The organism is Thalassolituus sp. UBA675, assembly GCF_002297765.1.
Lineage (GTDB): Bacteria > Pseudomonadota > Gammaproteobacteria > Pseudomonadales > Oceanobacteraceae > Thalassolituus.
On record NZ_DBNJ01000003.1, the window covers coordinates 56,560 to 114,230 of the forward strand.

General features: G+C 51.7%; 52 protein-coding genes and 1 pseudogene (2 of these 53 only partly in view). 9 read left to right on the forward strand and 44 right to left on the reverse strand.

Going from position 1 to position 57,671, the window contains the following annotated elements; translation table 11 throughout:
- From B3007_RS01085 to B3007_RS01125, 9 genes are all read right to left on the reverse strand, one after another.
- Positions 1-1,370: the 5' portion of a heavy metal translocating P-type ATPase gene (locus tag B3007_RS01085; protein ID WP_068437620.1), read on the reverse strand. 847 nt of this gene lie to the left of the window's left edge; the window shows 1,370 of its 2,217 coding nt (coding positions 1-1,370); it begins with the start codon at positions 1,368-1,370; its stop codon lies beyond the left edge, outside the window.
- A gap of 159 nt (positions 1,371-1,529) precedes the next feature.
- Positions 1,530-1,850 (reverse strand): heavy-metal-associated domain-containing protein, encoded by a 321-nt coding sequence (locus B3007_RS01090; protein ID WP_068437611.1) that lies wholly within the window; start codon positions 1,848-1,850, stop codon positions 1,530-1,532.
- A gap of 2 nt (positions 1,851-1,852) precedes the next feature.
- Positions 1,853-2,263, reverse strand: coding sequence for a MerR family transcriptional regulator (locus B3007_RS01095; protein ID WP_068437614.1), 411 nt, complete (start codon positions 2,261-2,263; stop codon positions 1,853-1,855).
- Positions 2,264-2,570: 307 nt separating this feature from the next.
- Positions 2,571-5,681 carry an efflux RND transporter permease subunit gene (locus tag B3007_RS01100; RefSeq protein WP_301376553.1) on the reverse strand — a complete coding sequence of 1,037 codons (3,111 nt, stop codon included), beginning with the start codon at positions 5,679-5,681 and terminating at the stop codon, positions 2,571-2,573.
- Positions 5,678-7,363, reverse strand: coding sequence for an efflux RND transporter periplasmic adaptor subunit (locus tag B3007_RS01105; RefSeq protein WP_301376554.1), 1,686 nt, complete (start codon positions 7,361-7,363; stop codon positions 5,678-5,680). The genes B3007_RS01100 and B3007_RS01105 overlap by 4 nt, the downstream gene beginning before the upstream one ends.
- Complete coding sequence (locus B3007_RS01110; protein WP_068435228.1) at positions 7,360-8,769, reverse strand: TolC family protein; 1,410 nt, start codon at positions 8,767-8,769, stop codon at positions 7,360-7,362. The genes B3007_RS01105 and B3007_RS01110 overlap by 4 nt, the downstream gene beginning before the upstream one ends.
- 11 nt (positions 8,770-8,780) lie before the next feature.
- Positions 8,781-9,281 (reverse strand): DUF411 domain-containing protein, encoded by a 501-nt coding sequence (locus B3007_RS01115; protein ID WP_301376555.1) that lies wholly within the window; start codon positions 9,279-9,281, stop codon positions 8,781-8,783.
- A gap of 141 nt (positions 9,282-9,422) precedes the next feature.
- On the reverse strand, positions 9,423-9,758 hold the full coding sequence (locus B3007_RS01120) for a hypothetical protein (RefSeq protein WP_297533605.1): 336 nt from the start codon (positions 9,756-9,758) through the stop codon (positions 9,423-9,425).
- Positions 9,759-10,035: 277 nt separating this feature from the next.
- The gene (locus B3007_RS01125) at positions 10,036-11,274 is read right to left on the reverse strand and encodes an ATP-binding protein (RefSeq protein ID WP_301376556.1); all 1,239 of its coding nucleotides are present in this window, start codon (positions 11,272-11,274) and stop codon (positions 10,036-10,038) included.
- A 204-nt stretch (positions 11,275-11,478) separates the two neighbouring features.
- On the opposite strand from B3007_RS01125, the gene B3007_RS01130 reads away from it, so the two are divergent.
- Both B3007_RS01130 and B3007_RS01135 read left to right on the forward strand, forming a co-directional pair.
- Positions 11,479-14,391, forward strand: a complete 2,913-nt coding sequence (locus tag B3007_RS01130; protein WP_301392197.1) for a Tn3 family transposase — start codon at positions 11,479-11,481, stop codon at positions 14,389-14,391.
- A gap of 81 nt (positions 14,392-14,472) precedes the next feature.
- A complete protein-coding gene (locus tag B3007_RS01135) occupies positions 14,473-15,108 on the forward strand; it encodes an aminotransferase class V-fold PLP-dependent enzyme (protein ID WP_286836598.1) in 636 nt (211 codons plus the stop codon).
- Between the two features lie 27 nt (positions 15,109-15,135).
- Here the strand turns inward: B3007_RS01135 and B3007_RS01140 are convergent, their stop codons facing one another.
- From B3007_RS01140 to B3007_RS01210, 15 genes are all read right to left on the reverse strand, one after another.
- A complete protein-coding gene (locus B3007_RS01140) occupies positions 15,136-15,480 on the reverse strand; it encodes a PilZ domain-containing protein (RefSeq protein WP_068438521.1) in 345 nt (114 codons plus the stop codon).
- Entirely contained in the window at positions 15,477-16,475 is a 999-nt protein-coding gene (locus B3007_RS01145) for a DNA polymerase III subunit delta' (RefSeq protein WP_068443478.1), read from the reverse strand. Before B3007_RS01145 ends, B3007_RS01140 begins: the two co-directional genes overlap by 4 nt.
- Positions 16,475-17,143, reverse strand: coding sequence for a dTMP kinase (tmk, locus tag B3007_RS01150; protein WP_301378992.1), 669 nt, complete (start codon positions 17,141-17,143; stop codon positions 16,475-16,477). Before tmk ends, B3007_RS01145 begins: the two co-directional genes overlap by 1 nt.
- Positions 17,143-18,195: an endolytic transglycosylase MltG gene (gene mltG, locus B3007_RS01155; protein WP_301378991.1), complete on the reverse strand. Its 1,053-nt coding sequence runs from the start codon at positions 18,193-18,195 to the stop codon at positions 17,143-17,145. The genes tmk and mltG overlap by 1 nt, the downstream gene beginning before the upstream one ends.
- Positions 18,192-18,992 (reverse strand): aminodeoxychorismate lyase, encoded by an 801-nt coding sequence (gene pabC / locus B3007_RS01160; protein WP_068443472.1) that lies wholly within the window; start codon positions 18,990-18,992, stop codon positions 18,192-18,194. Before pabC ends, mltG begins: the two co-directional genes overlap by 4 nt.
- Positions 18,989-20,230 (reverse strand): beta-ketoacyl-ACP synthase II, encoded by a 1,242-nt coding sequence (gene fabF / locus B3007_RS01165; RefSeq protein ID WP_301378990.1) that lies wholly within the window; start codon positions 20,228-20,230, stop codon positions 18,989-18,991. The genes pabC and fabF overlap by 4 nt, the downstream gene beginning before the upstream one ends.
- A gap of 135 nt (positions 20,231-20,365) precedes the next feature.
- The gene (acpP, locus tag B3007_RS01170) at positions 20,366-20,599 is read right to left on the reverse strand and encodes an acyl carrier protein (protein ID WP_068441653.1); all 234 of its coding nucleotides are present in this window, start codon (positions 20,597-20,599) and stop codon (positions 20,366-20,368) included.
- A gap of 46 nt (positions 20,600-20,645) precedes the next feature.
- Positions 20,646-21,386, reverse strand: coding sequence for a 3-oxoacyl-ACP reductase FabG (fabG, locus tag B3007_RS01175; protein ID WP_068443464.1), 741 nt, complete (start codon positions 21,384-21,386; stop codon positions 20,646-20,648).
- Entirely contained in the window at positions 21,386-22,327 is a 942-nt protein-coding gene (fabD, locus tag B3007_RS01180) for an ACP S-malonyltransferase (protein WP_301378989.1), read from the reverse strand. The genes fabG and fabD overlap by 1 nt, the downstream gene beginning before the upstream one ends.
- A gap of 144 nt (positions 22,328-22,471) precedes the next feature.
- Complete coding sequence (locus tag B3007_RS01185; protein ID WP_301378988.1) at positions 22,472-23,473, reverse strand: phosphate acyltransferase; 1,002 nt, start codon at positions 23,471-23,473, stop codon at positions 22,472-22,474.
- A 4-nt stretch (positions 23,474-23,477) separates the two neighbouring features.
- Positions 23,478-23,663: a 50S ribosomal protein L32 gene (rpmF, locus tag B3007_RS01190; protein ID WP_068438725.1), complete on the reverse strand. Its 186-nt coding sequence runs from the start codon at positions 23,661-23,663 to the stop codon at positions 23,478-23,480.
- A 21-nt stretch (positions 23,664-23,684) separates the two neighbouring features.
- The gene (locus B3007_RS01195; RefSeq protein ID WP_273092200.1) at positions 23,685-24,221 is read right to left on the reverse strand and encodes a YceD family protein; all 537 of its coding nucleotides are present in this window, start codon (positions 24,219-24,221) and stop codon (positions 23,685-23,687) included.
- Between the two features lie 49 nt (positions 24,222-24,270).
- Positions 24,271-25,248, reverse strand: a complete 978-nt coding sequence (locus tag B3007_RS01200; protein WP_068443453.1) for a S49 family peptidase — start codon at positions 25,246-25,248, stop codon at positions 24,271-24,273.
- The gene (locus tag B3007_RS01205; RefSeq protein ID WP_297533971.1) at positions 25,241-25,894 is read right to left on the reverse strand and encodes an HAD-IA family hydrolase; all 654 of its coding nucleotides are present in this window, start codon (positions 25,892-25,894) and stop codon (positions 25,241-25,243) included. Before B3007_RS01205 ends, B3007_RS01200 begins: the two co-directional genes overlap by 8 nt.
- On the reverse strand, positions 25,891-26,865 hold the full coding sequence (locus tag B3007_RS01210) for an RluA family pseudouridine synthase (RefSeq protein ID WP_301378987.1): 975 nt from the start codon (positions 26,863-26,865) through the stop codon (positions 25,891-25,893). Before B3007_RS01210 ends, B3007_RS01205 begins: the two co-directional genes overlap by 4 nt.
- 583 nt (positions 26,866-27,448) lie before the next feature.
- On the opposite strand from B3007_RS01210, the gene rne reads away from it, so the two are divergent.
- Positions 27,449-30,298 carry a ribonuclease E gene (gene rne / locus B3007_RS01215; RefSeq protein WP_301378986.1) on the forward strand — a complete coding sequence of 950 codons (2,850 nt, stop codon included), beginning with the start codon at positions 27,449-27,451 and terminating at the stop codon, positions 30,296-30,298.
- 103 nt (positions 30,299-30,401) lie between these two features.
- On the opposite strand, the gene prpF is transcribed toward rne, so the two are convergent.
- The 9 genes from prpF to ppsA all read right to left on the reverse strand — a co-directional run bounded on the left by prpF (position 30,402) and on the right by ppsA (position 42,268).
- Positions 30,402-31,580, reverse strand: a complete 1,179-nt coding sequence (gene prpF, locus B3007_RS01220) for a 2-methylaconitate cis-trans isomerase PrpF (protein WP_301378985.1) — start codon at positions 31,578-31,580, stop codon at positions 30,402-30,404.
- Positions 31,581-31,840: 260 nt separating this feature from the next.
- Positions 31,841-34,435 carry a Fe/S-dependent 2-methylisocitrate dehydratase AcnD gene (gene acnD / locus B3007_RS01225; RefSeq protein ID WP_301378984.1) on the reverse strand — a complete coding sequence of 865 codons (2,595 nt, stop codon included), beginning with the start codon at positions 34,433-34,435 and terminating at the stop codon, positions 31,841-31,843.
- A 388-nt stretch (positions 34,436-34,823) separates the two neighbouring features.
- Positions 34,824-35,951 (reverse strand): bifunctional 2-methylcitrate synthase/citrate synthase, encoded by a 1,128-nt coding sequence (gene prpC, locus B3007_RS01230; protein ID WP_301378983.1) that lies wholly within the window; start codon positions 35,949-35,951, stop codon positions 34,824-34,826.
- Between the two features lie 86 nt (positions 35,952-36,037).
- Complete coding sequence (gene prpB, locus B3007_RS01235; RefSeq protein WP_076514839.1) at positions 36,038-36,916, reverse strand: methylisocitrate lyase; 879 nt, start codon at positions 36,914-36,916, stop codon at positions 36,038-36,040.
- A 24-nt stretch (positions 36,917-36,940) separates the two neighbouring features.
- Positions 36,941-37,606 carry a GntR family transcriptional regulator gene (locus B3007_RS01240; RefSeq protein ID WP_301378982.1) on the reverse strand — a complete coding sequence of 222 codons (666 nt, stop codon included), beginning with the start codon at positions 37,604-37,606 and terminating at the stop codon, positions 36,941-36,943.
- 162 nt (positions 37,607-37,768) lie between these two features.
- Positions 37,769-38,263 carry a ribonuclease E activity regulator RraA gene (gene rraA, locus B3007_RS01245; RefSeq protein ID WP_301378981.1) on the reverse strand — a complete coding sequence of 165 codons (495 nt, stop codon included), beginning with the start codon at positions 38,261-38,263 and terminating at the stop codon, positions 37,769-37,771.
- Positions 38,260-38,928: an NAD-dependent epimerase/dehydratase family protein gene (locus B3007_RS01250; protein WP_068435818.1), complete on the reverse strand. Its 669-nt coding sequence runs from the start codon at positions 38,926-38,928 to the stop codon at positions 38,260-38,262. The genes rraA and B3007_RS01250 overlap by 4 nt, the downstream gene beginning before the upstream one ends.
- A complete protein-coding gene (locus B3007_RS01255) occupies positions 38,918-39,871 on the reverse strand; it encodes an alpha/beta fold hydrolase (protein ID WP_068439631.1) in 954 nt (317 codons plus the stop codon). Before B3007_RS01255 ends, B3007_RS01250 begins: the two co-directional genes overlap by 11 nt.
- 27 nt (positions 39,872-39,898) lie before the next feature.
- Positions 39,899-42,268 carry a phosphoenolpyruvate synthase gene (ppsA, locus tag B3007_RS01260; RefSeq protein ID WP_301378980.1) on the reverse strand — a complete coding sequence of 790 codons (2,370 nt, stop codon included), beginning with the start codon at positions 42,266-42,268 and terminating at the stop codon, positions 39,899-39,901.
- Between the two features lie 129 nt (positions 42,269-42,397).
- Here ppsA and ppsR point away from each other — a divergent pair, with 129 nt between their 5' ends.
- Positions 42,398-43,216, forward strand: a complete 819-nt coding sequence (ppsR, locus tag B3007_RS01265; protein ID WP_068439635.1) for a posphoenolpyruvate synthetase regulatory kinase/phosphorylase PpsR — start codon at positions 42,398-42,400, stop codon at positions 43,214-43,216.
- A 3-nt stretch (positions 43,217-43,219) separates the two neighbouring features.
- Here the strand turns inward: ppsR and B3007_RS01270 are convergent, their stop codons facing one another.
- The 7 genes and pseudogenes from B3007_RS01270 to B3007_RS01295 form a co-directional block, all read right to left on the reverse strand.
- Positions 43,220-44,065: an alpha/beta fold hydrolase gene (locus B3007_RS01270; RefSeq protein ID WP_068439637.1), complete on the reverse strand. Its 846-nt coding sequence runs from the start codon at positions 44,063-44,065 to the stop codon at positions 43,220-43,222.
- The gene (locus B3007_RS01275) at positions 44,043-44,729 is read right to left on the reverse strand and encodes a hypothetical protein (RefSeq protein ID WP_301378979.1); all 687 of its coding nucleotides are present in this window, start codon (positions 44,727-44,729) and stop codon (positions 44,043-44,045) included. Before B3007_RS01275 ends, B3007_RS01270 begins: the two co-directional genes overlap by 23 nt.
- Positions 44,730-44,771: 42 nt before the next feature.
- Positions 44,772-44,852: pseudogene (locus B3007_RS15605) on the reverse strand (DUF4124 domain-containing protein); the annotation flags it as partial.
- Positions 44,849-46,492: an OmpP1/FadL family transporter gene (locus tag B3007_RS01280; protein WP_301378978.1), complete on the reverse strand. Its 1,644-nt coding sequence runs from the start codon at positions 46,490-46,492 to the stop codon at positions 44,849-44,851. The gene B3007_RS01280 and the pseudogene B3007_RS15605, both read right to left, overlap by 4 nt.
- A gap of 51 nt (positions 46,493-46,543) precedes the next feature.
- The gene (locus tag B3007_RS01285) at positions 46,544-47,575 is read right to left on the reverse strand and encodes a flagellar protein FilC (protein WP_068439641.1); all 1,032 of its coding nucleotides are present in this window, start codon (positions 47,573-47,575) and stop codon (positions 46,544-46,546) included.
- A gap of 18 nt (positions 47,576-47,593) precedes the next feature.
- The gene (locus tag B3007_RS01290; RefSeq protein ID WP_068439665.1) at positions 47,594-48,496 is read right to left on the reverse strand and encodes a C39 family peptidase; all 903 of its coding nucleotides are present in this window, start codon (positions 48,494-48,496) and stop codon (positions 47,594-47,596) included.
- Between the two features lie 228 nt (positions 48,497-48,724).
- Positions 48,725-49,492, reverse strand: coding sequence for a DUF6160 family protein (locus tag B3007_RS01295; protein ID WP_301378977.1), 768 nt, complete (start codon positions 49,490-49,492; stop codon positions 48,725-48,727).
- A 343-nt stretch (positions 49,493-49,835) separates the two neighbouring features.
- Between B3007_RS01295 and B3007_RS01300 the strand changes: the two genes are divergently transcribed.
- A complete protein-coding gene (locus tag B3007_RS01300) occupies positions 49,836-51,107 on the forward strand; it encodes an anthranilate synthase component I family protein (RefSeq protein WP_068439643.1) in 1,272 nt (423 codons plus the stop codon).
- 7 nt (positions 51,108-51,114) lie between these two features.
- Here B3007_RS01300 and thrH read toward each other — a convergent pair whose 3' ends face one another.
- Positions 51,115-51,732, reverse strand: a complete 618-nt coding sequence (gene thrH, locus B3007_RS01305; RefSeq protein WP_068435655.1) for a bifunctional phosphoserine phosphatase/homoserine phosphotransferase ThrH — start codon at positions 51,730-51,732, stop codon at positions 51,115-51,117.
- A gap of 168 nt (positions 51,733-51,900) precedes the next feature.
- Between thrH and B3007_RS01310 the strand changes: the two genes are divergently transcribed.
- A complete protein-coding gene (locus B3007_RS01310; protein ID WP_068439645.1) occupies positions 51,901-52,629 on the forward strand; it encodes a phosphoadenylyl-sulfate reductase in 729 nt (242 codons plus the stop codon).
- Positions 52,630-52,663: 34 nt separating this feature from the next.
- On the opposite strand, the gene cysB is transcribed toward B3007_RS01310, so the two are convergent.
- Entirely contained in the window at positions 52,664-53,638 is a 975-nt protein-coding gene (cysB, locus tag B3007_RS01315) for an HTH-type transcriptional regulator CysB (RefSeq protein ID WP_068439647.1), read from the reverse strand.
- 129 nt (positions 53,639-53,767) lie between these two features.
- Between cysB and B3007_RS01320 the strand changes: the two genes are divergently transcribed.
- The 3 genes from B3007_RS01320 (at position 53,768) to B3007_RS01330 (ending at position 56,234) form a co-directional block, all read left to right on the forward strand.
- Positions 53,768-54,541, forward strand: coding sequence for a sulfite exporter TauE/SafE family protein (locus B3007_RS01320; protein WP_068439649.1), 774 nt, complete (start codon positions 53,768-53,770; stop codon positions 54,539-54,541).
- A 135-nt stretch (positions 54,542-54,676) separates the two neighbouring features.
- A complete protein-coding gene (locus B3007_RS01325; RefSeq protein WP_068439651.1) occupies positions 54,677-54,856 on the forward strand; it encodes a helix-turn-helix domain-containing protein in 180 nt (59 codons plus the stop codon).
- Between the two features lie 70 nt (positions 54,857-54,926).
- Positions 54,927-56,234, forward strand: coding sequence for a 3-deoxy-7-phosphoheptulonate synthase (locus B3007_RS01330; protein WP_297533957.1), 1,308 nt, complete (start codon positions 54,927-54,929; stop codon positions 56,232-56,234).
- A gap of 53 nt (positions 56,235-56,287) precedes the next feature.
- Here B3007_RS01330 and B3007_RS01335 read toward each other — a convergent pair whose 3' ends face one another.
- Complete coding sequence (locus B3007_RS01335) at positions 56,288-57,007, reverse strand: MlaA family lipoprotein (protein ID WP_301378976.1); 720 nt, start codon at positions 57,005-57,007, stop codon at positions 56,288-56,290.
- A gap of 68 nt (positions 57,008-57,075) precedes the next feature.
- Positions 57,076-57,671 carry the 3' portion of a DNA-binding domain-containing protein gene (locus tag B3007_RS01340; protein WP_301378975.1) on the reverse strand. It continues 127 nt past the right edge of the window, so the window shows 596 of its 723 coding nt (coding positions 128-723); the start codon falls outside the window, past its right edge — the gene reads right to left on this strand; the stop codon is at positions 57,076-57,078.

The following is a 57,671-nucleotide window of genomic DNA, read 5'->3' on the forward strand; positions in this document are numbered from 1 at the left end:
AGCGTGGCTGCCAGCTTCAGGATAGTGTTCTCGTCCTGCTCGCCAGCGACCAAAATATCGGTGACCTTCGGCGCCCCCAGGGTAATGGTGCCGGTTTTATCCAGAATCATCGCTGATATTTTCGATGCGGTTTGCAAGGCTTCGCCGTTGCGAATAAGGACACCCGCTTCTGCCGCTTTGCCCACACCCACCATCACCGACATGGGGGTTGCCAGACCCAACGCACAGGGACAGGCGATAATCAGTACCGTGGTGGCAGATACGATGGCAAACGCCACGGCTGGGTTCGGGCCAAAGTTGAGCCAGACCAACGCACTGGTGACGGCGATAATCATTACGACGGGTACAAAATACGCGGAAATCACATCGGCCAAACGACCAATAGGCGGCTTGGAATTCTGTGCGCGTTTGACCATGTTGATAATTTGCGCCAGGGCCGTGTCTTTGCCGACACGAGTGGCCTTAAACAGAATGGAGCCGGTTTTATTGATGGTGCCCGCTGCAACCGTGTCGCCCACGGCTTTTTCAACGGGCATGGGTTCACCCGTTAACATGGACTCGTCAATGGCGGTATGGCCTTCTATGACTTCACCATCCACAGGAATTTTTTCTCCCGGACGTACACGCACCACATCGTCCATGAGCACCTGTTCGATGGCGATATCCAGTTCCTTTTCGTCGCGTATGACTCTGGCTGTCTTAGCCTGCAGGCCGATCAGCCGTTTAATAGCTTCCGATGTGCGCCCGCGGGCTTTGAGCTCTAGGGCCAGGCCCAGATCGATCAGCCCGATAATGATCGCCGTGGCCTCAAAGTAAACATGGCGAGCTTGTTCTGGAACCGACTCGGGGAAAAATACGACCACCATGGAATACAGCCATGCGGTACCCGTACCCAGCGCAATCAAAGTGTCCATATTGGCAGAATGATTCAGGAAGGACTTCCAGGCGCCGACAAAAAAATGTTTTCCTGAGAAGTACAAAACGCCAAAGGTGAGTATGCCAACGATCAGCCAAGCGATCCGCTCGGTTGTGGTATTAACATTAACCTCCCCGGTAATCAGCGCATAGGCCATTAGCGGCCCACCCAGGGAAAGGGCTATCCAGGTTTCCTTCATCAGGCGTTTGTAATAAGCCTGATCCGCCTTTTCTTTTTCTGCGAGCGCATCATCTTCGCTCTCCGCAGCCGCAAGCTTCGCGTTGTAACCGGCTTTTTCCACCGCCTTTACCAGATCAGCAGCATCGGCATTGCCCGTCACACTCACAGTGCGCTGAGCGAAATTCATCTCGGCATTTTCTACACCGGACACCGCCTTTAGCGCCGACTCAATTTTTCCAACGCAACTGGCACAACCCGCACCTTCAATAATCAGTTCCTGAGGACCAGAGTTATTTCCTGAACTGTGGTGATTAGCCTTATGTGCATGATGATCATGAGGCGGAGTTGTCGTACCATCTTCATGGCAAGAGACACCGCCAGATTCCGTTTTAGTTGTACTCATACCCTACTCCCGGTTATTTCTTAAGAACTGTTATCGGATGACCGCCGCTGGAAAGCCAACGCCTTGCAATACTTCAACGAGATGATCTGCATCGACTGCACCAACAACTGAAGCGACACCGGTTGCCAGATCCATAGAGGCCTCACTGACCCCGGAAACGGATTTCAGAGTATGTTCTATACTTTTAACGCAACCACCACAGGTGGCTCCCTGCACTTGTAATTGGTGCAGGGGTTGCGATGATCTGCTAACACTGTTGGTATCAGGTGCCGCAGACGAAATGGATGACTTGCCCGCACAGCAACAGCCACTTTTACGTTGATTGGCGTTCGACGTTTGGTGTGTATTCATACTCATTCCTCCACGGTGAATTCTTCAATTAAATGGCAAAGCATATGACCTGTCGGAGCCTTGTCCGGTTTTTGGCTCCACTCCAATACGGCGCGTTGCATACGATCCCGCAGCCGTATCGTTTCTTTAAACTGCTGCTCAGTTTCATGTAATCTCTGATCAATCAAGCGTCTCACCGTCGGACAAGGAGATTTTTTCTTGTCAGCATGGGAAAGAATTTCCTGAATATCCTCGACCGAAAATCCCAACTGTCGGGCGCTTAACACAAACCGCAAACGCTTAACATCGTTGTCGCTGTATTCCCGATATCCATTGGCCTTGCTTTTGGTGGGATTCAGAATATTGATGTGGGTATAAAACCGTACCGTGTCTGCCGTAATGCCCAATAGCCTGGCAACCTCGATGACTTTCATGCCACCCTCCTCTTGATCCAGTCATGCCATCCTAAGCTTCCGCCGGGATCAGGACCTTGATCTGAGTCAATCACCGGTTATAAACCGAGGTTCTACACCTAGCTTTATAACCGTGCGCTGGAAAAGGTTATACACCTGTGTCATGGACACAGGTCAAGCAGTTTTAGCGTGCGGATTCATGCCATCTATTGGCTGTGTTAATGAGGGGAGACTGACACCTGGATGACCCCAACATTACACACCTGTAATGTTGGGGTAGATTATTTGATCCAGATCAACTCGAATGACATTTGGCCAGATCCCTTTCTCAGTGCTTTCTCCAAAGAAGGTAAACGGCTGGTAGCACGAGTAAAGTCAGAATTACCGCACTTAGCATCCCACCCACCATGGGCGCGGCAATACGACTCATGACCTCCGAACCGGTCCCTGTTCCGTACATTATCGGCAACAGCCCCACGATAATCGCGGCAGCCGTCATCATCACCGGACGCACCCGTAAGCCGGCACCGTGTAATACGGCGTGGCGCAGGGTTTCCAGGCGGGGTTCCACGCCCTCCTGCTCACACTCCTCCAGCATATGGCGATAAGCCTGGTTGAGATATACCAGCATGATGACGCCAATTTCCACCGCGACACCCGCCAACGCAATAAAGCCCACGCCTACGGCGACTGAGAAGTTGTAACCGAGCAGGTACATCAACCAGATTGAACCCACCATCGCCAGGGGCAGCGTGCCCATGATAATCGCGACTTCAGCAAAGCTGCGGAAGTTGAAATACAGCAGCACGATAATGATGGCTAGCGTCAGCGGCACCACGTAGATGAGCTTTTCCTTGGCTCGCAGCATGTATTCATACTGCCCTGACCAGTTCAGTGAATAGCCCGTTGGAAGCTCGACCTGATCGGCCACCACGGCCATGGCGTTCTGGACGTAACTGCCAAGATCCACCCCGTCGATATCGACAAAGGTCCAACCGTTGAGGCGAGCGTTTTCACTCTTGATGGCAGGCGGGCCATCTTCCACATAGACGTTCGCCACGTCCGCCAGGGCAATGCGTTGGCCGCTAGTTGTCACGATAGGCAACAGTGCCAGTTGCTCCGGGGAATTACGCAGATCCTGCGGGTAACGCAGATTCACCGGGTAGCGTTCCAGGCCTTCAATGGTTTGGGTGACGTTCATGCCGCCGATGGCGGTGGCCACCACCTGTTGCACATCGGCAATATTCAGCCCGTAGCGCGCGGCTTTTTCCCGTTGGATATCCACCTTGATATAGCGCCCACCGGCCACTCGTTCGGAATAAACCGAAGCCGTACCTGGAACATCCTTTAACACCTGCTCCAGGCGCCGCCCGATTTTTTCGATTTGTTTGAGGTCGGGCCCGGCCACTTTGATGCCCACCGGGGTTTTAATGCCGGTGGCCAACATATCGATACGGGTTTTGATCGGCATCACCCAGGCGTTAGTCAGGCCGGGAAATTTCACCAGCGCGTCCAGCTCTTTTTTGAGCGAGTCGGTGGTCATCCCCTCGCGCCATTCATCCCTCGGTTTGAGCTGGATAAACGTTTCGATCATGGTCAGCGGCGCCGGGTCGGTGGCGGTTTCTGCACGACCGATTTTGCCGAACACGCTTTTCACTTCCGGTACGGTGGCAATCAGCTTGTCCGTCTGCTGCAGAATCTCCCGGGCTTTACCAATGGACAGCCCGGGATAGGTGGTGGGCATATACATCAGATCACCCTCATCGAGCGGCGGGATAAATTCGCTGCCAATTTTGCTCACCGGCCAGAAGCCGATGACCGTCACCACCAAAGCCAAGGCCAAAGTGGTTTTGGGGTGGTTAAGCACCACTTTCAGCGCAGGCATGTAGACGGCAATCAAGGCCCGATTCAGCGGGTTTTTGTGCTCAGGCAAGACCTTGCCACGAATAAAATAACCCATCAGCACCGGCACCAGTGTCACCGCCAGTGCGGCACTAGCCGCCATGGCGTAAGTCTTGGTGAAGGCCAGAGGTGAAAACATCCGTCCCTCTTGCGCTTCCAGGGTAAACACCGGCACAAAGCTCACGGTGATGATCAGCAGGCTAAAAAACAGCGCGGGCCCCACTTCAGCCGCCGATTCCGCAACCACTTGCCAGCGATTTTCGTTGGTCAGGGGTGTGCGCTCCATGTGCTTGTGCATGTTCTCGATCATCACGATAGCGCCATCAATCATTGCCCCGATGGCAATAGCGATACCGCCCAAGGACATGATATTGGCGTTCAGCCCTTGCAGGTGCATAACGATAAAGGCGGTGAGAATACCGACGGGCAGACTGACGATGGCCACCAGGCTGGAGCGGATATGGAACAGAAATACCACACACACCAGGGCAACGACGATGAACTCCTCCAGCAACTTATGCCACAGGTTTTCAACGGCGCGTTCAATCAGTCCGGAACGGTCGTAAACCGTCACGATTTCCACACCTTCGGGAAGACCCGCCTTAAGGGTTTCCAGTTTGGCTTTCACACCGTCAATGGTTTTCTGGGCGTTTTCGCCAAAGCGCATCACCACGATGCCACCGACGGCTTCACCTTCGCCATTCAGCTCGGCAATACCCCGGCGCATCTGCGGACCTACATCGATATCCGCCACATCTTTCAGCAGCAGTGGTGTGCCCTTGACGTTGATACCTAAAGGAATATTGGCCAGATCCTCGCGCCCCTGGATATATCCGGAGGCACGTACCATGTATTCCGCCTCGGCCATTTCCACGACGGATGCGCCCACCTCCTGATTACCGCGCTGGATGGCCATCTGGATATGGGACAGCGGAATATTAAAGGCCCGCAATTTATCCGGGTGTACCTTGACCTGATACTGCTTCACCATGCCGCCCAGGGCAGAGACTTCCGACACGCCGGGCACGGTTTGCAGCTCGTATTTCAGGAACCAGTCCTGCAGGCTGCGCAACTGGCTGATATCGTGTTTACCAGTACGATCCACCAATGCGTACAGGTAAACCCAGCCGACACCGGTGGCGTCCGGCCCCAGTTGCGGTCGGGCGTTGGGCGGCAAGGTGGGTGCCACTTGTGACAGGTATTCCAACACCCGCGAGCGGGCCCAATAGGCATCGGTATCCTCGTCAAAAATAACGTAAACATAGGAGTCACCGAAGAAGGAATAGCCGCGCACGGTGACCGCACCTGGTACCGAGAGCATGGCGGTAGTCAGTGGATAGGTAACCTGATCTTCCACCACCTGTGGCGCCTGTCCGGGGTAGCTGGTTTTGATGATCACCTGCACGTCCGAGAGATCGGGTATCGCGTCCACCGGCGTGTTTTTCAGTGACCAGCCGCCAATCCCCACCAGTATCAGAGTGGCCAACAATACAAAAAACCGATTCTGGACAGACCAGCGGATAATGCCTTCGATCATGGCTTACCCTCCCCGTTGTGCTGACTGTGGTCCATATCCATCTGACTGTGATCCATATTCATCGAATCGTGGTCTGTCTCCATCGAATCGTTACCCATCTCCATGCCATCATGAGTCATGGATTGATGTTGGCCGTGATCCATTTCCATACCGTTGTGACTCATCGGCTGATCACCGTCGGAAATCGGCATGTCTTCGGTAGCAGCATCAGGTCGATGGATCTGGCTGATCACATAGTTGTTGTCGCCCTCTCTTGTAATTTCTACGTGAAGAGTCATGTCAGGCTGTAAACCTTGAAGGTCTACATTTTTAGAGGCGGTAAAATTCATGGTCATGGCCGGCCATTGCCAGTCATCGATGGCGTCATGCGCCAGCGTCAACATCCGGTGCTCGGTCATCAGGCTTTTAATACGTGCGCCGACCCAGACCGATGTGGGCACCGTAGTCTCAGCCTTATCATCCGAACCATGGTCCATGCGCCGAAAGTCCGAGGTTTTGCTGGACTCGGAATCAATCAGAAATTGTGCTGAGGTCACAATGCGGTCGCCCTCATCAAGCCCCGACATGATTTCCGCCTGATCATCAGTGATATGCCCAACCCGCACAGCAACGGATTTAAAACGGCCTTCGTCCTTGGCCAGCACAACACGGGATTGACTGCCGGTACGAATCAGCGCCTCACGGGGAATCAACAGAGTGTCGTCCATCGGTGCCGCCTCAATGCGCATCTGCGCAAACATACCCGGTTTCAGATAACCATCGGGATTGTGAAAATGCACTCTTACCTGAGCGGTGCGAGTCGTGGTGTTAAGGCTCGGGTAGACATAGTCGACCTGGCCCTGCCACTCACGCCCCGGTAAATAACCCAAATGCATCTGGACCTGATCGCCGACTTGCACCAGGGAAGCCTGTCGCTCAAAGACTTCACCAATCACCCAGATATGATCCAGCTGACCGATCGCCATGATTTCCATGCCGGGTTTTACAAACATGCCTTCGCGCGCCATGAGGTTATCCAGTACACCCGATTGCGGGGCTGTGATGGTGATGGTCTGGCTCACCTTGCCGGATTTCTTCAGTCGGTTGATTTCTGATTCTGGCACCTGAAGAGATGCCAGGCGCTCCTTAGCGGCGTCAATCAGCGTGGCGTTATTGCGCTTTAGTGCCAAGAGTAATTCCTCCTGCGCATTAACCAGGGTCGGTGAGTAAAGCGCATAGAGAGGTGCCCCCTGCTCCACCGGATCGCCAGATGCTTTGACGTAGAGTTTTTCGATCCAGCCCTCTACCCGCGGGTGAATATGTATCAAGCGATCTTCATCGTATTGCACATAACCCACGGTATTGACGGAAACGTCCATCTGGCCTCGGGTAACGAGTGCCGTGCGTACGCCAAGGTTATTGACCACATCCGGTGATATTGTGACTGTGCCAATCTCCTCATCACCGCCGGCTTCTTCATACACCGGAATCAGGTCCATCCCCATGGGGGATTTACCCGGTTTATCACGCTTGTAATTGGGGTCCATCGGCGCGACCCAGTAGAGCGGTTCCTTTTTGGCTGTCGCCTTACCGCCCTCTCCCGCGTCTTGCATACGCCACAAGGCTGAATAGTGGGCGAGGGTTGCCGTCGCAATCAGCAAAGCAACGGTAATGAAAAATGATTTATTCAATTGCATCTTCATGGAGTCATTCCTTCCGTGCGGTTGCCGTTTGCTGCAGGAGACTGCTTTGCGCGGCTTTGCGGTAACAGCCCTGAGCGGTTTGGCGGTAACAGATAGTTCAGTTCGGCAATGGTTTTTAGCCGGTCGACCCTGATGGTCAGGAAATCGATCTTGGCGTTTAGCTCGGCGATACGGGCACGCACGGCTTCGGCAAAGTCACCATCGTCGTTGTTATAGGCAGTCAGGGCAGCTTCGGCCTGCTCTGCCATTTGCGGCAGTAGCTGCTGGTCGTAGAGTGTGCGGCGCTGATTCAGACGCTGGATTTGCACGAGCATTGTGTCCAGTTGCGCCATCAGTTTTCGCGCCATCAGTAGCTTGTCCGTTCGCAGCGCCTCGGCTCGGGAGGTGGCAGCACTAACGTCCTTATCCTGTCGATTACCCGTGAAAAGCGGCAGATCAAATGTGACACCGACCGAGAACAGATCGGCGCGATCCCGGCCCATGGGGTCATCGTCCCGATAGCCGTACTGGGCGGTGAGCCCCCACTCGGGCTTATACTTTTGCTGGGCCAATTCAACCCCGGTCTGCATAGCCTCGATACGCTGGTCAAAGGCCAATAACAGGGGATGCCGATTGATCTGTTCATAGAGCCAGCGATCATTGTGCGTCTGACCCATGGCTAAGGTTGGCTCATCACCCAATTTGCTGGATAAGGTCTGCGCCAATGGCAGACTGGCTTGACCGCCAATCCACTCGGACAGTCGCTGCTGGGCAGATTCAAGTTGTTGTCGCAACGCAGTCAGACGATCATCCAGCCGGGTGAGCTCCAGTTGTGCCCGGATAATATCCTGCTGGCGAGCGCGCCCCAATGCGGAGGAATAACTGGCTTTGGTTGCATCCACCAGATGTTCAAACAGCGCGCGATCCTGCTCAATTAAACGGATACTTTCCTGTGCCCGGTAGGCTTCCAGCCATAACTGAGTCACCGTCGCGGTCACCTTGTCCTGGCGATCCCGTCTGAGCAAGGGCTCCTGGGCCGCCAACTCCTGCTTTTGGCGGCTGGTTAGTTTCAGACTATCGCCGCGTGGAAACATCTGACTAACGCCCACAGTCAGCTGCGTCATCGGTTCCTGGTTGATATCGAAACTGTCGGTCGGGAAGTTAGCCGCCATCAGACTGACCTTAGGATCAGGCAGGGTTGAAGCGGAAATGGATTCACTGGCCAGTGCATCTTCCCGGTAACGACTGCCATTCAGCCAGGGGTCGGAACCAATCGCCTGTGCAATCGCCGCTTCCAAAGTCAACGTACCAGCCTGGTCTTGATCCAGCTGTGTTTGGGCAAACTGTTCTTGGGCAACTTTTTCCTCGGCAAAAGCAGGAACCCCTACCAACAGGAACAATAATAAAAAACGCCTTTGAATGTTCATGGTGATACGTCCTATTGCTGATCGCGACTGTTCACTGAAGCAAACACTTCAGCAGAACCGTCCTTTTTAAGCAGCCACACCTGATAAGGCATAAACCTGTCGCCCATTTCCATCCCGGGGCTGCCCGCTGGCATGCCAGGCACGCTCAGGCCGATGGCACCCTGCGGTGGGTTTTCCAGAAACTGCTGCATGAAGCGCGCGGGAATATGACCTTCGAAGACATAGCCGTCACTCGTCACCGCCGTGTGGCAGGATTGGTATTCGGTGGCAATGCCATGCTCGTCTTTAACGCGATTCAAATCTGCCGGGTGGTGGATTTTGGTCTCAAAGCCGGAGTCTTCCATGTGCCGGACCCATTGCTGGCAGCACTGGCAGGTGCGGCTTTTGTAAACATCCAGTGTGGCAATCGATGCGGCTTTAGCGGCATGATTTTCGCCCTCCGAACAGGCAGCGAGGAATAACAGGGAAACTATCAGCGCAAGATGGCGCAGATAATCAGGTAAAGGTTTCATGGTAACTCCCAATCATAAGACGCGATGAGCGCATTCAGTGACGATCACGCGTTTTAAACAACTGTTTTGGGAGTTTTGTCGACTCCCGCTTGATAAGGATAAGTGGGTAGAGGCCTAAATTTCAGGCGTACCAACCCTATATCAACGGGAAATGGGGGGACGGAATAGCGAGGAAACTTCCTGAGTAAGGAAGGAAACCGAATATTCTGTATTGAGAGTTTGAGAAAACTGAACGGAAAACGGCGACAGTGTACTTACCACCGCAACACTGGCAGAAACACAGTCCATCTGAGAACAATCGTCCTGGCTGCAACAGCCTTTGGCCTTGGCATTATCGGCCGCAGCGTGGTTCATATGGGCCATATCCATTGTTGCTGCCATTGCATGAGCGGTGGAATGATGAGTCATCTGTTCGCAGGGCAACTTCACAACGGCAAACGACTGGCTGGTAAAAGCCAGTAACGCGAAGATTGCCATGTAAAACCCAAATCTGTTCAATTGCATACTGAGATGATACAACTCATTATTTATATCTGATAAGTCTATATATTTCGTCTGAATGTTCAATCTTTCGTTCCACTTCATGCGTTGAGGTGGATCAAAAAACTTGTTATTTCGTTACCGCTAAACTGAAAAATAAATTGCACCAACCATAAAAAATACCTTCTCAGTAAATAGTAAAACACAAGTCTGTCAACCAGATGACGGTATAATTACAAAGCCGTCATACACGGTTGCTTGAATTATGGCGTGGTTAAGCCCAAAGGGCTCCCAGTGGTACGGCATAAAGATTGTCACCAAAGGCTGTCGTATGGTCGCCGTCATAGAGCAGAATACCGATCTTGAAGCGATCGGCAGCCACGGATTGAAACCGTTTCAGTCCGGTAAAATCCTTCGCACTTAAGGTCGCTGCCGCCTTCACCTCGATGGCGAAGCAGTCACCCATGGCGTTCTCGATAATCACGTCCACCTCCACTTTGTCCTTATCCCGGTAATGGTAAAAACTCAATGGTTCGTCCACCCAAACCGCTTGCTTGCGCAATTCGTTATAAACGAAGGTTTCCAACAGCAGACCAAAATCTCCCGGTTGTTTGAGCAGTCGATCCCGGTTGAGGCCTCGCACGGCGCACATCAGGCCAGTATCGACGGAATGCAGTTTGGGTGTCTTCACCAACCGTTTGTATTCATTGGAATGCCAGGCGGGCAATTGTTCCACCAGAAATAATTGCTCCAACAGAGCCATGTATTTTTTGATGGTCAGCCGATCCAGCCCCAGTTTGCCCCCCAATTCGGTGAGATTGACCAGTTTACCGGCGTAAAAAGCGGTGAGCTTGAGCAACTTGCCCATTAAATCCGGATGATCGATGTGGGTCAGATCACGAATATCCCTTTGCACCAGGGTGCTCAGGTATTGCTGATACCAGGCTTGTGAACGCCGTTCACTGCTGCGCTGTAGCGGCTCCGGAAAACAACCGGTTACTAATCGGTTCAGGATGTGCTCCCTAACACGGATGGACCGGGTTGAAGGTGCTTGCTGGCTCAACAGCTTAGAGAGAAATGTCGGTTGCTGCCCCTGGATCTCACACTCTGAGAGTGTCATCAAGCGCACCGACTCCATCCGGCCCGCCAGAGAGTCGGAGAGCCTCGGCAGTAACAAGGCGTTGGCGGAGCCCGTCAGCAGAAAACGACCCGGCGTGCGCTGTTCATCCACTGCCTGCTTGATGGATACGAAAAGCTCCGGCAGGCGTTGGACTTCGTCGAGGGCAATGCGGGTGGGTGGCAGGTTGCGAATAAAGCCCACCGGATCGGCTTGGGCAATCTCAAACTGGGCCTGGTCATCCAGGGTGATGTAGGTCCATTGTTCGGCCCCCATTTCATCCATCAAGGTCTTCACCAGAGTGGTTTTACCGGCCTGACGGGGCCCCATGATGAAGACGACGGGCGTGTCACACAGCGCTTCTTTGACGTGGAGTTCAGAATAACGAGGGTACATAAACAGGCTTCCGGCTAAACAGGAGTTGTATTTCGGCTACCTGTTATTCTATTATCGTCCAATCGTTATTGCAATGCCGTCCAAAAGTAAAATAAGGCAGTACCCACAGTCGGTATCATAAAAACATCAATAAAAACAACGCTATAGGAGTAGTTGGCGTGACCACAAACCGATGAGGCGCTCATAACAGCCAAAGAGCAGTTTTTGACCAACCAACAACGCTATCAGCCACTGATATTGCCGCAACGCTTTTCCGACGAGGAAATGGTTCGCGACTGGACCCTGAATCGCCGCGACTGCCAGATGGTTAACAAATACCGCAAACAGTACCGCATGGGCGTTGCCATCCAGCTCTGTGCCATGCGCCTCTATGGCCGCTTTCTGAACCAGCTCAGCGATCTCTCGTCCCGCGTGGTCAGCTACCTCAGCAGCCAACTCGATTTACCGCCAGCGCTCACTGTGGACGTACCCGAACGGGAAGCCACCTTATTGGAACACCGCAATAACATCCTCAAATACCTGGGATTCAGGCGTTTTGATGTCAAGGTGGAAGGCGATCTGGATCGCTGGGTCGAAGCTCAGGCACACCAGGGGTTACTGCCGGATGAACTCTTTCATCGGGCAGAGCGCTACCTGCTGTTGAATCGGATTGTTTTACCGGGGCCCACCACCATCGAACGGCAAATCGTTCGCATCTGCAACCAGGTCCATGCTCAGCTCTTTGAGCAAGTGTTTGAACAGATGTCGCCTGAATTGCGAGAGGCTATCGATGATTTGCTACAAACCTCTGGCGGCAACCAACGAACCTATTTCAATCAGCTCAAGGAATATCCACCCGCCGCCAAAATTTCATCGCTGAAGCGCTACCTGGAGCGCTACGACAATCTGGTGGCTACCGGTATTAATGCATTCGAGGAAAAGCTCATTGATACTACCTTTCTTCACTACCTGTACCGATTGACCAAGCGCTACAGCGCCAAGGACATGAAACGCTTCAAGGATCATAAGCTCTATGCCCTGATGGTGTGTTTTCTGCTGGAATCCCGAAAGATATTGCTCGATCACCTGGTTAAAATGCACGATCAGTACATGACTGAGTTGTGTCGGCAAACCAAAAACAGTCACGACAAAAAGCACAAGGAATTTCGTAAACGGCAAAAGAAAGCGATTGATGCCGTGCTCGATACCACGCATGTTTTGCTGGAATGGCCGGATGAACAGCCGTTGTACAAGAATGACTTATGGCAGCGTATTGACGAGAAACACTTGCTAGCCTCCATTGACGACCTGCACATTTTTAAACGCCTGGAAGAATGCGGCTACTGCGATTTGTTGCTGACCCGTTACCCCAGTTTACGAAAGTATTTTTCCGACTTTATACGGTTACCGTTTGAAGTGGCGAAAGGTTCTGGGCCACTGATAAAAGCCATCCAGTTCGTCCGGCAGTTGGATGACGGCGATCTGAAAAAACTGCCGGAGAATACACCGACTGCGTTCATTCCCCGCGAGCTGCGTCGCAGCCTTAAAGATCAAGCCGGCAACATCAATCGCAATGTTTGGGAAATGGGCCTTGCTCTCGCGATGAAAGATGCGTTGCGTTCCGGCGATTTGTATTTACCACAGAGCAAACAGCATGTGTCGTTCTGGGATCTGACCTTGAACGAGCCCAACTGGGATGAAACCAAACACACCGTCTATACCGAGCTACAGCAGCCTTTGCAACACGAAGTGCGTTCCGCCATTTCAACCCAGTTCCACGAAGCGGTGTCAGCAGCGCAAAAGCGTTTTGGACTGGATAATTTCGCCGAGATACACAATGGCCGGCTGAAACTCAAGCGTGACGACAAGCTGGACGTACCGGATAAAGTCAACCAACTGCAAAAGGTGATCGATGCGCATATGCCCAGCATACGCATCGAGCAATTGCTGATGGAGGTGGATCAAATGACGCATTACAGTCGTCACTTTGTCCCTATCCAACATCACCAGTCACGGCCCAAAAACTTTTACAAAAGCCTGATGGCTGCCATTATTTCACAAGCCACAAACCTGGGCGTCGTGTCCATGAGTAACAGCGTCAATGGCGTTACTGTCGATATGCTAAGGCATATCCTGCAATACTATATTCGCGAAGAAACCCTGATCAACGCCAGTGCTGAAATTGTGAATCAACACCATGAGCTGCCGTTGAGTGCGGTGTATGGCTCCGGTACATTGTCCTCTTCAGATGCGCAACGCTTTAAAATCCGCGCCGACAGCCTGTTGGCTTCATACTATCCCCGCTATTACGGCTACTATGAAAAAGCCATCGGGATCTACACCCACGTATCCGATCAATATTCCGTGTTCAGCACCAAGATCATTTCCTGTAGCCCTCGTGAAGCCCTGTATGTTCTGGACGGTCTGCTGGAAAACAACACAATTCTGAAAATCCGAGAGCACACCACCGATACGCATGGGTACACTGAAATCGTCTTCGCCCTCTGTCATTTGCTCGGCTTCTACTTTATGCCACGCATTCGGGATCTGAAGGATCAGCAGCTATACCGTATCGACAAATCCGTCGATTACGGTGACCTCAACCATTTACTCACGAAAACAGCTGATTTGGCGATTATTGAGGAGCAATGGGAATACATGATGCGGGTGGTCATTTCTCTGAAACAAAAAACTGCGCCAGCACACGTCATCGTTCAACGGTTGACCAACAGTTCACCCTCCGATCGCCTCACCAAGGCCTTTACCAACCTGGGCCGGATCATCAAGACCGAATACATTCTGCGGTACCTAACTGACAAAGACCTGCGCCAAACCGTCCAGCGGCAACTGAATAAAGGGGAATACCGGCACAAACTGCCGCGCTGGATATTCTTTGCGGACCAGGGTGAATTCACCACTGGGGACTATGAGGAAATCATGAACAAGGCCAGCAGCCTCAGCTTTGTATCCAATGCCATTCTGTACTGGAACACGATCAAGATAAATGACGTGGTTGAGCAGCTCCGGCAGCAGGGGGAGGATATCGACGACAAGACCTTATCCCATATCTCGTTATTGCCCTATAAGCATGTGTTGCCCAATGGTACGTACTTTATTGAAGATGAGGGGAAGGGGTGATTATTCGGAAACCTACGGTTACGCGGAGGGCCTGGGAGTCAAAACCGTAGGTTTTCGTTCAAATGCCCCCGCTGGTCCAAAATTGGCGAGGCCTGCAAAGCAGCGGGAGTTCTGTTCTGTGTCGATGCGATCCAGGCCGTCGGTGCTCTCAGGTTTGATGTCGAAGAAATACAGTGCGACTTTGCCATGGCAGATGGTCACAAGTGGCTGCTGGGCCCTGAAGGGCTGGGCTTTTTCTATGTCCGGGAAGAGCGAATGAACGATCTGTCTCTCAATGAGTATGGCTGGCACATGATCAAACAAGCCGGTGATTACAGCCAGACCAGCTGGGAGGTCACGGATACAGCAATGCGTTTTGAGTGTGGGAGCCCCAACCTTCTGGCTGCACATGCACTCCATGCGAGCACCAGTCTTCTTCTGAATACAGGCATAGAAAACGTTGAGGCAGCAGTTCTGAGCAAAGCGGATTCGTTATGTGGTCTGTTATCTGATGCTGGAGCTGAAATCATCACACCAGCTCACAGCAGAGGGCGCTCTGGAATTGTGACATTCGGGACGAACGGACGATCGCCCAAAGAAGTGTGGCAAGCATTAATGAGTAAAGGAGTTATCTGTATGCACCGCGGTGGAGGAATCCGCTTTTCGCCTCACTTCCATACGCCTCTCTATCGCCTGCAGCAAGCGGTCAGCATCGCTGCGGAAGAGTGTCTTTGGTAATTAAACTTTCCAGACAAGCCCCAGACACTACATAGTATGCGTCATACGGTCTGATTTAATTGCGCCAGCAAGGTAGGTTTCTATCTTGTTGCGGGCAATATCATCTTCATCATTGAACTGGACGCCGACGCCTGCAACTTTATTGCCTTGCGCCCCCTTGGGCGTTACCCAAACGACTTTACCGGCAACAGGGATCTTCTCAGGCTCATCCATCAACTTCAGCAGCATGAAGACTTCGTCTCCCAACTGATACTGTTTACTTGTTGGAATGAAGAGCCCACCGTTTTTAATAAACGGCATATAGGCAGCATACAGGACTGATTTATCTTTGATGGTTAATGACAGGATGCCATTCCGACCGCCTGGGTTCATGCAATTACTCCCGCTTTTGCTTCAGTCAACGCCTGCCACTCGAGCAACAAGGTTTCCAGGGTCAGCGTTTTGTTATGGTGGGAAGCACCTGACATCAGCTGACCGAGTATTTGTTGTAATTTTTTCTGAAAGGTTACCAGCATTTCCCGCTTCACAACATAAGCGTCCATAAGTTCTGTGACTGGCCCTGCAAACTGAAGATGTTTTGCCTCCGCACCACACGCCGCCTTCAGGACATCGCAAGACCACTGGTAAAACCATTGTATAACCGTCTGGAACTCCAGCTTACTCCAGGACGAGGCAATTTTATCGAGAGGCAAAGACGACGTAGTCCATTGTTGTAATTCCGAGACCCATTTTTCCTGAACCGTCGCGACACCGCTGCTCAGCCAATTCATGGCAGCGACAGGAGCACCGCCATTTCTCGCCAGTGCCATGTCGGCATCAGCTGAGCCTACCCCCTGATCCTGCAGCCAGTCTTTCGATGCATCATAAGATGGCAGGGCCAGATTGATACGCTGGCAGCGGCTGCGAATGGTAGGGAGAACAGAACCAAAGCGCTCTGTTTCAAGTAGGATAAAGCTTTCACCCGGGGGCTCTTCCAGGGTCTTAAGCAATGCGTTGGCCGCATTTACGTTCATAACCTCCGCAGGGCGAAGAATGACGACCTGACACTGACTGATCTGAGGCGTTTGAAAAATCAGCTCATTCACTTTGCGAACATTGTCGATACGAATCTGCTTTGAGTTTTCTTCCGGCTGGCAAAGCATAAAATCGGGGTGACTGCCCGCCGCCCAAAGCTGACAACTGTGGCACTGCCCGCACGCCTCGTCCGCAGGATTCTGACACAACAACCAACGCGCGACATTCAGTGATAACTCATGCTTACCGATGCCTGCACTGCCTGTTATCAGCAGCGCGTGTGGCAGGCCAGCAGTGCGGTGGCGACGTACAAGAGAACTCCAGGCATCCACCTGCCAGGGATAAAGAGACATCAGGATTCCACCTGTTGTTTTTTGTCTTCTAACTCGCCTGCAACCACTTTCAGGACTTGCTCAGTCACTTGTTCAAGCGGAGCGGTCGCATCAATGACCCGAAATCTCGAATAACGCTCGGCCAGTGCCAGGAACCCCAGCCGGACCTTTTCGAAAAATGACATGGCTTCAGCCTCAATACGATCAGTCTCTTCTGCCAGATCCTCAGCCCGGGCTCGGGCACGCCCCATACCAATCGCCACCGGCGCATCAAGTAGCAACGTCAGGTGTGGTTCAACACCGCCCTGCGCAAGCGCTTTGAGCTGCTCGATATTGTCGAGAGAAAGACCTCGCCCATAGCCTTGGTAGGCGATAGTAGAATCGGTGAATCGGTCACATAGGACCCAGTCACCGCGCTCCAGCGCAGGCCGGATAACGGCATCCACGTGCTGAGCACGTGCCGCAAACATCAGGAGTAACTCTGTCATATCAGACATAGGTTCTTCATGATGCGCTTTCAGGAGATCATTACGGATTCTTTCAGCAATCGGGGTTCCGCCCGGTTCGCGAGTCACCACCACAGAGATTCCCTGCGATTCGAGGTGCCTTGCAACCGCCTGAATGTTGGTCGACTTACCGACACCTTCACCACCTTCAAACGTAATAAAGCGACCGGGAGTAGTTAGCATCAGTCAGTCTCCCCGCTGCTTTGCTCTGCCGTTGGCGCTGAGCGGTAGTCGCTCCGACGCGATAGCTGGTAGCGTCGCACTGCCTTATTGTGTTCTTCCAGAGTGGAAGAAAAATAATGGCTACCATCCCCCCGTGCGACGAAGAAAAGCTCGGTTCCTTCGGCAGGGTTCAAAGCCGCGCGAATAGCTTCTCGGCCAGCGAGCGCGATAGGCCCTGGAGGCAGTCCTTTGTTGCGATAGGTGTTGTATGGATTACTGCGATCACGCAGGTGCGCTCGCGTGAGATTACCATCGAAAGACTCACCCAGGCCGTAGATGACAGTTGGGTCTGTTTCTAACCTCATATTCTTCTGTAAGCGGCGCACAAAAACACCGGCAATCACCGGGCGCTCACTGGCGACACCCGTTTCTTTCTCGATAATAGACGCCATGACCAGCGCTTCATAAGGAGAGGTATAAGGCAGATTAGCAACACGTGCCTGCCACTCCTCATTAAGCACCTTGTTCAGTCTTTCATGCGCCTGAGTGATGATTTCAGAGACTGGCTGATTGCGGTGATAAACATAGGTGTCCGGGTAAAGTTGTGCTTCAGCATGAACTGTAAGACCAAGATAGTCGGATACACGCTCGACGGTAAGGGCTCCGAGGTCTTGTTGAAGATACTCAGCCTGACTCAACGCTTCGAGAGCGGCAGACAGCCTGCGTCCTTCAATTAAGGAAACCCGATACGTTCTGGTCTGAGCTTCCGCCAGGTACGGCAATATCGTGAGGCTGCTGAGCCCCGGGGGAATAATAAATTCACCGGCACGAACATCACGCGCCCCGCCAGTCAGTCTCGCAGCAACTTTCAGGCGAAGAGCCGAACGAAGCCACCCCTGATCTTCCCACTGCTGCGCCATGCTGTTCAGCGACTGTCCCTTCTCGATCACGACAACGACAGACGTTTGATTAAGGTTTTTCTGACTCAGCCACCAGTACCCTACGGAGCCGAGAATAAGCCCTGCCAATACAAGCAGAGCTATCATTGCGAGCAAGAGTCGCTTAAGCATCATTCAAACATTTCCTGATAGGCAAGCTGCCATCGCTTTGCTTCTGGTGCCACATCCAGAGTCTGGCCATCAAAGATGTGACAGGAGCGAATTCCAACAAGACTATTTGTAAAAATCAGCCCTTGAGCGCTGTTAAGCTCGGGCAGACCAAAGTTTTGTACGTTGATTTCGGGGTTCGTATCCAGCAACCAGCGTCGTACTACTCCATTAATCCCCGACGAGGTTATTTCCGGGGTTAGCCAACGGCCGTCCAGTTTAACAAAAACATTGCTCATGCACCCCTCAATCACGATCCCGCTACTATCGAGCATGATGCATTCATCCCACTCGACATCGAAGCTGTCGCGGGCAAGTACCTGCTCAAGTCGGTTCAGGTGTTTATGCCCAGCGAGCAATGGCTGAGTCGATAACACAATATCGCTCGTACCAGCAACGTAAGGGGATGTTGAAAACGCCGGTGCATTGAAATAGCGCACCGTTACCAACGGCATGAGATCTGGAGTGAATCCGTATCCTCGTGGACCAACGCCTCTCGTTACCAGAAGCTTGCACGCTGTCATACCGACTGGATGCGCCATCGAATCAATCGCGTGCAAAACGAATTCAACCGCGACGTCACTGAAGCGGAGCGCTTTCAGCCCCAGTGCCAGGCGCTCGACATGCATTTGCCAGAGAGGTGCAACACCGCGACCATCAAGACGGACCGTTTCAAAGAGCCCATCACCGAACTGCTGCCCTCTGTCATCAAACTCCTGCGCATCAGACTGCCAGCCATTTCCGGCCTGATAGTTAAACTTCATTGAGATATCCGGCTAAAAATCAGCGTGGCATTAGTCCCACCAAAGCCAAAGGAGTTGCTCATTACATGCTCCAGCGGCATATCCCTTGAAACTGGGCCGATCAAGTCGAGATCACAACCAGGGGACGGCGTTGTCAGGTTTAAAGTCCCCGGAGCCTTCTGGTCACACAGAGCAAGGACTGAGATGAGAGCTTCGAGCGAACCAGCAGCACCAATCAGATGGCCAGTCATCGACTTAGTCGAGGAGATCGCGAAACTGTTGGCCGCCTTACCGAAGGCGGATTTTATCGCATTAATTTCAGCGAGATCGCCCGCAAGGGTCGACGTGCCGTGAGCATTAATGTAGCCAATATTGTCGGGCGTTAAGTCAGCATTGTGAAGAGCATTGGCCATCGAAAGCGCCGCCCCCTCGCCGTTCTCAGGTGGTGAGGTCACGTGATAAGCATCATCACTCATGCCAAACCCTGAGAGCTCTGCGTAGATCTTTGCCCCCCTCGCCTGAGCATGCTCAAGAGACTCGAGAACAAGAACAGCAGCGCCACTACTAAGAACAAACCCATCACGGTCAACGTCCCAGGGGCGACTTGCCCCCTGTGGACTATCTGTACGCGTGCTCAATGCACGAGCAGCGGCAAAGCCAGAAATCCCCAATGGCGAACACGCCATCTCAGCCCCGCCAGCGACCATCAGATCTGCATCGCCGAAGGCAATGGTTCGTGCAGCGAAACCGATATTGTGTGTACCGGTGGTACATGCGGTGGCAATTGAGAAGTTAGGGCCTTTGAAGCCGTGTCGGATTGCTATGTTACCAGCAGCCATATTGACAACCGAACCAGGCACAAGGAAAGGAGATACCCGCCGTGGCCCACTGTTATTGAGCGTATCGACGTTTGTTTCTATCGTCGATATGCCGCCAATACCAGAACCCACCGCAACACCGCAGCGAACCGGATCGTACGTCTCTCCGAGCCCTGCATCATTAAGCGCCTCATCTGCGGCGACCAGCGCGTATTGAATAAACGGGTCAAGTTTGCGCGATTCTTTTGCAGATAGTACATCATCCGCACAAAAACCTTTAACTTCACCACCGAAGTCAACGGAATAACCTGTGGTATCAAATCCCGTTATAGGACCTATCCCACTTTCACCTGCAAGAATCGCTTTCCAGGTATCCGGAGCATTCAAGCCGCACGGATTCACCGTGCCCAGCCCCGTAATCACTACGCGTTTGGTTTTCATATTCAGTCACCCGCCCAGAATGAATATACCCTGCAGCATTTCAGTGTCGGGACAGAACCCCGCTCATACGGTGGTTGCCGCAGGGCACAAAAAAGCCGCGACGGCTGCGCGGCTTTTTCCTATCGCTACTAACCCTTACAGGTTAGCAACGATGTAGTCGATAGCTTCCTGAACGGTAGTCAGCTTCTCAGCCTGCTCGTCTGGAATCTCAGTCTCGAATTCTTCTTCCAGAGCCATAACCAGCTCTACAGTGTCGAGAGAGTCTGCACCGAGGTCATCAACAAAAGAAGATGAAGCTTTTACTTCTTCTTCCTTAACACCCAGCTGTTCACAGACGATTTTCTTTACGCGTTCTTCAATGTTGCTCATTGCTATATTCCTGACTTGTTAAATTTTCCAGAAGGTCAGCGAGACCTTAGCCCATGTTCATACCGCCATTCACATGAATGGTCTGGCCGGTAATATATCTCGCGTCTTCGCTTGCCAAAAAGGCAACCGCGCCTGCGATATCATCGACATGACCGAAGCGCTTACCCGGAATGGAGGCTAGGATGGCCTCTTTTTGCGTTTCAGGCAAGACATCTGTCATGTCAGTTTGAATAAATCCAGGCGCAACACAATTCACGGTGATATTGCGACTGGCGATTTCCTGAGCAAGCGAGCGACTGAAGCCTTCCAGGCCAGCCTTCGCGGCGGCGTAATTCGCCTGACCACCATTGCCCGTCGTGCCAATAATCGAACTGATATTCACAATACTTCCGGCTTTTTGCTTAAGCATTGCCTTAGCCAAAGCCTTGCACACACGAAAGACTCCGGTGAGATTGGTATTCACCACCGCATTCCAGTCATCCTCATTGAGGCGCAGGAAGAGATTATCGCGCGTTATGCCGGCATTATTCACTACAACGAAAGGCGTACCGTACTCAGAAAGTAAGGCTTTCAATGCCGCCTCAGTCTGTTCGCTATCGGAAATATTCAGAACCAGAGCCGAGTGCTCGTCACCATGTTCGCGCAGCTTTGCCTGAAGGCTCTCAGCACCTGACTCACTGGTTGCGGTCCCTACAACCCGGTAGCCATCTGCGATCAGGCGCTCAGCGATAGCAAAACCGATACCACGGGATGCACCAGTCACAAGAGCCAGTTTTTTGTCTGACATTATTCTGCTCCCTGAATTTTGGCCATGCTTGCTTCCAGCCCCGCGAGATCGCCAGTACCCGCAACAGGCAGGCTTTTATCAATACGCTTATTGAGACCGGCAATAACCTTACCTGGCCCAAACTCAACAGCGAGCTCTGCATGATGTCGAACCGCAGGTACGGCTCCGGTCCAGTTAACCGGGCTGTAGAGTTGTTGAAGAAGGCGTTGAGGAATCTCTTCCAGCGTTGCTGGCGCATTACCAACATTGTGGTAGACGGGGAATTTAGGCGCTCGCCACTGAATCCCCTCAAGGTCGGCTGCAAAAGTATCCGCTGCTGCTTTCATCAGACTTGAATGGAACGGACCACTGACCGCAAGAGGAAGTGCTCTCTTGGCACCGGCTTCCTTCGCAAGCTCTATGGCTTTTTCAATACCTGCCTGCTCGCCGGCGATAACAATCTGCCCCGGCGCATTAAAGTTTGCCGGCTCTACAACACCTGCCTGAGACGCAGCCTCACACACTTCAACGATCTGTTCGTCGTTAAGGCCCAGAACGGCAGCCATGCCCCCCTGCCCAGCAGGAACAGCAGCCTCCATGAGTTCGCCACGACGTCGAACCAGGCGGACAGCGTCTGCGAAATCAATCGCATCTGCTGCGACCAGTGCCGAGTATTCACCAAGAGAATGCCCAGCACCCGCAGTAACATTAAGCGCGGGACTGTGTTGGCTGACGACACGCCATACAGCAGTGCTGGCAGCAAGCAATGCAGGCTGTGTATTAAAGGTCTGGTTTAATGTGGAATCTGGCCCTTCGGTGACCATCTTCCAGAGATCGATGCCCAGGGCATCAGAGGCTTCAGCGAATGTCCCACTGACTTCAGAATACTGTTTCGAGATATCAGACAGCATGCCCACCTGTTGAGCACCCTGCCCCGGGAAAAACGCAATCACGTCGGTCATTGCAAAACCTTATCGTTATTTTCTTCGATCGTTCTGGTCGCACCAGAATATAGCTGCGTATTGTGACAATAAACCGCATTAAATGCACAGGATTATTGCCTGAAACTCACCAGTTGGCCTGACTTCAGGGTTCAAAACCGGGCTTCAGCAAGTGATTTTTAAAAACTCAGCTTCCATAGACTGGTAATCACGCGTTCTTAGCTGACGAACCATGTATTCCAGGGCGTAGCGAAACGCGCGCTCGTCAGACTTTCCATGCGTCTTTGCAACGTTCCCTGCAATCCCCAGAAGCATAGCGCCGCCATGACGAGCTGGCGAAACCTGCCGGTCGATCCGTCTCATGGTTGCCTTCCACAGAGGATAGAACCACCGCAAAGCGAGCGAACTTCGCAACTCAGAGCCCATCATATCAAGGAGCCACTCAATCAACCCTTCTGTCGTTTTCAGGGTAATATTGCCCGAATAGCCATCACAGATGACAGCATCGAGATCGCCATCAAACAGGCGATCACCCTCGCGAAACCCCGCATACAAAGAGCCAAGCTGATCATTGAAAAGCGCACCAGCGGCCTTGATGGTATCCGTGCCCTTCCCGGGCTCCGTGCCAATATTCAACAGAGCAACCCTTGGTTGTTCATTGCCGCCAGCCTTGTACCAGGCAGCCGCAAGAAAACCCAGCTGCAGTAACTGCTCAGACGTCATACAGATATTCGCCCCAAGATCCATCATCAGGAGAGGACGCCCTTTCGTAGGCAGTTGAGTTGCAAGGGCTGGCCGGTCAACACCATGAAGTGCACCCAGGTGTTTTCGCGCCAGAACCAGCAAGGCACCAGTATTTCCGATCGACAGAACACCATCGGCTTCGCCTGAAGCATGAAGCGCCAGACAGACAGACATGCTGGAATCCGAGCGTTCTTTCAGGGCCTGACGAGGAGTGTCGTCCATACGGACATGCTCACCACAAGAAACAAGGCGTGTACGTGGCTGGTATTTTCCGAGAATTTTACGCGCAGCAGCGTGAAGAGACTCTTCGAGAGGCAGGATAACTTCGACGTCGGGGTCGTTTTTCACCAGGGCCCGACACGCCCTGAACGCAACGCGGGGACCTAAGTCCCCGCCCATCGCATCAACCGCTATGGTAACCATAGAATCAGTTGCTGCCAGTCTCCACGACTTTCTTGCCACGGTAGAAACCGTCAGCACTTACGTGGTGGCGACGATGAGTTTCGCCAGTGGTAGCATCGGTAGACAGAGCGATGGTGTTGGTATCAACAGCATCGTGTGAACGACGCATACCGCGCTTAGAACGGGTTACTTTGTTTTTCTGAACCGCCATGGTAGGGCTCCTGGTTAATCGCTATTTCTGTTTAAGCTGCGCAAGGACGTCGAACGGATTAGGTCGTTCTGTTTCCTCTGCGGCAATGTCTTCTTGTGGCTCTATTTTGAGTGCCTGACACTCATCCTGAGGGTGCATCGGAAAGTCCGGCAGGTTGAGCAGAAGCTCATCCTCAATAACATCCCAAAGATCAAGACGGCCTTCTTCATCCAGCTCGACGGGTTCCAGCCGCTTTGGCAGCGCCTTCGCCTGATCATCATTGAAGACCAGACCCAATCGAAACTCGGCAGAAATTTCGAACCGTACATCCCCCAGACAGCGCTGACACTCCATTACCACCCCCGCGCTGCACTTACCGGTCAATGTCCGTAAGCGCTCTTCATCCCGACCAAATTCAACTTCGCATTCGACATAGTCGTCGAGTGAGCGGGTAGAATCTACCAGCCGGGTTAGTTTGTTACTTTCGATCTTTCCTTTAAGTTGTTGATTTACTTCAACTAACTTAAAAGCATCGATGCGCTTGGGAAGCGGAGCCTCTGTCATAGTGCGCGACATCATAGGTATGTCGCCCTCTCATGTCAAAATTATTTAGCGAACCACGCGCGCTCTAGCGCATGGTCATTACCTGAGTACTGAAGAAAGAAGCGACACCCTTGCCGAAGCTGGTACCGAACTGCTCCATAAACTCAACAAATGGGTCTTTTCTGACGGTGTAGTTAACCAGCTCATCAGTACCCAAAAGATCACGCGCAACCTGGCTCGATGATGCAAGACCATCAACAAGACCAAGCTCTACCGCCTGTTCTCCTGTCCACACCAGACCACTGAAAAGATCAGGATGATCAGACAGACGGTCACCACGGCCAAGCTTTACCTGAGATATAAATTGCTTGTGCGTAGTATCCAGCACACCTTCCCAGAATTCTTTCTCCTCCTGACGCTGCGGAGAGAAAGGATCGAGAAACGCCTTATGCTCACCAGAGGTATACAGGCGACGCTCAACACCAAGCTTGTCCATAGCTTCGACAAAACCAAAGCCTGACCCGACAACACCAATGGAACCAACAAGACTTGCCTTGTCTGCATAGATCTCGTCCGCGGCGGCAGCGATGTAATACGCCCCCGAAGCACCGATATCCATAACCACCGCATACACAGGGAAGTCCGGCCGCGTTGATTTCAACCTTACGATTTCATCGAACACATAGCCCGACTGGACAGGGCTACCGCCCGGACTATTAATTCTCAGTATCAACCCCAACGCCTCGTCATTATCAAAGGCGTCCCGCATGGCACCAATAATGCGATCGGCACTTGCATCCTCTTCCGCAGAGATAGCGCCGCGCACTTCAACTACAGCAGCATGCGGACCGACAGCAAAGCCAGCGCCGCCATCTCCTCCTTTCGATGCCCCGCCATATATAATCGCAGCAATCACGAACAGGTAGCTGAAGGTCAGGAGCTTAAAAAATATCCCCCAGCGTCGAGCAGTTCGCTGCTCCTGCTGTGACGCCATAAGCGCCTTTTCTATAAGCTTCCACTCTTTGCTGTTGTCTTCAGGGCGACGAAATTCGTTGTTATCCATTAATACCAATCCAATCTGAAAGTTCGTTAATGCTATGACAGATAACTCGAGGCCCACAAGCTCTGAGTCTTTGTTCATCATGAGCGCCGTGACTCATACCAGCAGAGTCCATTCCTATGGCAGCTGCCATTTCAAGATCATACGTCGTATCACCCACCATAAGCGCAGAGTCAGCTGAAACACCAAGTTCCTCAAGAATCTCACTCAGCATAAGCGGGTGTGGCTTTGAGCGAGTTTCATCTGCGCACCGGGTTGTATCAAAGACCCCAGAGAGAGAAAGATCTTTAAGTATGCGATCCAACCCCTTGCGACTCTTACCGGTGGCAACGGCAATCTTCCGGCCATTTGCAGACAGCCCATCAAGCAGCGACTCAGCACCATTGAACAGATTCATCGCTATCTGACTGTCGTAGACAAAGTAGCGCGCATAAGCCTCTCTCATCGGTTCCATTTGATCCGGAAGCACATCAGGCCAAACGGTCTTGATTGCCTCAGGCAAGCCCAATCCGATGATATTCTGAATATCGGCATCAGGGACATCCGGCAAGCCAAGCTCCTGCCCTGCACGGCGCATACTATCCACAATCCGACCTGTCGAGTCTGCAAGCGTGCCATCCCAGTCGAAGATAATTAACTGATATTTCATGAAACACCCTCCAGATTGCACCCTACTTTTCTGAAAATCGACTTAAGTTCACCATCCGGCTTAGCCTCGATACTCAGACGCTCACCAGAAATCGGATGCCGGAAGCTTAACCGCCAGGCATGCAGGCAAAGCCGACGAATTCCTTCATCTTTATCCTGCTGCTTTTCCGTGCGATCGCTATACTTTTCATCCCCCGCAATCACTGCACCCTGAGCAAGACAATGAACACGGATCTGGTGGGTCCTGCCAGTGACAGGCTCAGCTTCAACAAGAGAGTATCTCTTACCTTCAGACAGCAGCCTGGTGCGCGTGTGGCAGGACTTGCCCTCCTCGCTCACCACCACAATCCGTTCACCAGACTGACGCTCCGTACGCAGCAAAGGTAGACGAATATCAGACACCGCCGGGTCCCAATGCCCATGCACGAGCGCCAGATACTTTTTGCTGATTCCGCGTTTATCTACCAGCATCTGCTGAAGAGCCGTCAACGCTTTGCGCTTTTTAGCAATCAGAATGACCCCTGAGGTATCGCGATCCAGCCGGTGAACCAACTCAAGAAAATTGTGATCCGGGCGAACCTTACGAAGTGCCTCGATCAACCCGAGCGAAACGCCACTCCCGCCATGCACAGCCAGACCATGAGGTTTGTTAATCGCTAGTAAGGCATCATCTTCAAACAATACCGAGTCTTTCAGTATCTTTTGCAGCGCGGGAGAGACATCCGGTACCTCATTCGCCTCAGGCAGCCTGACCGGAGGAACCCGCACGCGATCACCTTTTTTTAACCTTGAGTCGGCTTTGGCGCGCCCCTTGTTTATACGAACTTCACCCTTCCTGATGATGCGATATACAAGCGTTTTTGGCGCCCCTTTAAGCAGACTTAACAGAAAATTATCCAGGCGCTGACCATCATTACCTTCATCAACATCGATAAAGTTAACCTTGGCCGGGTCTAACTGTGGTTTGGGCATGCGAAGAAGTCACCAGCGATTTATTTTGTTAAGGCAATTGCTGCCCCTGAACATTGTTGCTATATTCCGGCGTGATCGGGTGTAAACCGAACATAAGTAGCGCACTCCACGTCAGTAAAACTGCCGAATGGACAACGCTCCCCGGTCAGGCCGCGAGGCGGCCAAGTATAAAGGAAGATGAATACGGTAAACACTCTTCCCTAGAATTGATTCGGCGGAATGACTCCGCCCGGTGAGATAAACCGCGCAGCTACCTGCAGGCAATCTCGCATTATCAAATTATGGACAGTGTCGGTGTCTGCTGAGCGGAGCAACAACCAGCCCGCAAACACCATTGCCCCGGGAAACGCGATCTGTAAGACGGATTCCTCGGCAGAGCACCCATAAATATTTTGGTAATAACCGGCCCTGTAGGCCGTGATGAACACTGCGAAAGTGATAAATAGATTCCCCTGCCCCGCACTCGTGCGTGACAGGTTACAAGGCGGCACTACCGCCACTATCCTTCGCTGCTGAACAAACACAGCAGACAGGCCCTGCGTTGCCAGTCAGGTACGTTGCCCAACAGAGTAATACGTACCGCATGAAAAGAATGCTGATCAACGCAACTCAGACAGAAGAGTTGCGTGTAGCCCTTGTAGACGGCCAGAAGCTGTACGACCTGGATATTGAGTCCGGTGGTCGCGAGCAGAAGAAGTCTAATATCTACAAAGGCAAAATCACCCGTATCGAGCCAAGCCTTGAGGCAGCCTTCGTCGACTTCGGCGCTGAGCGTCATGGCTTCCTTCCGCTCAAGGAAATATCTCGCGAATACTTCTGTAAGGACCCAGGCCCAGGCCGCATCAACATCAAAGAGGTGTTAAAAGAAGGCCAGGAAGTTATCGTTCAGGTTGATAAAGAAGAGCGTGGCAACAAAGGCGCCGCACTAACTACTCAGGTAAGCCTCGCTGGCCGTTACCTCGTCCTGATGCCTAATAACGCCCGCGCTGGTGGTATTTCACGCCGCATTGAAGGTGATGAACGCACTCAGCTGCGTGAAGCCATGAAAGGCGTCAACGTGCCTGACAAAATGGGCGTTATTGTGCGCACAGCCGGCATCGGTCGCTCAAGCGAAGAACTTCAGGCTGATCTGGATTACCTGGTCCACCTTTGGGATGCGATTTCCCGCGCCGCTGAGGAGCGTGAAGCACCGGCACTTCTACTGCAGGAAAGCAACGTTATCATTCGCGCAATCCGCGATTACCTGCGCCACGACATCGGCGAAGTCCTCATTGATACGGACGCTGCCTACAACGAAGCTCTTGCCTTCGTTCAGCAGGTCATGCCTCAGTACCAGAACAAGTTCAAACGCTACGAAGATCCAGTGCCGCTCTTCAATCGCTACCAGATTGAAAGTCAGATCGAAAGCGCATTCCAGCGCGAAGTAAAACTGCCATCCGGTGGTTCTATTGTTATCGATCCGACCGAAGCCCTGGTCTCTATCGATATCAACTCTGCGCGCGCCACCAAAGGCTCAGACATTGAGGAAACAGCCCTCAATACCAACCTTGAAGCCGCTGACGAGATTTCACGCCAGCTACGCCTGCGCGACATGGGTGGCCTGGTTGTTATCGACTTCATCGACATGATGGCCAACAAGAATCAGCGCGAAGTTGAAAACCGCCTGAAGAAAGCACTGGAAGTCGACCGTGCTCGAGTTCAGGTTGGCAGAATTTCCCGCTTCGGCCTGATGGAAATGTCACGCCAGCGTCTGCGTCCATCTCTCGACGAAACTGCGGCGCACGTCTGCCCTCGTTGTAGCGGTACAGGCGTCGTACGCGACACCAAATCATCAAGCCTGTCGATTCTTCGCCTCATTGAAGAAGAAGCAGCAAAAGACAACACAGCCCAGGTTCGGGCAATCGTTCCTGTGTCAGTTGCATCCTTCCTTCTGAATGAAAAGCGCGCTCTGATCGCTGGCATTGAACAGCGTCATAACTGTCTGGTGATGGTACTTCCAAATCCAAATATGGAAACGCCGCACTACGAGGTTCAGCGCCTTCGCCCGGACGACACCATGGTTGGTGAAGTTTCCTACGAGCACCGTCTCGATATGGACGAACCAGAGCATCTGAGCGAAGCCCTCAACGCAGAACCTGTTCGTCAACAGGAAGCTGCAGTGAGCACTGTACCGCGCGCACCTGCTCCAGTTGCCACTACGCAGCCACAAGAAGCCGCGCCTCAGTCAGCTGGTCTGTGGGGACGTATTGGCCAGGCCATCTCTGCCCTGCTTACCACAGAGAAAGAGCCTGAGGCAGCACCACGCCCGGAAGTCCGTGTTAACAAGAACACCAAATCCGAACCAAAAGCGAAAAATGCTAAGAACGGTCGCCGTGACAACCGCCGCAAAGCGGACGACGGAGACGACAAGCGTCGCAATGGTCGCCAGCAGGATAAAGCCCGTAATGGCAAAGCTTCTGACAAGCCAGCCAACGAACGTGGTGGCAAGAATGGCCGCAACAATCAGCGTGACAACCAGCGCGACGGTCAGCGAGATAGCCAGAATGGCGATACCCAGGCAAAAGGCGATAACCGTAAAGGTCGCAACAGCCGCCGCAACGGTAACGACAAGCCTGAAAACACTCGCAATGAAAAGCCTGCACGCCAGAACAAGGGCAACCAGGACTCTTCAGATACCAACGAGAATCCGAACGCCAAGCGCGCGCCTCGTCGCGATCGCAGTCGTCGTGAAGATATTCCCAAACCACAGAAGCCTGCGGCAAAGGAGAATCCTGAAGAACTGGTAGCAGATACTCAGCCGGCGAGCATCAGCAACGAAGCCAAAGCTGAACAGCCAGCTACTGCAGAAGTTAAGACAGCTGACGCAAAATCAGAAGAAACAGGCAATCAGACTGATAATCGAGCAGACGGCAACGGTCGTCGTCGTGGCCGTCGCCGTTCGCGCAAACCTGCTGCTCAAACTGGCGAGAACACAGCGACTCAGACTGATAGCAAGCCTGAAGCGGAAGCTAAGCCTGCAACAGAAGCTAAACCAGCAGCAGAAGCTAAGCCTGCAACAGAAGCTAAGCCTGCAGCAGAAGCTAAACCAGCAGCAGAAGCTAAACCTGCAGCAGAAGCTAAGCCTGCAGCAGAAGCCAAACCTGCAGCAGAAGCCAAACCTGCAGCAGAAGCCAAACCTGCAGCAGAAGCCAAACCTGCAGCAGAAGCTAAACCTGCAGCAGAAGCTAAACCTGCAGCAGAAGCTAAACCTGCAGCAGAAGAGCAATCTGCAGAAGCTGAGAAGAAGCCGACTCGCCGTCGTCGTCGCGCGCCGTCAGGTCGTGCACCGAACGACCCTCGTAATGCTGGGACCGCCAGCAATGAAGGTGACGAAGCAACCTCTGAAAAGCCGAAAAAGCAGGAAGTTGCTGAAGAGAGCCAGAGCGGAGAGTAATCTTCGCCCCTCTTTAGAGGCCACTCCCCTCTGAGTAACTCAGAGGGGAGCAGACGTAGAAAAGCCCGCAGATGCGGGCTTTTTTATAACCAGATACTTCTGATCAGAAAGTATCACCAGGGATATGAACATTCCCCTCCATAATGATGCGCGCACTGCGACTCATTACAGCTTTCTTAGCAGTCCATTCACCATTCACTTCCTCAGCCGCCGCGCCGACACGCAACGTTCCAGAAGGATGGCCAAAAGTAACCGCATCGCGATTACCGCCACCGGCCGCTTCGTTAACCAGAGTACCCGGAATCGCAGCTGCTGTCGCAATAGCTACCGACGCTGTCCCCATCATGGCGTGGTGCAGCTTACCCATCGACAGAGCGCGAACACAAAGATCAATATCGCCAGTGCCGATCTGTTTACCGCTGGATGACTCATAGGCCGTTGCTGGCGCAACAAACGCGATTTTCGGCGTATGCTGACGGTCAGCCGCTTCGGCCACATCTTTAATCAGGCCCATTTTAACCGCGCCATAAGCACGCATGGTTTCAAAGCGAGCCAGAGCGTCTGCATCTGAATTCAGATCTTTCTGCAGCTCCGTACCTTTGTAGCCAATATCCGTAGCGTTTACGAAGATCGTTGGAATGCCCGCATTAATCATGGTCGCCTTGAAAGTACCGATACCCGGAACTTCAAGATCATCCACCAGATTACCAGTCGGGAACATAGAACCTTCACCATCGGCTGGGTCCATAAATTCGATGACAACTTCAGCCGCAGGAAAGGTCACACCATCGAGCTCGAAATCACCCGTTTCCTGCACTTCACCGTTAGTGATAGGTACGTGAGCTATGATGGTTTTGCTGATATTTTTCTGCCAGATACGAACCGTACAGATACCATTCTCGGGTATTCGGTCAGCGTCAACCAGGCCTTTGGAGATCGCAAACGCGCCAACAGCCGCAGTCAGATTACCGCAGTTACCAGACCAGTCAACGAACGGCTTATTGATCGATACCTGACCAAACAGATAGTCCACATCATGATCTGGCTGCTCGCTTTTTGCCAGAATAACGGTCTTGGAAGTGCTTGAAGTCGCACCGCCCATACCGTCGATTTGCTGACCATAAGGATCAGGACTGCCAATAGTCCGCAGCAGAATCTTATCTCGCGCATCACCTGGTACCTGTGCAGCCTCAGGCAAATCCGTCAGACTGAAGAAAACACCCTTCGACGTACCGCCACGCATGTAGGTCGCCGGGATTTTAACTTGTGGTTTATGAGTCATAAGATGCCCCATTAAATAATAAAAATAAGGTGGGCCATGCCCACCCTACTGATTCAGCTCTTTCGCCAACACCTCAACTACCTATCGACGGAAACAAGTCCGTTCGGGAGGCGTCAGTGAGACGGAAATCTACTCCCAACGCATTGAAGCGTCGGCGAAGACGCTGAGGCGAGGCGCAGACCAGCGAGGAAGCGGAGCGTACTGAAGTACGTGAGCATTCCGAGTTGATCTGCAACACTGCCTCAGCAATGCAGCCAGCTTCAGGCTCCCTTGAGGAAGTCTTTGGCGAATTTTTGTAGCACCCCACCGGCGTTGTAGGTCACAACTTCTTCAGCAGTATCCAGACGACAGGTCACCGGCACTTCAATGGTTTCGCCATTCTGACGATGGATAACCAGCGTCAGGTCGCAACCAGCAGAACGCTCACCAATCACGTCGTATGTCTCAGTACCATCCAGCTCCAGTGTCTTGCGCGTGGTGCCTTCTTTGAACTGTACCGGCAGTACACCCATACCGATCAGGTTGGTACGGTGAATACGCTCAAAGCCTTCAGCAACGATCACTTCAACACCCGCCAGACGAACGCCTTTGGCAGCCCAGTCACGTGACGAACCCTGACCGTAGTCTGCACCGGCAACGATAATCAGCGGCTGCTTGCGTTCCATGTAGGTTTCAATCGCATCCCACATCCGGACGACTTTACCTTCTGGCTCAATACGCGCCAGAGAACCTTGCTTCACTTCGCCGTTCTCCTGAACCATTTCGTTCATGAGTTTCGGGTTAGCAAGAGTGGCACGCTGAGCCGTAAGGTGGTCACCACGGTGCGTGGCGTACGAGTTAAAGTCTTCTTCTGGAAGTCCCATCTTGTGCAGATATTCACCCGCAGCACTGTTCATCAGAATCGCATTCGATGGCGACAGGTGATCCGTAGTGATGTTGTCCGGCAGAATCGCCAGCGGACGCATCCCCTTCATGGTACGTTCTGCTGCCAGAGCACCTTCCCAGTATGGAGGACGACGGATATAGGTCGACATCTCGCGCCAGTCGTAAAGAGGGCTAGGTGCTTTTTCAGCTTCGCCGAGATCGAACATCGGGATGTATACGTCGCGGAACTGCTGTGGCTTGACGAATTCGCCTACGATGGCGTCGATTTCTTCGTCAGATGGCCAGATGTCCGTAAGGCGGATTTCTTTGCCATCAACCACGGCCAGTACGTCTTTCTCGATATCGAAGCGAACGGTACCCGCAATCGCATAAGCGACAACAAGTGGCGGCGAAGCCAGGAATGCCTGCTTAGCGTATGGATGAATACGACCATCGAAGTTACGGTTACCCGACAGTACAGCAGTGGCATACAGGTCGCGATCAATGATTTCCTGCTGAATTTCAGGATCAAGTGCGCCCGACATACCGTTACAGGTCGTACACGCGAACGCTACGATACCGAAGCCCAATTTCTCAAGCTCTGGGAGAAGCCCCGCTTCTTCAAGGTAGGTGCGCGCCACTTTTGAACCCGGCGCGAACGACGACTTAACCCAAGGCTTACGTATCAGACCCAGCTCATTGGCTTTTTTCGCCAACAGACCAGCCGCAACCACGTTGCGAGGGTTAGAGGTATTGGTACAGGAGGTGATAGCAGCGATGATGACCGCACCATCAGGAATCAGACCTTCAGCTTCCTGAGCTTTGGCCTCTTCCAGGTTACCCGCGATGCCCTTAGCTGCCAGATCTGCCGTTGCAAGAAGCGCATGAGGGTTTGAAGGGCCTGCCATATTACGACCAACAGAAGAGAGGTCAAATTTCAGAACACGCTCGTACTGTGCACTTTCCAGTGCGTCTGCCCACAGACCAGTTTCTTTAGCATACTGTTCTACCAGAGCCACCTGATCGGAGTCACGACCTGTCAGGTTCAGATAATCGATGGTCTGCTCATCGATGTAAAACATCGCTGCAGTTGCGCCGTATTCTGGCGTCATGTTGGAAATCGTCGCCCGGTCACCGATCGTCAGGCTTGAAGCACCTTCACCGAAGAACTCAAGGTACGCACCAACAACACGCTCTTTACGCAGAAACTGAGTCAGAGCCAGAACGATGTCAGTTGCAGTAATACCTGGCTGGCGCTTCCCAGTCAGCTCAACACCAACAATGTCTGGGAGACGCATCATGGATGGGTGACCCAGCATTACAGTTTCGGCTTCCAGACCGCCAACACCTACAGAGATTACACCCAGTGCATCAACGTGCGGCGTGTGAGAGTCTGTACCTACACAAGTATCTGGATACGCAACGCCGTCACGCGCCTGAACCACCGGAGACATTTTCTCCAGGTTAATCTGGTGCATGATGCCGTTACCCGCTGGAATCACGTCGACGTTGTCGAACGCAGTTTTAGTCCACTCGATGAAGTGGAAGCGGTCAGCATTACGACGCTCTTCAATGTCACGGTTTTTCTGGAACGCGTCCGGATCAAAACCGCCACACTCTACAGCCAAGGAGTGGTCAACGATCAGCTGCGTCTGAACCACTGGGTTCACTTTAGACGGATCGCCGCCCTGAGCTGCGATTGCATCGCGCAAGCCCGCCAGATCCACCAGAGCGGTCTGACCCAGAATATCGTGAGTCACAACGCGTGCAGGGTACCAAGGGAAGTCGAGGTCACGTTTGCGGTCGATCAACTGCTCCAGGCTGGCATTCAGGTCAGCAGGCGCACAACGGCGTACCAGCTGCTCTGCCAGAATACGCGAGGTGTATGGCAGTGTGTCGTATAAACCCGGCTTGATGGCTTCACATGCCGCGCGGGTGTCAAAGTAATCCAGGCTGCTGCCCGGAAGATTCTTACGGAATTCAGTATTCATACTCAATTTCTCATCACGGTTTTGGCGCACTCGATTCGGTGCGTGGATGAAAGCCGGTTTTCAACTCGTCGTGAATCCATCCATGGAGACTCACGTCTGACTGCCGTCCGACCGCCATGGATGGCGGAAGTGTCGGATTCCGTAGGGAACGGAACCGACCATGGCATGCAGGGTTGAAAACCGGCTTCCACCCACACCCCTTACACCGGGTGGGCCGCTGAAGTCACCGCTCAATATGGCGGAGACTTCGGAGTACTCAAGTGAGAGCGACTGTTGCGATCTGGCTGTGCACCACATGGATGTGGTGCCCAAGCCCCCAGGGATGGGTTCACGGCGCGCCAGAGAGCAATAGCCGCCTCTCACATTTAACTTTTAGCGGAGCAGCGACTTAGCGGTCAGCAATCGCCGGAACTGCGCGGTTCTCTTCACCAGTGTATTCAGCGCTTGGACGGATAATACGGTTGTCAGCGCGCTGCTCCATTACGTGAGCTGCCCAGCCAGTCAGGCGGGAACAAACGAAGATCGGAGTGAACAGCTTGGTCGGAATGCCCATGTAGTTATACGCAGACGCATGGAAGAAGTCAGCGTTACAGAACAGCTTCTTCTCGCGCCACATAACCGCTTCACAGCGTACAGAAATGTCGTACAAGTTCGTGTCGCCATTTTCGTTCGCCAGCTTCTCAGACCACTCTTTGATCACAGCGTTACGCGGGTCAGATTCGCGGTAGATCGCGTGACCGAAGCCCATGATCTTATCTTTGCGCGCCAGCATACCCATGATGGACTCTTCAGCGTGCTCTGGGTTGTCCATGCCTTCGATCAGTTCCATCGCGGCTTCGTTCGCGCCACCGTGCAGTGGGCCACGCAGGGAACCAATAGCACCAGTGATACAGGAGTGCATGTCACTCAGCGTTGATGCACATACGCGTGCAGTGAAGGTAGATGCGTTGAACTCGTGCTCTGCATACAGAATCAGTGATGCCTGCATCACCTGAACATGCAGTTCAGATGGCTTATCGCCATGCAGAGTCCACAGGAACTGTTCGGCAATAGAGTCGGCATCAGTATTCTCATCAATACGCTTGTCATTGTGAGAGAAGTTGTACCAGTAGTTAATCATGCCCGGGAAGACGGCCAGCATGCGATCAGTGGCTTCCTGCTGCTCGTCGAAGCTTTCTTCGGTTTCCAGGTTACCCAGCATTGAGCAACCGGTACGCATCACGTCCATTGGATGAGCAGACGCAGGAATGCGCTCAAGTACTTCTTTCAGTGCCTGTGGCAGACCACGCATGCCCTTCAGTTTAGTTTTGTAGGCATCCAGCTCAGCCTGAGTAGGCAGCTCACCTTTCAGGATCAGGTACGCAACTTCTTCAAACTCACAGTTTGCAGCGAGGTCTTTGACGTCGTAACCACGGTAAGTCAGACCGGAACCTGATTTACCCACGGTCGAAAGCGCAGTTTTACCGGCAACCTGGCCGCGCAGGCCTGCCCCAGAGAGTTCTTTTCCAGCAGCCATGTGCTTCTCCTATAACTTTAGATACTTTATGTAACTATCTGAAATTATTAATATTTAACAGACGAGGTAGCTCTCTCGCCAATCTGTTATTTATTCTTACCTTCTTCGAACAGAGCATCGAGCTTCTGTTCAAAATCGTGGTAGTTCAGGTAATCGTACAGTTCCATACGGGTCTGCATAATATCGACCACCTTACGCTGGTGACCTTCTTCAAGCAGGCTTTTATAAACAGTCTCGGCTGCTTTATTCATCGCGCGGAACGCACTCAGTGGGTACAGCACCATAGCGGCGCCCCACTCACCCAGCTGCTCGCGACTCCAAAGTTCGGTCTGACCGAATTCAGTGATGTTTGCCAGAATCGGCACATCCAGCGCTTCAGCGAAAGCGCGGTAGTGTTCTTCAGTCTTCACAGCTTCAGCGAAGATGCCGTCAGCGCCAGCTTCAACACATGCTTTCGCACGTTCAATCGCCGCTTCAAGACCTTCCTGAGCGAACGCATCAGTACGGGCCATGATGAAGAAATCCGGATCAGTTCGAGCATCAACAGCCGCTTTGATACGGTCGACCATTTCTTCTTTAGATACGATTTCTTTGTTCGGGCGATGACCACAACGCTTTTGAGCAACCTGATCTTCGATATGCACTGCAGCAGCACCGGCCTTTTCCATCTCTTTAATGGTGCGAGCGATGTTGAATGCGCCCCCCCAACCCGTATCAATATCAACCAACAGCGGCAACGAGCTTGCAGAAGTAATACGACGAACATCTTCAACCACGTCGTTCAGCGACGTCATACCGAGGTCTGGCAGGCCGTAGGAAGCGTTTGCAACACCACCACCGGAGAGATAGATCGCCTGATGGCCAATTTTTTCAGCCATCATCGCGGCATACGCATTGATGGTACCTACAATTTGCAGCGGCTTGTTATCTTCAAGCGCCTTACGGAATTTCTGGCCTGGGGTCATATCAGGTCTCCTGTGCCGTATAAGTTAATGTCGGGCCTCGTGAGCCAGACGAGTTTCAAGGTTAGTCAAAGACACCTGGATATGGCGCCTCATCAGTAGTTCGGCGAGTTGCGGATCACGACTTTTTATCGCCTCCACAATGCCCTGGTGCTCTTTCAATGCCTGCAGCGGGCGCTCTGAGCTGGTACTGGTGCGATAACGATACATACGGATTATGTGATAGAGGTCACCACAGAGCATTTGATGCAAACGGCTATTCTTGCTGCCTTCGATAATGCGGTAGTGAAAATCCAGATTGCCCGACTTCTGGTAGTAACTGAGTCCCTGATCTGCCTCAATGGAACGTGCATGTTCTTCGAGAAGCTTTTCAAGTGCTGAAATATCAGCGTCAGACATACGCTCTGCGGCCAGGCGGCACGCCATACTCTCAAGCTCCAGGCGAACTTCATAGATATCACGCAGTTCCTCGAGCGACAAAGACACCACACGAGCGCCAGCATGCGGAACACGAACCACGAGATTGCGTGCCTCAAGCTTCTGAATCGCTTCTCTTATCGGCGCGCGACTGCCGCCATATCGGGTAACCAATGCCTGCTCCGAAAGTTTTTCACCGGGAGCCAGCTCTCCACGAACGATAGCCGTGGCGAGTTCAGAGAACACTTTTTCAGCAAGCGTTTGGGCTTCAGACATAGATTGTCGACAATCCTAAATAAGTCGACCGACATTCTACGCCTAAAAATGCCAGTTTCAATAGATCTACGACCAAGATTGTATACAACCCAGCCCATCCCATCGAAAACGGAGCACAAAAAAGCCCGGCCATGCCGGGCTCTTTACAGAGTGCACTGTTAATCAGGCCTCTGGCATCTCCAGCTTCTGCGGAGAAACGATAATGCCGTTGTTATCTGCATAAACGAACTGGCCCGGCACGAAATCAACACCACCGAACTTAACCTTAACGTTTACGTCGCCCAGATCACGCTTATCGGTCTTCAGAGGATTCGTTGCCAGCGCCTGAACGCCCAGCTCAGTTTCCATAATGACATCAACATCACGGATACAACCGTAGATAATGATACCTTCCCAACCGTTTTTAGCTGCTTTTTCAGCCAGCATATCGCCCAGCAGCGCGTGACGCATGGAGCCGCCACCATCAACAACCATGACTTTACCTTTGCCGTCGGTGTCGACCAACTCTTTTACTTTTGAGTTATCTTCGTGGCACTTAACAGTTACGATTTCGCCACCGAATGATTCACGGGCACCGTAGTTATTGAACATTGGCTCAACAACAGTGATGAGATCCGGGTATTCATCACAAAGATCCGGGGTTACATATTGAGTCATAGCGTCTCTCCTGAGTTAAACATGTCTATTTCACGTACTTTAAATCGGTGTATTCCGGTCAGATCCCGACCAGCGGCTACTGCGATCGCAGAAGCAACAGCAGCTCCATCCCGACACTGGATATTTCTAGGTAAAGGCGACCGCAGGATACAACCCGCGATCTTTTCTGCAAACCGCTCCTCACTGCGCTCGCCCAGCAATACGGACGGTTGCCAGAATTGCACACAGCGGGCGCCTAACTCGCTGAGCCCCGCCTCCATTTCACCCTTGATCCTGTTATAAAAAAATATCGAACTGGCATCCGCTCCAGTCGCACTGACAATTGAACAGAGACTGGCACCTTTTGCGATCGCGGCAGATGCGGTCTCAACAACCAGATCCCGATCGACCGCCGCAAGGCCTGCCTTGCCAGCCACTTTTTGCGTCGTACCAAGTGCACAGAAGAAATGATCAACATGATCAGGCATAGGCTCAGAGAACGACTGCCAGATCAGCTGACCGCTATCGATGTATTTCTTAACAGAATCCGGCGCAGAACTACGCGCAATGGCAACGATTTTACGATAGCGGTTCTCCTGCAGCAGGCACTCCAACAGATGGGAACCAATCAGTCCGGTAACACCGACAATAACCGCAACTTTACTGTAAGGCTCCTCAGCTTGCATAAGCGCCAAGCCAATTACTGACCTTCGGCCAGACTTCGCGTTCGGCATCTTCGCCAATGATCATATCAATGTGAGCAAAATCCTTGCTAAAGCCGCTTCCAACGCCAAGGATAAGTTCCTCTTTAGGGCCGCCGTACATTCGATAAAAACGCTGACAATACTTCGCTGGATCCGTGGTATCACCCGCTGCAGAAACCCCCAGAAGCGGAATTGTCGCTTCTTTCCACTTCGGCAACAGAGGCTCGCCAGTCGATGGCAACTTCCAACGCCCCAGCAGGCTATGGCGCGCAAGGTACTCATTAATGACACCTGCAGGTTCGTTTTCAGGCCCAATTTTCATCTGGCGACCGTCCAGCTCTTTCCTGAAAGAAACAAGCGCACGAGCAATTGGACCCGCGAGCGGAACCTGCAACGCCATATTCGGGCGCACCACTTGCGTACCAAACATGGCAAATGCTGGCAACGAAGTCAGAAAGCCACCGGAAACCGCAGTCGCGATGATAGTCCCACCAAGTGAATGCCCGAGCCAGGCCGGATAACGTCCACTCTGCTCGTGAATAAACTCATGAACCGCCGGGACATCGAAACGCGCGTACCGCTCAACAGTATTTTTTTGATAGTCATCATTACGGGGAGACTGGCCATGCCCACGGTGCTCGTATAACCAGACATCAAAGCCCTTTTCGACCAGAAAACTGGCCATGCCGCGCCCTTTCGCCGACAACCAGAAGCCTTTATTGGTGAAACTACCGTGAACGAGAACAACCGGAAACCCTCTGTCCTCACCTTGCTCGTTACCAGCCAGACCAATCCGCGACAGCGCTATCTGTACACTCGGGTCAGGATCGCGATTGTGTTTCACCAGATAGATATCCTCAGAGAGATCACCAAGGATATCTGCCCGCGATAAGGTCACGGGGAACAGCGAACTGCTGCTCTTCATAATTCGTTCGTCCTTTACTTGGGTTGTTCAGTCCTGCTTATTGGCAAGAAAGAACCAGGTATCCAACACGGAATCTGGGTTCAGAGAAATACTGTCGATACCTTTATCCATTAACCAGCGTGCGAAGTCCGGATGATCCGACGGCCCCTGACCGCAGATGCCGATGTACTTGCCTGCTTTCTTACACGCATCAATGGCGTTCTCAAGCAGAGCCAGAATTGCCGCATTACGCTCATCAAAGAGGTGAGCAATAATGCCGGAATCCCGATCCAGACCCAGCGTCAGTTGCGTGAGGTCATTCGAGCCAACAGAGAAACCGTCAAAATGCTCAAGGAACTGCTCTGCAAGAATCGCGTTTGCAGGGAGCTCACACATCATGATCAGGCGCAGGTCATTCTCACCACGCTTAAGGCCGTTTTCCGCAAGCAGCTCAACCACCTGCTCTGCTTCACCGACGGTGCGAACAAATGGCACCATAATTTCAACATTGGTGAAGCCCATTTCATTGCGGACTTTTTTCATCGCCCGACATTCGAGTTCGAAACAATCACGGAAATTCTTGGAGATATAGCGCGACGCGCCACGGAAACCCAGCATTGGATTTTCTTCTTCCGGCTCAAATAAGCGCCCACCAATCAGGTTGGCGTATTCGTTTGATTTAAAGTCAGAAAGACGAACGATAACGCGCTTCGGCCAGAACGCAGCAGCCAGAGTTGATATACCTTCAACCAGCTTATCTACGTAGAAATCAACAGGCTCGCTGTACCCAGAGATACGACGCTCGACGGTAGGTTTCACATCCTCAGGCAGCTGATCAAAATTCAGAAGCGCTTTCGGGTGAACACCGATCATGCGATTAATAATAAACTCCAGACGCGCAAGGCCAACTCCGGCGTTCGGTAACGACTGGAAATCAAAGGCACGATCCGGATTGCCGACATTCATCATGATTTTAAGATCGAGATCAGGCATTGAGTCCACGCTATTGGTGCGAACATCAAAATCAAGCGCACCCTCGTATACGTAGCCGGTATCACCTTCCGCACAAGACACGGTGACTTCCTGACCATCAAAGAGTCGATCCGTTGCATCATCACAACCTACAACAGCAGGAATGCCAAGCTCACGCGCAATGATTGCTGCGTGACAGGTCCGACCACCACGATTGGTAACAATTGCAGCCGAGCGCTTCATGACCGGTTCCCAGTCAGGGTCCGTCATATCAGCTACGAGTACTTCGCCTTCCTGCACCTTGTCCATATCTTCGATATGTTCAATAACGCGTACTTTACCCTTACCAATCCGGTGGCCAATGCTCCGGCCTTCAGCAAGGATATTGCCGGTTTCTTTCAGCAGGTAGCGCTCCATAACGTTTTTACTGGCGCGACTTTTTACGGTTTCCGGACGGGCCTGGACGATATAAAGCTTGCCATCATCACCATCTTTCGCCCACTCAATATCCATTGGGCGGCCGTAGTGTTTCTCAATGATCATTGCCTGACGAGCGAGCGACTGCACTTCGTCATCAGTAATAGAAAATATTCTGCGCAGGTCACGATCAACGCGTTGAGTCTCAACCGATTTACCAACCGAAGCCTCCTTGTTGTAAATCATCTTGATGGCTTTAGCACCAAGATTGCGACGCAGAATCGATGGTCGACCCTCAGTCAGGTTACGCTTGTGAACGTAGAACTCGTCAGGGTTTACCGCACCCTGCACAACGGTTTCGCCCAGGCCATATGAGGAGGTTATAAATACGACATCGTCGAATCCAGATTCTGTATCCAGGGTAAACATGACACCGCTGGATGCAGTCTCACTACGAACCATACGTTGAATACCCGCAGACAGGGCGACCTTGTGATGATCAAAGCCTTGATGCTCACGGTAAGCGATCGCACGGTCGTTAAACAGAGAAGCGAAGACATCACGGATCGCGAAAAGCACATTGTCGATACCGACAATATTCAGATGGGTTTCTTGCTGACCAGCGAAAGAAGCATCAGGCAGGTCTTCTGCAGTGGCTGATGAGCGCACAGCAACGGCCATGTTGTCATTGCCATCTTCCAGCCATGAGAACTCTTCACGCACTCTCTCTTCAAGCTTTGGCGGCAAAGGTGCCTCGTGAATCCACTCCCTGATTTGCTTACCCGTCGATGTCAATGCCTGAATATCATCAACATCCAGCCCCTGAAGCGCATCATTAATTCGTCCGCCCAGGCCCTCATAGGCGAGAAACTCCCGATAGGCATCTGCCGTTGTTGCGAAACCGTCTGGCACTGAAACGCCAGCGGCCGAGAGGTTTCCGATCATTTCGCCAAGTGATGCATTCTTACCGCCAACGCGCTCAACGTCATTGATGGTTACCTGATTAAACCTGAGAACATAATCGGTCAAGGAAACTCTCCTTCGTGCTGATGATTCAATTTTACGCTTGGGTGATTCGCATGAATCACCTATAGTTGCCTGCGTCTGCGGAACTCCGTCAGGCACGTAATACTAAGTGGACGCAGGAAAAATTACCATATGAAGCGCTTTGCCTATTTTATTTCCGACGGTACAGGAATCACGGCCGAAACATTAGGCAATGCCTTGCTAGCCCAATTCGACAAGCTTCAGTTTACCCGTGTAACACTGCCATACATTGATTCGACTGAGAAGGCTAACAACGCAGTGGCCAAAATCAATCAGGCCGCAAAGGACTCCGGCGCACCCGCCATTCTCTTCGATACGATTGTCGACAAGAACATCCGTTCTATCATCGACACCGCGGATGCATTTAAAGTCGACATTTTTGAAGCATTTCTGCATCCACTGGAGCAGGAATTAGCGACTGAAAGCTCGTACTCGGTCGGCAAGTCACACTCCCCTGCGGATAGTACGCGCTACCTGAACCGCATAGACGCAGTCAATTTTGCCCTCGACAATGATGATGGCGCACGCACCCGCCACTACGAAGATGCTGACGTCATACTCGTTGGCGTTTCCCGGTCCGGCAAAACTCCGACCTGCCTCTATCTTGCTATGCAATTCGGCATTAAGGCGGCGAACTACCCGCTGACAGAAGAAGATATGCTTGATCTGCGCTTGCCTGACAGCCTGCAGAAACACAAACATAAGATATTCGGGTTAACGATTGACCCGGAGCGCCTCTCAGCGATCCGCACAGAACGAAAAGCTAACAGCAGATACGCGTCACTTAAGCAATGCTACCACGAAGTAGACGAAGTGGAGTTTCTGTACGAGCGGGAGAACATCCCTTACATCAGCACAACCGACAAATCGATCGAGGAAATTTCTACTAGAATCCTTGATTCCACAGGGCTGAAGCGCTCTCTCGACTGATATTCAAGCACGTAGTGCATTAATCGCCGAAGCCACCTGCTTCGGCCTCGAATAAACAACGCCATGATCTGCACGCGGAACTTCGTGCAACACCCACGTCGGAGATTCAGCCGCCAGTCTTTTATGACGCATACGCATTGATTCAGGAGACAGGCCTCCGATGAGGCTCATACCTGGGACTGGTGAAATCCAGTTAGCATAATGATCTGAATACCGAGTCAACGCCTGACTAACCGCCCTGACACCATAGCCGAGCCCAGCCAGGTTTTCTGACAAACGTCGCACAACCAGGTCATCGCCAGCTTTATCACGAAACGGGGATACAGCATCCAGAAAACCAAGCACAGCATCCGCCTTACCTGACATCAGCAATTCAGCCTGGTCGCCATATTCTTCAGCTCGATGTATCAAAAGCTCTGGATTACTCGCCAACAAGGCCGCAGGCTCAATCAAACCTAATCGCTGCACCTTAAACGGCGCATCACTCAGCTCCGCAAGATGCATTGCCAGCAGCCCTCCAAAGGAATACCCGACAAGGTCAAACTGACCCCAACCCTGATACCTAAGGAATTCAGCGATAGCAGCCAGGTATTCATCAAAGCCCGCAGACTCTGCATTAACCCAAACAGAATCCCCCATTCCCGGAAGATCGGGAATCAGCACTTCATCCCATTCTGTCAGGTAATTAACAACCAGACGCCACGTCAGATCTCCGGCCAGGCCAGCACCATGCAGCAAGACCAGACGACGCGAATCACCCACAGCTGTACTCATGCTTTCTTCGAAGTTGACGAGCGTAGATGCAATATCACCGTGATTGAGGGTTTTACTGAAACGGTGCGTAGCCATCAGCCCAACGAATCTCCAGCGACATATCTTCCGCGGGTTTCATATCAAGATAAAGAATGAAACTCTCAACACCCTTGTCTTCGACAAGCACCCTGGCCTCCTGATATCCAACGCTATGCCAGCTTTCGGGAATACTATCGAGCGGCAAACGTCGCGAGTAGTACAGAGGCTTGAGGTCTGAGTTTAGCGAGATCAGGCTAGCCTCGACCGGAGCGCCACGCAGCCTGAGCACAAGAAATCGACGACCCGAAGTTGCCTTGGGAGGCTTTCCAATGTGAAAGTACCAGGCTGTGTGATTTCCCTGCGAAGTTGGGAACGAGCGATATCTGACAGGGTCAAACAGCTGCACCGACTTAAATTGCTTAGGGGCTTCAACAAACTGGTCAGTAAACGCTTCGCAGCACGCTCCCTGCGTCATTTGCTGTTCGACCCTGAATGGTGGAGCAAGAATAGGATCCCACCCAATAATGACCTCGTCATCGCCCACAATGGTCTCAGCAGCGGCTTCTTGTTCAGCTTCAGCGTCGTATGTTTCCGTACGAACACGCCCATCTGGCTCTACGATCACGTAAAAGGCAGGATTATCCTCATCGTACTGGCGAAGCTTTTCCTGAACCTCCTCCTCTGTCTGGTAGTCATTATCGTCACCAGGAGGTTGCTCCACTGGCTCTTCCTCACCGGGCTTCAGCGGGACATTATGAATTCGCCCCTGCGCATCAACCCAAGTGTAATAACTGCCGTCAGCCATGGCGACTGACGACAGCAGGAAGAGAAATATTAACCTCAGAACTTGGTCCTGAAGCTGATACCCGCGTGCCCAATGGTCAACTTGGTGTCGACATCGAGCCCTGGGTAAGGGTTGGTAACAACGCATGTAAGACAGTTACGGTTAAGAGAGTTACTTGAATTCGGATACTCATTATTAGAACTCGCGTCCTGCGGATCCGCCTTGATATGCTCAACTGATTTCATAAAACTCATCGACAGGTCGATGGTAGTATCCAGGTCCCACTGGTAGCCAAGGCCGACAGCGTACATACGCATAAAGCCAATCGGCGCCTGCAGGCTACGCGAATCCTTAGGAATTGAGCTACGACGGGGTTCAAAACCAGCACGCAGCTGTATACGTGAGTTAAGATCCATCGCCATACCAATATTGTATGTCCAGACACTACGGAAGTTCAGAGGCATTTCCAGAGTGGTATCAGTTACCAAATCCGGCGACAGGATTTTAGCCGTAGAAAGGAAGCTCACCTGACGGTCAAACTGGATGTCTAAGCTGTCCCATTCATCGAAGTCGGTCCAGCCAGCATCCAGATTGAAGTGAAATATATCAAAATACTTGAACTTCACACCCGCCTGAAAATGCTGAGGATAGGTCAGCTCTGACGTCACATAACCAGACTCATAAGTCTGCCCTTGCGGGAAAGAGAAAATCGCGCCAGTCACAGCACCAATAATCGATGAGTTAAAGGTACGGAAAAAGTCCGCAAAGTCGTCCGTATACTCAAGCTCGTAATCACCGGTCAGCTTGGTATTCGCCTCACTTTGATATGACATACCAAACTTAAACCAACCATTAGGTTCCCAAAGCATACCAAGGTTAAACGATGGAGACAGCGACTCAGTCATAGTGATATCAAGCGTGCCAATATCATCGTAGGGACCAACGTCACCACCACACAGCGTAATAAAAGGCGCCAGCGGATCATTCCGTTTGGGGTTGCCATTTTCATCGGGTTCGAGACAGCCAAAAGCATTTTGCAGCTCCTCGAGCACACCGACCAACACGTTTGGTGCACGAAGTTCCTGCTCTAAAGACACAGCCTGGTGTGAAAACAGGAGACCTGCGCCAACAGAGAATTCATCATTTACCTGATAACCAAATGATGGCGACAAATAAGTAAGCCGCTGAATTGCAACTTCTTTCGCCTGATAACGCCCCGGATCATCATCTCCCTTCGAGAAGCCTGCAGCCATTGGCGCATAGACAGCATTTGCAAAGGTAAATTTTGAGCCCGGCGGCTTAATAGAGAACCCCGCCGTTGGCAGAGCAATGATAGGCAATGGAATACCCTGACGGCCTATTCCAGGAAAATACGCAGCGACGTGCGCTCTACTTTTGCCTTCGTTCAACACAGGATCTTTGGAAGGGTCGAGCAAACCCGCCTCCCCAGGGTCAAAATCATCAGGCAAACTGAATTCAGCTTCAGAGTTCAGAATAATGTTATTGAACTGCAACTGAAACTGACGCCCATCAAGCTTAGTCAGACCAGCAGGGTTAAAGTGAATATCCATGATTCCGGTAGGGTCTGCTGTTACTGCGTTCCCCAAGGACATGGCTTTGTTGTCGATAAATAAGTTCTGCAGGAGTTCAGCATTTGCCACTCCTGGAACCAGCATCGCTAACAGCGCTAACTTCCGCATATTAAACCGCCACAAACTGTTATTTATTATCGTTTTATCAGTCATGACTGATTAGTTGCCCTCTGAAGGTTTTGCACCCTCAATATCAATAGGCAATGACAGTCCCAGCAGGATATCAGGAGAAAGCTCCGTCATACCAAAGCCGACGTTTACGTTTGCGATCGTTTTTGGGGATACGCGCACACCTAAGGCGAAGTTCATAATGCCGGTCATTTGGCCGGTCGTTTCAGAACGAGTCTCCTGACCAGTTGAAGGGCGATACAGAACAAATTCGCTTCCCATAGAGTAAGACCCCTGGAAAGATGCACTCAGAGAAACATCGTATGAAAGCGAGTAAGCAAAACCCATAGAGGCTGAGATATTGCCCTTATTATTCACTTCTTGCAGCAGCTGATCACCACGCACCTGGTTCAGATCAGTAGCGGGAAGGTCATAACCCGCTGAGAGTGAGCCGAACAAGACAACCGGATCAAGAACTTTAGAAGTACTCAAACCGCCACTCAAGCCAAATGTACCCGACCCTGTGGAAAGCGCTTCATTTTCATCAATTTCGTAAGGCGACTGACCGGTCGGTACACGAAGAGAACCGAAATACGTTCTGGATGCTTTACCCGGAATATACTCAGCTGGCTGCCAGCGAACAGTACCGCTGATATCACCCACGCCGTAACCGGAAAGCTCGTCCTGCGTTTCAAACTTGGAAACCAACGGCAGGCGAACACCGAGTGTCAGGTTGTTAAACAGGCCGTAATCAAACGCAAAGCTATTCGTAAATGAATGGCTTGCAACTGGACTTACATCAACACTACGAACGCGAGAGTCCTCAACATTGAGGTCTATGCGCTGGTCACCATAATAGCTGTAGTCGAAGTTATAGTTGAGAGACATCCCGCCTTTTTTCAGCAAGGAATAGTTCTTTTCCGCCGCCTCAAACACTTCCTCAAGTGCTTTCTCAGTATCAGCATCACTGTCCTGTTTTGAAAGAGCCTCGCGAGCCTTGTCCATTTCTTCAGCGGTATCTGCGTAAGCGCCATTCACAGCAGCCAGCAACAAAGTCAGCGATAAAATTCCGGAGCGTTTCATGATTCTGCTTACCTTTTATTATTTTCTTCTGTAACGGAGAGACTTATTAATACCTTGGCCATCTTCGACAAGGCCATCGGTGACCAGGATATTGAAGTTATCCGGATCGCCGCCGTCTTCAGCAGTTTTGATTTCAGTTTCAAATACGAATGAGCCGTCATCCCCCACAACAGCATCGCCATTCTCATCTACTTTTAAGCGATATTCGTATTCGGCGTTATTAAATGAAGCATAAATCGCATTCTGCAGCTGGTGCTCAGATTTGACATGCAACATTGGAAACTCTTTAAAGGCATTCTCAGCAATAATATGATCTGAAACAAAGCGCATATCCTCTTCATGCAGCTCTAAGCCGCTCGCGGGCTTATGGCCATTCGGGAACACTATAAAGAGAACGTTGTTATCCCAGACTTCGAGAAAACGATGAAGAGTAAAAGAGATGTTGCCCAATGCAGGGTCGGCAACGTAAACCCGGCCATCGTACACCGTGCGGATAACAACAAAATGTTTAAATCCCGCATACTGAATCGGTGCGATAGCTGGGTGATCTAAAGTTTCAAGGTCGGATGCTTCCGCCTTGAACCCCCCTGATGGATGACCGAGCGCCGTAACTAAGCGCTTCATGTCTAACATTGAGAAACCCCGACGCTCTACGATTCGTTCAGTCTCACCGAATCGCAGCAAACCTTCCATCACCTGACGTTCCTGGAAGTTCCTACCCAAGTAAAAGTCGAGAAGTGTCGTCAGGGCAGCAGAGCCACAGGAATAGTCATACACCTGACGCACGACATTTTTGAATTTTTTCGCAGCGAGAGGTTCGACATTAACTACCATATCTTCCTGATAGTCTTCACCGACGGCCACACGAACAACGGTGTCCCCCTGCTCTCGCTCATTCACAATGGCAAGCTCATGTGCCATGGCGAACCCGATAACAGATCCTAAGAGAATAATCAGCACGATTCTAAGGCCTCGGCCTCCCCCTTTATATTTTTATTATAATTTGTATCGTTATCCTATGTTACAGAAACAATTTAGCCCAACCAAGTATAATTCACTGATAAATCAGGTTTTTTCGCTCTTTTTCATTAAATACAGACATAAAAAAAGCCCGCCGGAGCGGGCTTTCTTTCTAGACGCTAAGCGAACTTAGCGACCAGAGATGGTTACAGCCGCACCGTTCAGAGCGATATCAGAGATAGCAACTGAACCGATAGAAGATCCACCCAGAGCCAAGTCACCAATCTCGATAGTACCAGCCAGGTCAAGACCTGTGATAGAGATACCGTCGCCATTGAAGGTCAGAGTAGAGTCAGTGCTAATACCAGTACCAACACCGCCAGTACCGTATACACGCAGATCAGTAATGCCAATCGCGTCGTTCAACAGCGTCATGCTACCTGAGGTAACTTCAACAGAACCACCAACTGAAGTAATGGTAGTATCCGTACCAGACTGTGCAATTGTAGTAACGCCACCCTGAACATCCATAGTAACGTCAACGTTACGCGCCAGGTTAGCAGCAGAAAGGCCAGCATCAGTGCGAGTTTCAACGTTACCGATACGTACACGCAGGCCTGACAGATCAGTCGCAGAGCTATCCATGATGATAGAACCAGTTTCATCAATGTCGATTGCGTTGAAGATAGTAATATCAGAACCATCTGCAGAACCAACGATGATATTGCTAATTGCCAAAGAACCGCCACCAACAGTTACGCCGTCGACAGTATCGGTATACAGAACTTCACCGATAGAAATGGCATCGACATCAGACAGAGTAATATCCAGATCGATACCAGCCTGACCAGTAGCAGCAGCCATTGCCATTTCGTCCATTGCTACCAGCTCAGCGTTAGCAGCGAAAGATACAGCGGCGATAGATGCAGCCAGAGAAGCTTTCTTGAGGAATTTCATTTGTGCACACTCCTGATTGTTTTTATGTAGTACAGCGGGTCTTTCAGCTTACCCGTTGACCATCCTACTTGTTTCACCTTGTGGTGTCACCCGCCTGAATGGTCGATTTTCAATTTGCTTACTGTCTTAAAAACTACCAGCAAGCTTTCGAATTAAGCCCCGCTACACGAGACTTGCGACCAATCTATTATGTTGATTTGCAGATGTCTACCCTTTTTTCACACAAAGTTACGGAGTAATGGTTACGAAATAGCCCTGGATGTATAATACAGGTAAAGAACTCGAGAAAAATCTATATTTTTCAAATAGTTACACACCCACAAACCCAACTGAATGGCCTGTAATGTTCACCCACAAAATAGAGCTACCCGGCGCTAACATACTGAAAAACCTGTCGCAACTGGACAACTTCAGTTTGTTAACCATTCCACACAGGCAACGCCATTACTTAAATTTGACAGAAGCAGATCACTTTAAAGCGAAGTATGTCCTCGCAATCGATATTGCAGATACCATCAGTGGGTTTCCACAAGCAAAAGCAAGTAAAGACTGCAGCACCAACGGCTTTGTCGCAGGCTGGATCGGTTTACTGAACTATCCGAACAGCCAGGGCGAAATCATATTCCGACGCTACAACTCTTCACTTCTGATCGATCCTGACAGTGATTACTGCGTCATCCAGGCCTACGAGCCAATCTCAGCCAATACAGCGTCAAACTACCTAAAGGCCTTGAACTTCCACTCAACAGCAGCTGTACCTGCCCGCAAACAAAGAAAATGGGCGCCTTGCGAGACAAAATCGAAGTATGTGGAGAACTTTGCAAAAGTCCGTGATTACCTATTGAGCGGTGACTGCTACCAGATCAACCTTGCCACGGCCTTCTACTGCAAAGACGACCTGAGAGACGGCGACCCCTCCGAGTTACTGGAATCTTTTGACGCACCTCACGGCTGCATATTCAAAGACAGTGACCGCACGATAATCAGCGTATCTCCAGAGAGACTCCTGAAAGTCACCCCCTCGCCTAACGACAATACCAATACTCATGAATTGCTACTTGAGACACGCCCAATCAAGGGCACCGCTCCCAGGCACCCAGACCCTGCAGAAGACAATCGCCTCGCCTTTTCACTAAAAGAGAGTCCAAAAAATCAGGCCGAGAACCTGATGATCGTAGATTTGCTGCGAAACGACCTGAGCATACACGCAGAACCCGGAAGCGTATCGGTCCCGGAGCTATTCACGCTCGAGTCGCACTCCAATGTGCACCATCTTGTTTCCACCATCACAGCCACACTAAGAGCGAACACCCCCGCTGCAGAAGCGATCAAAGCGACCTTTCCGGGAGGATCGATAACAGGGGCACCGAAGAAACGCGCTATGGAAATCATCAATGAGCTGGAACCCGCAGAACGCGGAGCCTACTGTGGCTCTATGGGCTACATCGACGACAGCGGACAGTGCGACTTCAACATACTGATACGCACGATCGAAGCCAAAGAAGATGGAGCAACATGCTGGGGTGGCGGAGGACTCGTCATCGACAGCGATGCCGACGACGAATATCAGGAGATTCTGAACAAGGTGACGAAGATACTCGACACCCCGCTTTAGTGCCTGATCAGAGGGTCAACTCGCGATTGCTCGCCTTAATGAATTCCTTTTTCAGGTCTTCATAGGTATGAACGGCCGGAAATTGTGGAAATTCCTCGATTACGTTCTGCGGAGCGTGAAAGAGAATACCCGCATCAGCCTCTGCCAGCATAGTGGTGTCGTTGTAGGAGTCGCCTGCGGCAATCGTACGATAATAGATCGTTTGCAGGGCACGGATAGACTGGCGCTTAGGATCAGCCTGGCGAAGTTTATAGTCAACCACACGCCCCTCTTCGTCCGCCACAAGGCGATGACAGAACAAAGTCGGAAAACCCAATTGACGCATCAGCGGCTGAGAAAACTCATAGAAAGTGTCAGACAGAATGATGACCTGAAAACGCTCACGCAGCCAATCAACAAACTCACGCGCTCCGTCAAGTGGCTTAAGAGTTGCGATCACTTCCTGAATATCCTGCAGTTTAAAACCGTGCTGATCGAGTAGCGCCAGACGTTGTTTCATCAGAACGTCGTAATCAGGAATATCACGAGTAGTTGCTTTCAACTCTTCAATGCCCGTTTTGTTTGCAAATTCAATCCAGATCTCAGGTACCAGTACACCTTCAAGGTCAAGACATGCGATTTCCATGGAGTCCCCATCAATTCATTCAGGTAATAAAGGCCGCTACTCTACCACTCATCCGGGCAAACACAACGAATTAGCAAGCAGATGAATAAGAGTATTCTTTTTTAGTATTATTTGACCTAAGAACCCCCATGATAATATTCACCGAAAATACAACGACCGGATACACCGATGAGAGACGACCAGATTGCAGAACTGAACACTCAGTTTGAAGACAAACGCCCAAAGGACATCATTCGTCACGCCATTGAAAACCACGACGCCATCGCCGTTTCATTCAGCGGCGCGGAAGATGTCATCCTGGTCGACATGGCAGTAAAAATTAACCCAGAGGTAGACATTTTCACACTGGACACCGGGCGACTACACCCAGAGACGTACCAATTTATCGAGAAAGTACGTAAACACTACGGCATCAACATTGATGTCCGCACTCCAGAGCAAGCTGCACTGCAGGCATTCGTTAAAGAGAAAGGCCTGTTCAGCTTTTACGAAGATGGGCACCAGGAGTGCTGTGGCGTTCGCAAAATCGCCCCACTACGCAACAAGCTGACTGAACTGGACGCATGGATAACGGGTCAACGTCGCGACCAGAGCCCAGGGACACGATCAGACGTATCGATTATAGAACTGGATAGCGCCTTCAAAGGACGGGGCGAAACACTAACCAAGTATAACCCGCTCGCTCACTGGACTTCGGCTCAGGTCTGGGAATACATAAAAATGTTCGACGTTCCATACAACGAGCTTCACCAGAAAGGCTTCGTCAGCATCGGCTGCGAACCCTGCACCAGAGCCACACTGCCAAACCAACACGAGCGTGAAGGTCGCTGGTGGTGGGAGGAAGCAACCCACAAAGAGTGCGGACTCCACGCAGGCAACATCATCTCAAAGGGCTGAAACAAGCGCCTTCTATCGAGCCCCCCTGCTGCGGTCAGTGCACAGGGAGCTCGATCCCATCAAATAAATCTGAAACATCCTGCCTTCCCGGGCTCTGCGCAGCAACCTCAACCAGATCCCGAGTAAGATGAGGCGCAAAGGTAGCAATAAAATCAAACATATAGCTACGCAGAAACGTACCCTTGCGAAAGCCGATACTGGTAACACTTGAAGCAAACAAGTGAGACGCATCGATTGCTACAAGATCAGAATCAGTAGTTGGATCGATCGCCATGCTCGCCACAATCCCAATCCCCACACCCAGCCTCACGTAGGTTTTGATAACGTCAGAATCGGCCGCTGTAAAGGCCACCTTGGGCGTCAGCCCCTGCCCCTGAAATGCTTCATCAAGCTTAGATCGGCCAGTAAAGCCAAACACATAAGTAACCAGAGGGTACGCAGCCACTTGCTCCAGTGTCGGTCGCGGAGTGGCCGCAAGCGGATGCCCTTTGGGGACCAGAATGCTGCGATTCCACCGATAGCACGGCATCATAATCAGGTCACCAAAGTGCTCCATCGCCTCAGTAGCAATAGCAAAATCGGTCGTGCCATCCGCCGCCATTTCGGCTATCTGCATCGGTGTGCCCTGATGCATATGAAGAGACACATCCGGATAGCGCCTCATGAACGACTCAATCACCCCCGGGAGTGCATATCGGGCCTGAGTATGCGTTGTTGCCACAGACAGACTGCCGCGCTTTTCATCACTGAACTCCTGAGCGACCTGCTTAATACTCTCAGTTTTACGCAGAATATCTCCGGCGATCTTCAGAATGGCCTCACCAGCCGGCGTAATGCGCGTCAGATGCTTACCGCTGCGTGCAAAGATCTCAACACCAAGCTCATCTTCCAACAGCCGAATCTGTTTACTGATCCCGGGCTGAGAGGTGTATAACGCTTGCGCGGTGGCGGACACATTCAGATCGTGGTGCGCGACCTCCCATATGTATCTGAGTTGCTGCAACTTCATATATCCCACCCCTTACGACAAAACGCTATTCGAGTTATAAAAATATAAACAAATATTCCTTTCCAGAATAGATGACAACCTCTACATTGTCGCATTCTGTACTATACGCACCCAGATTAGACGACTCAGATGGATTTTCTGCTTTATATCGGTGCCGGCGCTGCCGTCGGCTTTATTGTAGGCATGACCGGCATTGGTGGCGGCGCATTGATGACGCCACTTCTGCTCAGCTTTGGCTTCCCAGCGCATACCGCTGTCGGAACCGATCTGCTCTACGCGGCATTAACGAAGGCCGGCGGAGCGTATAGCCATCACAGACAAAAGCACGTCAATTGGGGGTTGGTCAAACTTCTTGCTGCTGGCTCAATACCCGCCGCACTAATTACCGGCGCCCTTCTTCACGTGTTCTTCAATGACGCTGAAGACTACGGCCACCTGCTGAAAAACGCCCTCGGCATCATGCTGGTCATGACTGCCGTCGTTATCTTCATGAGAACACGCATTCAAGCCTTTGCGGCGGCCCGCAACGCCCGCAACCTGAGTCGATTCAGACCAGCCGCAACTATCGTCATGGGCATCCTGCTCGGCATATTCGTTACACTCTCGTCTGTCGGCGCTGGCGCTATTGGTACAGCCATCCTCATGATTCTCTACCCTGCACTCCGGGGCACTCACATCGTCGGCACCGATATCGCTCACGCCGTTCCACTGACACTCGCTGCTGGCCTTATCCACCTGGGCCTTGGCAATGTCGACTTCCAACTACTCGGCGCACTGCTCCTGGGTTCCATTCCAGCCATCCACTTCGGAAGCATGATCAGCCGCAAGGTTCCTGACGCAATACTGCGCCCTGCTCTTGCAAGCATTCTGTTTTTCATGGGTGCACGGTACATGTTCCAGTAACAATACTTGCGCCCCAACCAAACAAAGCGCCTGCTCTGTCAGCTGAGTCAGGCGCAACGAACCACCGCCCGCCAACACGCTGTCAAATCCTGACTAAACTCTTACTCCAGTGCATATACATAAAGGAGTGCGAGCATGTCTGACCAACAACTTATGACCATCGAAGAAGTCGCAAAGTACCTCGAAATCAAAACTGTGACAGTTAAGCGCTATGCTCGCGAGGGACTCCTCGACTCATCAGGAGGCAGCGAGCCAATGCTTTTCGAAAGAAATAAAGTAGAACGATTCAAGGACATTCAAAGCCGTCTTCGCTAAAAATTAACTTTACTTAACCCCAGCCAGGCTATTAAGCTTAAGCACGAATAAGCTAACTTAATATCTAATTATGAAAACAACTGATGTTGTCGCCTGGTTCGGAACCAAAAAAGCTATTGCAGAAGCCTGTTCCGAAGACGGCTGGAAGCTGACCGCTGCGGCGGTCTCCCAATGGGGAGAAGAGCCGCCAGCAGGTCGTCAGAAGCAAATTGCTGCCCTGACCAAAGGGCAACTGACCGCAGGCTCAGCCCCCTCCCAACCTGAGACAACACCAGCCCAACCGTCTGAAGGCCAACAGGAAATGACTGACAATCGCATTGAAGATCTCAATATTGAGTCCATCGCGACTCTGGTAACCCCAACTCAGCTCAAAGAAGAGATGCCTATCTCTGAGCAAGCTGTCGAAAGCGTCTGTAAAGGCCGCCAGGCCATTCGCGACATCCTGGATCGTAAAGATCACCGCATTTTTGTTGTGGTCGGCCCCTGCTCCATCCACGACGTAGATGCAGCTAAAGACTACGCTCAGCGCTTGCGGGATCTGGCAGAAGAAGTCAGCGATACCCTCTACCTTGTAATGCGCGTTTACTTTGAAAAGCCTCGCACTACCGTTGGATGGAAAGGGCTGATTAACGACCCGTACATGAACGACACTTTCAAAATCCAGGACGGTCTGCATACCGCGCGTCGCCTTCTGATTGATCTTGCAGAGCTCGGCTTGCCACTATCCACTGAAGCGCTGGACCCGATCTCACCACAGTACCTTCAGGATCTGATCGCATGGTCAGCTATTGGCGCACGCACTACAGAATCCCAGACACACCGAGAGATGGCTTCAGGCCTTTCATCGGCCGTTGGCTTCAAGAACGGAACCGATGGCAGCCTGACAGTTGCTACTAACGCACTGATGTCAGTAGCCAACCCGCACCGCTTCCTTGGTATCGACCAGAGCGGCCAGGTTTCAATCGTTTCAACCAAGGGCAACCCTTACGCACACGTTGTGCTGCGCGGCGGCGGCGGTAAGCCAAACTACGATTCAGTGAACGTCCAGATTGCAGAAGACGCACTGTCTAAAGCGGATCTTGCACAGAACATCATGATCGACTGCAGCCATGAAAACAGCAGCAAGAATCCGGCACTGCAGCCATTAGTCATGGACAACGTCAGCAACCAGATCCTTGAAGGCAACAAATCCATTATCGGCCTGATGGTTGAATCAAACATCAAACACGGGCGTCAGAATATTCCAGCCAACCTGGATGATCTGGAGTACGGCTTATCGGTAACAGACGGCTGCATCAGCTGGGAAGAAACTGAAGATGCAATCCGCAAAATGCGTGAGAAGCTGAAAGATGTTCTCCCTGGGCGCACAGCCGGCTAAAAACAAAAAAGGCCTCTCACGAGGCCTTTTTTATTATCTGTCGTAATCTATAGTCATTCATCGAAGATGCCAAACTCATCTTCAAACTCATCCTGCACCTGCCCATCATTGACCAGATACTCACGGCTCTGAAGATACGCACTACGGATAAAGAGATAACGGTCGCCGGTAATAAACTGCTCAGATTCAATCAGATCTGAACGAAGGTCGAGCGCTTTTAAGCCCAACATCGCAGCATCTTCACCGAGATTGTCGCCAAAATAGGTATACGACAGGCCGGTGTAATAGTCGCCGACATGTCCTACAGAATGACGCAAGGTACGTGGCCCAAAGAACGGCAATACCAGATAAGGCCCATTGCCGACCCCCCAGTAACCGAGAGTCTGCCCGAAGTCTTCACGATGCTTTGGCAGACCGATGTGCGTCGCCACATCGAAAAAGCCGAAAAACCCAACCGTACTGTTCACCAGAAATCGACCCACGGCCGTAGCTGCCCTAGAGAATTTAAGCTGCGCGACATCATTCACACTGGTAAGAGGGTCAAGCGCGTTCTGGTACATATTCGTAATGCCGGTATCTACCACCACAGGGGTCACCGCGTTGTACCCCCTTGCTACAGGCACAAAGAATTTTCGGTCCAGGTAATCATTGAAGGCGAAAATTTTGCGATTGGTTTCTTCAAAAGGATCGTATTCCTCTTCAGCTTGAGCAGGCAACGCCGCGAGGCCAATGGTAACCGTTCCAATCAGCGCAACAAGGGAATGAAAATACATAAGATGACGTCCTGTTTTTGTTGCGCTCATAATGTCAGAAACCGACCAGAACGTCAGCTTTTACTGTCTCACGAGCGGATAACACCTTGCCGGTGCCAGTCACCCAGAACCTGCAGCGCCCCCTGAAGAGCAACATCTCCATCCAGCCCAGCCTGAGACATTACCGATTCAACGGCCTGTCGTGCAGTCAGCATCGGTTCAGCCCGTGCAGTTTCGAGAATCATAAGTGACAAAGGAGTGCAGCTGATAAACCGTACTTTATCAGCCAGGTCACGATAAACGACAAACCCCGACATCTGTTCCGAGACCTCAGGTTCAAACCCTGACACCTGATGAACCGGGTACTGATAACACGCAGCAATCGATGCAGGATTAATTAAAATTGGCGAGCCCGGATCAAAGAGAGCATCAGGCTCACCTCTGAACCCTTCAACATCCATCACATCAACGGCCAGCTCCAGCCACTCATAGTGAGCTAGCTCTGCCAGATATGGAAACTCACCAAGAATACTTTGCTGTGTCACCAACCATGCCAGAAATTCCTCACTTATTTCGAGAAAAAGCGGAGAGTTTGACTGGTGATCACGAAAAAATGCCCGCGAATATTCCTTCCATCGCTCATCGCCGACAGCCTCTTTACAGACAGGGAAGGTACCATCGAGAA

What these genes read in the sequence shown, in the direction of transcription:
- pabC (WP_068443472.1), bottom strand. Translation starts at nt 18,992, where the DNA reads ATGAAGTTTAACTATCAGGCCGGAAATGGCTGGCAGTCTGATGCGCAG.
- B3007_RS01090 (WP_068437611.1), bottom strand. Translation starts at nt 1,850, where the DNA reads ATGAATACACACCAAACGTCGAACGCCAATCAACGTAAAAGTGGCTGT.
- acnD (WP_301378984.1), bottom strand. Translation starts at nt 34,435, where the DNA reads ATGAATACTGAATTCCGTAAGAATCTTCCGGGCAGCAGCCTGGATTAC.
- B3007_RS01205 (WP_297533971.1), bottom strand. Translation starts at nt 25,894, where the DNA reads ATGAAATATCAGTTAATTATCTTCGACTGGGATGGCACGCTTGCAGAC.
- B3007_RS01120 (WP_297533605.1), bottom strand. Translation starts at nt 9,758, where the DNA reads ATGGCAATCTTCGCGTTACTGGCTTTTACCAGCCAGTCGTTTGCCGTT.
- B3007_RS01290 (WP_068439665.1), bottom strand. Translation starts at nt 48,496, where the DNA reads ATGGCACATGAGCTTGCCATTGTGAATGAGCGAGAGCAGGGGGACACC.
- B3007_RS01125 (WP_301376556.1), bottom strand. Translation starts at nt 11,274, where the DNA reads ATGTACCCTCGTTATTCTGAACTCCACGTCAAAGAAGCGCTGTGTGAC.
- B3007_RS01115 (WP_301376555.1), bottom strand. Translation starts at nt 9,281, where the DNA reads ATGAAACCTTTACCTGATTATCTGCGCCATCTTGCGCTGATAGTTTCC.
- B3007_RS01300 (WP_068439643.1), top strand. Translation starts at nt 49,836, where the DNA reads ATGTTCACCCACAAAATAGAGCTACCCGGCGCTAACATACTGAAAAAC.
- rpmF (WP_068438725.1), bottom strand. Translation starts at nt 23,663, where the DNA reads ATGGCGGTTCAGAAAAACAAAGTAACCCGTTCTAAGCGCGGTATGCGT.
- B3007_RS01335 (WP_301378976.1), bottom strand. Translation starts at nt 57,007, where the DNA reads ATGTATTTTCATTCCCTTGTTGCGCTGATTGGAACGGTTACCATTGGC.
- B3007_RS01250 (WP_068435818.1), bottom strand. Translation starts at nt 38,928, where the DNA reads ATGCAAGCTGAGGAGCCTTACAGTAAAGTTGCGGTTATTGTCGGTGTT.
- prpF (WP_301378985.1), bottom strand. Translation starts at nt 31,580, where the DNA reads ATGACTCATAAACCACAAGTTAAAATCCCGGCGACCTACATGCGTGGC.
- B3007_RS01200 (WP_068443453.1), bottom strand. Translation starts at nt 25,248, where the DNA reads ATGGATAACAACGAATTTCGTCGCCCTGAAGACAACAGCAAAGAGTGG.
- B3007_RS01320 (WP_068439649.1), top strand. Translation starts at nt 53,768, where the DNA reads ATGGATTTTCTGCTTTATATCGGTGCCGGCGCTGCCGTCGGCTTTATT.
- B3007_RS01210 (WP_301378987.1), bottom strand. Translation starts at nt 26,865, where the DNA reads ATGCCCAAACCACAGTTAGACCCGGCCAAGGTTAACTTTATCGATGTT.
- fabF (WP_301378990.1), bottom strand. Translation starts at nt 20,230, where the DNA reads ATGAAAACCAAACGCGTAGTGATTACGGGGCTGGGCACGGTGAATCCG.
- B3007_RS01105 (WP_301376554.1), bottom strand. Translation starts at nt 7,363, where the DNA reads ATGAAGATGCAATTGAATAAATCATTTTTCATTACCGTTGCTTTGCTG.
- prpC (WP_301378983.1), bottom strand. Translation starts at nt 35,951, where the DNA reads ATGGCTGCTGGAAAAGAACTCTCTGGGGCAGGCCTGCGCGGCCAGGTT.
- B3007_RS01255 (WP_068439631.1), bottom strand. Translation starts at nt 39,871, where the DNA reads ATGAAGAGCAGCAGTTCGCTGTTCCCCGTGACCTTATCGCGGGCAGAT.
- tmk (WP_301378992.1), bottom strand. Translation starts at nt 17,143, where the DNA reads ATGCTAACTACTCCCGGTCGCTTTATTACGTTTGAAGGTGGTGAAGGT.
- B3007_RS01145 (WP_068443478.1), bottom strand. Translation starts at nt 16,475, where the DNA reads ATGTCTCTTTATCCCTGGCAGGTGGATGCCTGGAGTTCTCTTGTACGT.
- cysB (WP_068439647.1), bottom strand. Translation starts at nt 53,638, where the DNA reads ATGAAGTTGCAGCAACTCAGATACATATGGGAGGTCGCGCACCACGAT.
- B3007_RS01270 (WP_068439637.1), bottom strand. Translation starts at nt 44,065, where the DNA reads ATGGCTACGCACCGTTTCAGTAAAACCCTCAATCACGGTGATATTGCA.
- B3007_RS01295 (WP_301378977.1), bottom strand. Translation starts at nt 49,492, where the DNA reads ATGAAATTCCTCAAGAAAGCTTCTCTGGCTGCATCTATCGCCGCTGTA.
- fabG (WP_068443464.1), bottom strand. Translation starts at nt 21,386, where the DNA reads ATGTCAGACAAAAAACTGGCTCTTGTGACTGGTGCATCCCGTGGTATC.
- thrH (WP_068435655.1), bottom strand. Translation starts at nt 51,732, where the DNA reads ATGGAAATCGCATGTCTTGACCTTGAAGGTGTACTGGTACCTGAGATC.
- prpB (WP_076514839.1), bottom strand. Translation starts at nt 36,916, where the DNA reads ATGACCCCAGGCCAGAAATTCCGTAAGGCGCTTGAAGATAACAAGCCG.
- ppsR (WP_068439635.1), top strand. Translation starts at nt 42,398, where the DNA reads ATGAAGCGCTTTGCCTATTTTATTTCCGACGGTACAGGAATCACGGCC.
- B3007_RS01140 (WP_068438521.1), bottom strand. Translation starts at nt 15,480, where the DNA reads ATGAACCCAGGCGGTCGGAATGGCATCCTGTCATTAACCATCAAAGAT.
- B3007_RS01195 (WP_273092200.1), bottom strand. Translation starts at nt 24,221, where the DNA reads ATGATGTCGCGCACTATGACAGAGGCTCCGCTTCCCAAGCGCATCGAT.
- mltG (WP_301378991.1), bottom strand. Translation starts at nt 18,195, where the DNA reads ATGATGCTTAAGCGACTCTTGCTCGCAATGATAGCTCTGCTTGTATTG.
- B3007_RS01100 (WP_301376553.1), bottom strand. Translation starts at nt 5,681, where the DNA reads ATGATCGAAGGCATTATCCGCTGGTCTGTCCAGAATCGGTTTTTTGTA.
- B3007_RS01240 (WP_301378982.1), bottom strand. Translation starts at nt 37,606, where the DNA reads ATGTCTGAAGCCCAAACGCTTGCTGAAAAAGTGTTCTCTGAACTCGCC.
- B3007_RS01325 (WP_068439651.1), top strand. Translation starts at nt 54,677, where the DNA reads ATGTCTGACCAACAACTTATGACCATCGAAGAAGTCGCAAAGTACCTC.
- B3007_RS01280 (WP_301378978.1), bottom strand. Translation starts at nt 46,492, where the DNA reads ATGCGGAAGTTAGCGCTGTTAGCGATGCTGGTTCCAGGAGTGGCAAAT.
- B3007_RS01095 (WP_068437614.1), bottom strand. Translation starts at nt 2,263, where the DNA reads ATGAAAGTCATCGAGGTTGCCAGGCTATTGGGCATTACGGCAGACACG.
- rne (WP_301378986.1), top strand. Translation starts at nt 27,449, where the DNA reads ATGAAAAGAATGCTGATCAACGCAACTCAGACAGAAGAGTTGCGTGTA.
- B3007_RS01330 (WP_297533957.1), top strand. Translation starts at nt 54,927, where the DNA reads ATGAAAACAACTGATGTTGTCGCCTGGTTCGGAACCAAAAAAGCTATT.
- B3007_RS01110 (WP_068435228.1), bottom strand. Translation starts at nt 8,769, where the DNA reads ATGAACATTCAAAGGCGTTTTTTATTATTGTTCCTGTTGGTAGGGGTT.
- B3007_RS01310 (WP_068439645.1), top strand. Translation starts at nt 51,901, where the DNA reads ATGAGAGACGACCAGATTGCAGAACTGAACACTCAGTTTGAAGACAAA.
- B3007_RS01185 (WP_301378988.1), bottom strand. Translation starts at nt 23,473, where the DNA reads ATGGTTACCATAGCGGTTGATGCGATGGGCGGGGACTTAGGTCCCCGC.
- acpP (WP_068441653.1), bottom strand. Translation starts at nt 20,599, where the DNA reads ATGAGCAACATTGAAGAACGCGTAAAGAAAATCGTCTGTGAACAGCTG.
- B3007_RS01285 (WP_068439641.1), bottom strand. Translation starts at nt 47,575, where the DNA reads ATGAAACGCTCCGGAATTTTATCGCTGACTTTGTTGCTGGCTGCTGTG.
- rraA (WP_301378981.1), bottom strand. Translation starts at nt 38,263, where the DNA reads ATGACTCAATATGTAACCCCGGATCTTTGTGATGAATACCCGGATCTC.
- fabD (WP_301378989.1), bottom strand. Translation starts at nt 22,327, where the DNA reads ATGACCGACGTGATTGCGTTTTTCCCGGGGCAGGGTGCTCAACAGGTG.